We start from the raw sequence: 54,857 nt of genomic DNA on the forward strand, positions 1-54,857 counted from the left end.
GCGCGAATGAGGCCGATCACTTTGTCGGCTTTGATTTTTGAGAGGATGGCGTCTTTTTTCATGGTTCGGATGATTGGTGGTGGATTACGAAAAGTGCGAAGGCCGCGAAATATTAAATCGCGGAGTGCGGATTACGTAATCAAGGGGAGCCCAAGCGCAAAACGAAAAAGCAGATGACAGTTTGATGGATTGTTATTCCGCATTCCGTTTACGAAGTAGCCTTAGAATCCGCACTCCCTATTCGTCAGATCTGATATTCCTGCAACGGCACGGGGTCGGTGATTTTGGCCTTGGGAAGCGCCTCCGTGAGTTGCTCCATGAACCAGGCGCGCGAAGCGGGTTCGCCGTGCGTGAGCACGATGGAGCGCGGGTTGCATTGCACGGCGTATTGCAGGAGTTCCTCGCGGTCGGCGTGGCCGCTGAGCTCGAACTTCTCGACGCGGGCCTTGATTTTCGCCTTCACGTTGGCCGCCTTGAAGAGGTAGGTATCGCCGCTACGCGAGGCGAGGATTTCGCCGCCGGGCGTGGAGGGATCGCAGTAGCCGACGAAGCAGATGGTATTGTTGGCGTTGCCGATGAGGCCCGAGGCGAGGACGTAGGAGGGCGTGCGCTCGACGAGCATGCCGGAGCTGATTATGTAGAGCGCGTTTTGCTTCGGGTCCTCGCCGGGGTTGAGTTTGCGGGGCGCGGGTTTGATTTTGAGCTCCTTGATGATGCCGCGGTTGAAATTGGCGTGTTTTGTTTTGCGCGAGATTTCGTCGAGGTAATCGGCAAGGTCCATGCCGAGGCCGGATGCGTAGATGGGGCAATCGACGAGGCGGCGGAATTTGCGCGCGTCGTGGATGATCGAGAGGACTTCCTGCTGGCGGCCAAGCGCAAACACCGGGATCAGGCAGGAGCCGCCGCGCTGGATGGTTTCGTTGATCGTGTCGACGAGGCGCACGACTTCGTTGGCGCGGGATTTTTCGGGCGGGCGCTCGGTGTTGCCGCGCGTGGTTTCCATGATGAGCGTGTCGAAACGGTCCACGGGAAATTTCGCACCGTTGAGCGTGCGCTGATTGTCGAAAAGGACGTCGCCGGTGATGAAGATCTTGCGGCGCTTGTGCTGGATTTCGACGCCCGCGGCACCGGCGACGTGACCCGCGGGATGGAGGATGAAGGTAATCGCGTCCTTGTTGCCGCCGGATTGCACGCGCTTGGCCTGGCCGAAGGGAATGCCGGTGAAGCGTTTTTTGAGGCGGTCAATTTCCTCGTGGGTAAAGAGCGGATACTCGGGAATGTTGGCCTCCTCCTTCTGGCGGGTCATGACGTTGGCGGAGTTGTGCAGCATGCGCTCGATGAGCATGGCGCTGGAGGTGGTCATGACGACGGGGGCCTCGGGATGCTCGCGCATGAGCACGGGCAGGCTGCCGATGTGGTCGAGATGGCAGTGTGTGATGATGATGAGGTCGAGATGAACGCCGCGGATTTTGCTGAAATCGGGCGTGGCTTCGCGCCCGGCTTTTTTCGGATGGAGGCCGGAGTCGATTATGACTTTGAGTTCGCCGATTTGCAGATACGTGCAGTTGGCGCCGATTGCGCCGTCGCGGTTAAGGTCGATTAGCTTCATGTTGTGAGCACAAGAAAACGTGCGCGCGGGCGGCGGCGCAAGTGTGAATCCCGGGCCGGCGCAAACACTCTTGCGCTCGGGCGGCGGCGCAATAACGCTTTCGCCCCATGAAAACCGATGCCATCGAAGTCTCCGTCAAAGCCGTCATGCCGACCGCGAACGGCTGCGCCGTGTTCCTCGGCGCCGAGGGCAGGCACTTTGTGATCTACGTCGATCATTTTGTCGGCAGCGTCATGCAGATGGCACTCGACGGCGCGAAAAAAGAGCGCCCGCTCACGCACGACTTGATCGGGCACATCCTGCTCGGCCTCGGCGCGGAACTGGAGCGCGTGCTCATCAACGATGCCAAGGAAGGCACGTTTTTCGCCCGCATTTTCCTGCGCATGGAAAACGAAATCGGGAAAAAATTGCTCGAAATCGACGCACGCCCGAGCGACTCCATCGTGCTCGCAATCCAGCATTCGCGCCCGATTTTTGTCGCGCGCAAAGTGTTCGACTCCGCCGAGGACATGACCGAATTGCTCGAACACCTCATGGCGCAGAAGGCAGTCGAAGAAGATGACGATGAAAGTGATGACGACGGCATCGACGACATCCTTTCCGAACTCGCGGAAGACGACGAAACAGAGGACGAGGATTCCGACGACGAGGACGACGAAAAATAAGATTCCATCCCGATTCAATCCGTCGCGGCTGCGTCCCCAGAAATAGTTTTGCCTCAAAGCACACCCGCGCAATGCCCCCCGCCGCAACCACACAAAATACCGCGAAGCCCGCTTCGGCATGGAACCGCGTGAAAGCGCGCCCTTGCGCGGCGCTCCGCCCCGCCGTTCTTTATTCGGCCGGGGAGTGGCTCGTCGCCATTCTGCTTTCGGTCAATCTTGCATGGACTTCGCTCTGCCTCGGCGGCGTGCGCGCAGAGACGATGGTTTGGTCAAGCGCGCTCACATTCGCCACCGCCGCAATCGCGATGATTCGCATGATTTGGAGCGGCTCAAAGTCCCATTGGACCGCGGCGTGGCTGGTTCCTTTTCTCCTCTACGCCGGCGCAAGCGTTTTATACATCACCCCCGTGCGCTGGCTCGGCGCGCGCGAACTGATGTTGTGGATTCAGGCATTCCTCGTCTTCGGCATTGCGCTCGAAAGCCTGCAAAACAAGGGGCCTCGCCGTCTCGTGCTCGGCACGGTCGCGCTGCTCGGCGCGGTTGCGCTGGTTCTTTCCGCCTACCAGCTCAACGGCCATGAAACATGGTTGATGCTTGGACGCGTGCAGGCCGGGCAATACGTCGGACGCGCAAGCGGATTTCTCGGCAATCCCAATTCGCTCGCGGCATTCTACCTGCTATTGATTCCGCCCGTGCTCTCGCTCGCCTGGCGGCGCGGCGCAAACGGCGTGCAACGCATCGCCTGCGGATATGTCGCGCTCGCGCTCATGCTCGGCCTCGTGCTCACGCTCAGCCGCGGCGGCGTGCTCGCGTTCACCGTCGCGCTCGTTTGCTGGCCGTGGTTTGTCGGCGAGTGGCGTTTTTTTCGGCGCGCACTCGCTTGTGCCGCGGTTCTGGCCGTTGCCGCGCTTGCCGCGCTTGCGATCTGGACCACCCTGCCCTCCGCGCGCGAACGAGCGCAGAAACTCGTCCTCGATCACGGCGAAAAATCGCGCGTGATTCTCTGGCAGGCGTCGCTCGAAATAACTGCCGGCGCGCCCGTTCTCGGCACCGGCGCGGGCAGCTTCAACACCGTTTTCGAAAAACACCGCCCCGAGGGTTTTCTCAACAACCCGCAGTGGACGCACAATGAATTCCTCAATCTGCTCAGCGACTACGGCATCGCCGGTTTCGTGCTTTTTTTCGGCGCGGTGTGCGTGATCGCGTGGAAAAGCCGCCGCAAGCGCCCGCGCATCACCAACACCCCGCGCACGATTCCCGACGGCGTTTTGGCCGAAACCGCGTTCACCCGCGCGCTCGGCATCGGATTGCTCGGCTTTGCATTTGCGTGCATGGTGGATTTCCACATGCGCATCCCCGCGCTGGCGATGATAGTCGCGGTTTGCGCCGCCGAAATCGTAAAGCGCCGCGAAGCTAACACGCCGCCTTCGCAAATTGCACAGGGTAAAAATACGCCGCGCGATATTCCGAAAAACACAGCCCAAATCGCCACAGTCCGTGTTTTCGGACGGCGTGTAATTGGCACCGCAATCACCCTCGCGGTGCTTGCGCTGGGTGGGATTGTCTTCGTGCAAACCTACCGGGCCGAGGCCGCGCGCGTTTCCGGACGCGAACAAATCGACGCGCTCGCGGGTCGCGATCTGAAAACCGCATCCGACCGCGCCGCACGCCTGCAAACATTGACCCGCTCCGCCGCGTTTTTCGACAAGGCGATCCGGCTCGATTCCGACAACGCGCAAGCTTGGTCCGACCGCGCCTATGCGCTCGCCCTGCGCGCGCGCATTGAAAAACAAAATGCCGCGCAACTCGGCGGCGAAGCCGAAACCGCGGCCCGCGCCGCGCTTGATCGCGCTCCGGAAGTATCCGAGTTCTGGCTGCGTCTCGGAGTTGCGCTCGACCTGCAAGCGCGCACCACCGAGGCGGGCGATGCCTTTGCCCGCGCCCTGCAACTCGCGCCCGCAAGCCCGCTCGCGTGGTATCACCAAGCCTACCACCTCAGTCTTTCGCCCGTGAAACGCAGCCTTGCGCTCGCCGCGGCCGACATGTGCTTGCGTCTTGACCCCGGCCACACAGACGCAGATAGTTTGCGAGTGAAATTGCAATCAAACCGCTGATGGCAAACACCATTTCACCGCCAACAACCTTTCACGCATGACGAGATTTCTTCCCAAATTTTTCCTATTTGCCACCTTGTGCGCCGCCCTCGTCAGCGCCATGCGCGCGCAGCAAGAACCGGCGAAGGAGCCGCAGGGCGAGCTGCCCAAAAATGTCGCCAATATCATCGTCGTGCAGGTGACGGGCGAGGTGTATGTTTTCACCTCGGGGGAAACCTATCGTTTCGCGTTGCGCGCCGGCTCCATGGTGACCGAAGGCCAGATGATCGCCACCGGCCCGAAGGCCAGCGTGATGCTCGCATTCTCCAACGGCGCCACCGTGACTATCGGCGAAAACTCCCTCGTCGCGCTCGACGAGTTCACCCAAACCCCCTTCGGCGCGGTCTTCAAAATGTCAGAGGCGCTGAGCGAACCCAGTTCCTCGCAAACCAACCTCGACCTGGTGCGCGGCGAGTTGATCGCCAACGTGAAAAAACTCAACAAGGAGGAAGGCTCCAACTTCAAGGTCAACACGCCGCTCGGCGTGGCGGGCATTCGCGGCACGACCTTCCAGATTTCCTACATTCCCGACAGCCTGCAATCCAAGCCCAACGCACGGGCCGATTCGCTGACCGCCGACTTCGCCATCGTAATGCTCGAAGGTCTTGTCGAAATGAACGTCCCGAATCGCTCGCGCCCCATCCTGATTCCACAGGGCAAACAACTCGTCCTCGAAAATGTTGACATGGCCGACACCAGCGGCGCGGCGCTCGGCGACGACAGCGAGGCATCGGAACCATCAACCTCATCCGCCGCCGCGCAAGCCATGCTGATGCAGCGCGTGCAAACAATGCTCAACGCAACCGCGGACATTTCGATTCCCGGAACACCCGGCGCAAAAATCTACACGCCAAACACTGCCGGCGCCGCCCGCGAAAACACCGATGATCAAGGCGGCCAGCAACAAAGCACGGACACTTCCGCTGAAACCGACTCATCCGGCGAAAATCTTTCTCCCTCGCCTCCCCCGCAACCCGACGCCCCCCGCCTTTCCCCGACCGACGGCACCGGCGCGTGAGTGTAGTTTTCGTGACAGGGCGGTTTCGCCGGCCCGAACGTCAGCGACATTCCGCCAACCGCCGCGTTTGACTCCCGTAATTCTCGACGCGCCCTACCCCTGATTATTTTTTATTCGCGGCTTTCTTTTTCGCTGAGGCCTTTTTCATTGGCAGCGTCTTGGGAGCCTTCTTTTTGAAGACGCGCTTTAGAAGGGCGCTCCAAATTTCCTTTTCAATCGCAGCCGCGCTCTTGGTGCCGTTCACGACCACAAAACGCCCCGGCATTCCCTTCGCGAGCACGAGATAACCCGCGCGCACTTTTTCATAAAAATCGATATTCTCGCGCTCGATGCGATCGGGTTTGGTGCCCTTGCGCTTGCTAATGCGCTCGATGCTCACCTTCGTCGGCACGTCGATCACAACAGTGACGTCGGGCATGACCGTGCCGATGGCGAAGCGGTTGATTTCGTTGACGGGGTCGCTGCCAAGATTGCGCGCGATGCCCTGATAGACGGTCGAGGAATCGAGATAACGGTCGCTCAGCACAACGGCTCCGCGAAGAAGCGCGGGCGCGATGACCTCGCGCACGATTTGCGCGCGCGCCGCGGCGAAAAGCAGGAGTTCGGTCTCGGCGAACATTTTGTCGCTGCTGTTTGTGGTGTGCAGGAGGATGTCGCGCACCTGCTCGCCGATCTTGGTGCCGCCGGGTTCGCGCGTGGTCACGATTTCGTGGCCGAGTTTTTCGAGGCGTTTGACGAGGCGCGCGATTTGCGTCGTCTTGCCGCTGCCCTCGGAGCCTTCGAAGGAAATGAGAATGCCGGTGCGTTGTGTGTTGGAAAGAGGCATGGGTGGAATCGGTTTATGCGCTGACTATGGAGAATTTATTTCCAACGTGCGAGGAATGTTTCGAGGTCCGCGAGCGACGGGCTGTGCGCGCTGCGCACGTAGTGGCCCGAGGTCGAGACGCCGAGCGCGAGGCACGCCTGCGGGCTGAGCCCGAGCAACTGCCCCGTTGTGAAACCGGCGTTGAAGTGATCGCCCGCCCCCGTGGTGATGAGCGGTTTTTCGCAATACGGCCCGGGCACCCACCAGTCGCCCTCGGGCGTAGCGCACGCGGCGGATTTGCGCGGATGCACGACCACGCACGCGATGGCGAGTTTCTTGCGAATGGCGCTCGCGGCGGCGCGCAGGTCGGCTTCCGCCTCGCCCTCCAAAAGGCCGAGGCCGAGCGCGGCGTGCACTTGCTGCGCCTCCTTGAGATTCAGGCCGAGCGTGACGCCGCCGTGGACTTCGTATTCCGCGATGACGTTGAGCGCGTCGACAAGGTCGTGCGCGGCGCGTTTTTCCGGATCGCAAAGGTCGAAGAAATAAATGCGGCGCGGCAGCGAGGCGGCGCGCGGCGGAAGCGCGGGAAGGACGTTTTTGAGCACGCCCTTGTAAACGTCCGTCATGTTCGGGATCATCGTCCAGTTGACGAGCGCGACAAGATCGGCGGCGGCGAATTGTTTTATGAGTCCGTCAACACTGAGCGTCTCGACGAGTTTTTCGTAAGTGATTTCGTCGAACGAGCGCATCTGGCCGAGCATGAGTTTGCCGTCCTCGAATTCGACCGCGGTAGTGCTGGCGGCCGCGCAAAGCGAAATCGCCTCCTTCGCTCGCGCTGCCATGTCGGCGAAGACAGGATGCGCACCGCCCTTGCCGATCGCGCCGACGTAGGTGAGCGTCGTGCCGGAGGCGAGGAGCGCGTTGCCCATGATCGGGCCGTTGCCGCCGAGTTTTTCCATGCGCGGGTAGAACTCGATGTTGGTCGATTTGCCGGCGGCGCCCAGGACGCGCTGGCCGAAATCGGTGATCGTGGCGATGGGAGTGAACGCGTCGCCCTGCGCGGTGCGAAGCGCGACGGGCGTGACAATCGTGTCGACAAAACCGTCGAGCCCCACGAGGGCGTGCTTGGGCTGCTTTTCGTAAGCGGCGCGTTTCTGGGAAAGTTCGATGAGGGTGTTTTGCTGGAAGGACATGGTGGATATTGCAGGGGCGTTGTAGGGGCGCGCCTTGCGCGCGCCCTGATATGCGAAAGACTGCTTGCGCGTGTATCCACAAGGTGGATTCACACGAGGGCGCACGCAAGGTGCGCCCCTACATTACGCTTTTTTCTTAGCCAGCGCGCGCGTGGCGACCTCGGTTTTTGCGCGTTCGAGATATTGCGCGAAGGGTTGCACGCCTTCGTCGCCAGCGGCGCGGGTGCGCACGCTGACGGCCTTGGCCTCGGCTTCCTTTGCGCCGAGCACGAGCACGTGGGGGACTTTTTCGAGTTCGGCGCGGCGGATTTTTGCGCCGAGTTTGTCGCTGTGTTCGTCCATCGTCGCGCGGAGGCCGGCGGCGCGCAGTTGCGCGAGCAGGTCGCGTCCGTAGTCGAATACCTTGTCGCTGATCGGCACGAGGCGGATTTGCTCGGGCGCAAGCCAGAGCGGGAAGTCGCCCGCGAAGTGCTCAATGAGCACGCCGCAGAAGCGTTCCATCGAGCCGAAGGGCGCGCGGTGAATCATTACGGGGCGGTGCGGCTGGTTGTCCGGGCCGATGTAGGAGAGGTCGAAACGAATGGGCAGGTTGTAGTCCACTTGCACGGTGCCGAGCTGCCACTCGCGGCCGATCACGTCCTTGATGACGAAGTCGATTTTCGGCCCGTAGAACGCGGCCTCGCCGGGCTCCTCGGTGAAGGGCACGCCGAGCGTCTTGGCGGCGTTGCGGCAGGCGGCCTCGGCCTTGTCCCAGTTGGCGGCGTCGCCGGTGTATTTGTTTGAGTCGGGATCGCGGAGGCCGACGCGCACGCGGTAGTCGGACATGCCGAGCGTGGAGAGCACGATTTTCACGAGCGAGAGGCAGCCGAGCACTTCGTCGGCGACTTGCTCCTCGGTGCAGAAAAGGTGCGCGTCGTCCTGCGTGAATCCGCGCACGCGCGTCATGCCGTTGAGCTCGCCGGACTGCTCCCAGCGGTAAACGGTGCCGAACTCGGCAAGGCGCACGGGAAGGTCGCGGTAGGAGTGCGGCTGCGAGGCGAAGATTTTTATGTGATGCGGGCAGTTCATCGGCTTGAGCATGAAGCCGTCGAGGAGCTTGTCGGCGTCCATGATGCGGTCGGGCGTGATCATGTTGGAGCCGGTGCGCTCGTTCATTTGCGCGGCGAATTGCGAGGTGACGGCTTCGAGGCGCGCGGTCATTTCGGCGCAGGAGCAGCCTTCGCCGGCGATGCGCGCGAGCTGGTCGGGCTCGGCAAACGCGGGGAACTGCGATTCCTTGTAGTAGGGGAAATGGCCGGAGGTTTTGTAGAGCGCGAGCTTGCCGATGTGCGGCGTGAAGACTTGGAAGTAGCCTTGTTTGCGAAGCTCCTCGCTGATGAAGGTCTGCAATTCCTGGCGGATGATCGAGCCGTGCGGAGTCCAGAGGATGAGGCCCTGGCCAACGTCCTCGTCGATGTGGAAGAGCTTGAGGTCGCGGCCGAGTTTGCGGTGATCGCGGAGCTTGGCCTGCTCAAGGCGCTCGAGGTATTGCGCGAGCTCGTCCTTTGTGGGGAACGCGGTGCCGTAGATGCGCTGGAGCTGCTTGTTCTTTTCATCGCCGCGGTGATACGCGCCGGCGATGGAGAGGAGCTTGAATGCCTTGACTTGTTTTGTGTAGCGCACGTGCGTGCCGGCGCACAGGTCGATGAACTCGCCGTTTTGGTAGAACGAGATTTTTTCGTCGTCGGGGATGTCGTCGAGGCGGCCGAGTTTGTAGCGTTCCTGGCCGATTTTCTTGATGATCTCCCTGGCCTCGTCGCGCGAAACCTCCTTGCGGGTGAACGCTTGGTTTTCGTCGATGACCTTTTTCATTTCGGCCTCGATTTTGGCGAGGTCGTCCATGGTGAATTTGTGGTCGAGGTCGAAGTCGTAGTAGAAGCCGGTGTCCGTCGGCGGCCCGATGTCGAGTTTGGCCTCGGGAAAAACGCGGAGGACCGCGGTCGCGAGGATGTGCGAGCAGGAGTGACGGATTTCTTCGAGCGGAGTCATGGACATGGTGTTTGGAAAAAGATTGAAAGACTGAAGGACTGAAAGGCTGAAGGAAAGAAAGTTTGCGGGCCGTTGGCTATGAAAAATCCTCGATGGATGTATTACGGAACGCATCTCGAAATTTCATGAGACATAAGGATGCGCATACGAACGAAGCGGCGCATGCGCATTTCTGGCAAATTTTTGCGACACTCTCTGTGTTTCTGGCAACCACGCCCCACAGTCGTCACTGCGCCTGCTTCGCCGTCTTGAACTTCGCCGGCTTTTCGCCGGGCGGGAGCGCGAGCAGGTCGTAGTCGTGGTAGCCGGTGATTTTTACCTCGGCGAATTCACCGACGGGCAGGGTCTTCGGCACATACACGCGGCCGTCAATGTCGGGCGCGTCGGCTTCGCCGCGGGCGACGCCGGGCTCCTCGACCAGAACGCGCAGGGTTCGTCCGACAAACGAGCGGCTCACCTCCGACGCGATTTCCTTTTGCAGCGCCATCGTGCGATGCCAGCGGGACTCCTTTTGCTTCGCGGTGATTTGCCCCTTCATTTTTGCGGAGCGCGTGCCCTCCTCCTGCGAATAACGGAAAACGCCCAGCCGCTCGAATTTCGTTTCGCTGATAAACTCGCACAGTTCATCGACGTCGGCTGCTGTTTCGCCGGGGAAGCCCACGATGAACGCCGTGCGCAACGCGATGCCGGGCACGCCCGCGCGGATGCGTTGCACCAAATCGCGAATGTAGGCGGAGTTGGTCTCGCGCTGCATCGCGCCGAGCATGTGGTCGCTGATGTGCTGCAGCGGCATGTCGATGTAACGCGCCACTTTTGTGCATTCGCCGATGGTGCGAATCAACTCGTCGCTCCAATGCGCCGGATGCGTGTAGAGGAGGCGTATCCAGAAATCGCCGGGGATCGCCTGCAGCTCGCGGATGAGCGTGGTCAGCGCGGAGCCGCGCGCCGAATCGACGGGCGTGCGCGGATTGGGGCGCTGCGCCCAGGTGTCCATGCCAAAAAACGTCGTGTCCTGCGAAATCAGGTTAATCTCGCGCACGCCCTCGGCGACGAGCCGGCGCGCCTCGGCGACCACGCTTTCGACGGTGCGCGAGCGGTGGCGTCCGCGAATCCGCGGGATGACGCAAAACGTGCACGGATGATTGCAGCCCTCGGCGATTTTCACGTAGGCGTAGTGGCGCGGCGTGAGCCGGAAGCGCGGCGTGTCGTAGTCGGGAATGTAACTCGAGCGCGGCGTAACGAAAGTTTCGGAGGCCGCGTTTTTCGCACGCTCCTTTTCATAAATCTCCTCGATGATCGACGCGACCTTGGTGATCTGGTCGAGGCCGAGGTAGGCGTCCACTTCGGGGAGCGCGTCGGGCAGCTCCTTCGCGTAGCGTTGCGCCATGCAACCGGCGACGATCAGCTTTTGCTCCTTGCGGCGCTTGCGCATGCCGCGGTTTTGATGCGCCTCAAGAATCGTATTGATCGACTCCTCCTTGGAGGACTGGAGAAACGAGCAGGTGTTGACGATGACAACATCGGCCTTCGCGGCCTCGGGGATCACGTTCATGCCGGCCTTGCGCAAATGCCCGACCATGATCTCGCTATCGACGAGATTCTTGGCGCAACCGAGGGAAATGAGACTGACGCTGATCATGAGAAGAAATCAGCACGAAGGGCGCGGAGCCGGAAACCATTGATTTGTTTTTCTCCGGGCTCTCCGTGTTCTCCGTGGTTGGATAAAAATCATTCTACAAAACCAAAAACCGCAGCGCGGGGCTGCGGTTGAAATGCGTTCGGAAACGAAAACTTCCGTTGGCAAAACCTTATTTCTTCGCGGCCTTGGCGGGTTTTTTGGCAGCGGCTTTCTTGCGTTTAAGATAGGCGATGCGGCGCTTCTTCTTGATGGTTTTGTTGTATTGTTTGCCCATAAATGTTTGTGGTTTTGGTTGGTGAAAGGCGAGAGAGTGACGAAACAGCCCGCCGCGAGTCAAGTCCGCGTTCCCAACAACAATCCCGCGCTAAAAAGCACCGCGTAAAGCGCGAGCAATTTGCCCGTGTCGCCCAAAAGCGCGATCTGTTCCGGCGGCGTTTTTCCGGTTCGCAGCCGGCGCGCGTGCATCCACGCCATCGGCGCGAGCGCGAGCGGCAGCAGCGTCCACAACGAGTAACCGCGCGCGCACAACACAACCGGCGCCGCAAACGCGACCAGCAAACCGCACGCGAATTGCGCGCGCGAAAATCCGCGCCCGAAACGCACCACGAGCGTGCGCTTGCCCGCGCGCGCGTCGGTCTCGGCGTCGCGATAATTGTTCACCACGAGGATGTTCACCGCCAGCGCGCCCACGCCCGCGCCGACTACCCACGCTGCCGCCGTGACCGTGGCCGCCTGCACAAAATAAGTCGCGCCCACGGCGACAAAACCGAAGAACACAAAAACAAAAACATCGCCGAGCCCGTTGTAGCCGAGCGGATACGGGCCGCCCGTGTAGGCGATGCCGCAGATCACGCTCGCCACGCCGATTGCCAGCAACGGCCACCCGCCGAAGCGCAGCAGCGTCAGCCCGCACCCGAACGCCACGCCGAACACAATCCACATCGCCGCGCGCATCGTGCGCGGACTCACCCACCCCATCGCGACGGCGCGCCTCGGCCCCACGCGCTCGGCAGTGTCGGCGCCCTTCACGTAATCGTAATAGTCGTTCGCAAAGTTGGTGCCGATCTGGATGAACAAAGCGAACAGCAGGCACGCGAGCGCCGCGGGCCAGTGAAACACGCCGTCGTGCCATGCGAGCGCCGACGCGACCATCACCGGCGCAACCGCCGCCGGCAGCGTGCGCGGACGCGAGGCGAGTATCCAGATTTTCAATACGGAGGGTTTGTCGGCGGCGTTGGACATTTTTGTTTTCGGCTCAATAGCCGCAAAAAGGCGCAAGAGGCGCAAAAAGAAAAACAAACCGGCGGGCTGTTTTATTGCGCTTTTTTTGTGCGTCTTTACGGTCGTCTATTTTCTACTTCAACGCATCCAGCACGATGCCGGGCGTGAGCAATTCCGGCAGCACAACAGGCTCCGGCTCGCCGGGTTTGTAGACCAGGTTGAAGGGCACGGCGGAGCGGCCGAACTTCGCGAGCTCGGCGGTGATTTGCGCGTCCTTGTTTGTCCAGTCGGCCTTGAGCGCGACGATGTTTTTGTCGCGAAACACGCGGTTCACCTCGTCCGAGCTGAACACGAGTTTTTTGTTCGCCTGGCAGGTCGCGCACCAGCGCGCGGTGAAATCGACATACACCGTTTTTCCCGACGCTTGCGCGGAGGCGACCGCCGACGGGCTCCATTTTTTCCAAACAATATCCGTCGGCGCCGCCGCGCGCGGCCAGCCAAGCAAGCCGCCGAGCAGCAGACAGACAAGCGCGCCCGCGATGCCGATGGTTTTGCGCCTGGACGAATTGCCCGGAGCCGCGTAGCGCCCGTAAAACCACACGCCCAGCGCAACCAAAACAAACGCGAAGAGCGCCATCAAAAGTCCGTTTTCGGAAAGCTGCCCCGCGAGCACCCAAACCAGATAGCCGACGGTCGCGTAGAGCGGAAACGCCATCGCCTGCTTGAAGGTTTCCATCCACGCGCCGGGACGCGGCAGCACTTTCACCGCACCGGGAAAAATCGAGAGCAGCAGATACGGCGTTGAAAGTCCGAGCGCGATTGCCGTGAAAACGAAAAACGACTCGCCCGTTGACATGGCCAGCGCCGCGCCGAGCGCGGGCGCGAGAAACGGCGCGCTGCACGGCGTCGCCACGACAGTCGCCAGCACACCCGTGAAAAACGATCCGGCGTAGCCTCCCTTGGTTTGCAGGCCGCCGCCGACCGATGTCGCCGAAAGCCCGAACTCAAACACGCCGCTCATGCTCATCGCAAAAATCAGCAGCAGCGCCGCCAGCGCAAAAACGAAAACCGGCGATTGCAGTTGGAAGCCCCAGCCAAGTTGTTCGCCGCCCGCGCGCAGCACCGCCAGCAATCCCGCCAGCGCCCAAAACGAGACCAGCACGCCGACCGTAAACGCGATGCCGTGCAGCGTGACCTTGCGGCGCGACGCCCCGGCCTGGTTTACGAAGCCGAGGATTTTTATGCCGAGCACCGGAAACACGCACGGCATGAGGTTGAGGATGAGCCCGCCGACAAACGCGAGCAGAAGCGTGCCCGCAATTCCCCCGGTGCTTCCGGCGGACGCCCCCGCGGTTGTCGCGGACGATTTTCCCGCTCCCGCGCCAGCAGCGTCATCCGAGTCGCCGATCACCACGTCGATATCATAACCGCGCCAAACGCCCTTCGCATCGGTGAACGCAAGCACGCCGGCGAGACGGCGGCCATCGCCATCGTAAGAGTCGGACATGGGCAGCGTCAGCGAAAGCGCGCCGTTTTCGATTTTGGCGGATTGCGCCTGATCGTATTGAATCAACGCGTCGAGGCCGAAAAAATGCGGCGCGGCATCATTCGCCGAAACCGGCGACGGCGAAAAAACGAGTGTCACGCTTTTCGTCCCGGGCGCGCGCGAGGCCGTCACGCGGGCGTCGCCTGTTTTTTCCGGCATGGGCGGTGTTGCAAAAACCTTCGCGCGCAACGCGGACGGTTTGGGCGCCGCGGCGAGCACGGGCAGCGTGACGGAAACATCCGCGCCGCCGGGTTCGCACACATCGGCGCACATGAGCCAGTCGGCCCTGCCCTTCAGTGTGACTGTTGTTCCGATCGCCAGGTTTGCCGGGGCCGTGAGCGTGACGGGCTGATAAACGACATCGTTGTATCCGTTGCCGGTGATGTTGCCCTGACGATCCTTGATGGGCGACGGCACCGGCCACTGGATTTCACCCGCCCGCCAGCCCTCGGGAAGCTTCCACGCAATCGTGGTCGGCAAACCGGTGCCGGCGTTGATCCAGTAAGTGTGCCAGCCCGGCGCGTGCTCGAGCTTGAGCGCCACGGTCACCGTCCCGCCCGGCTGGACGGACTCGTCGAGCGCGACCAGCGACGCCCGCACCTGTTGCGAACCGCCGAACGAAAACAAGGAGGCAAACGCGGGCGCGCTTGCAACCGGAAGAAATCCGGAAACGACGACCAGCGCGAAAACTAAACGAAAACGTGAAAACATGACAAATTTGGCAAATAGCGGAACTATGCAGATTTTACCCATTTTTGCCAGCCGCGCATGAAATCGGAAAGACTGTTTTGATTTTTACGTTCGTTTTTATTGCAGGAAACAGAAATATCCCTCTTTCTTTGCAAACTTTCGGGGGCCTTTAGCTCAACGGTTAGAGCAGGGGACTCATAATCCCTTGGTTGCGGGTTCGAATCCCACAGGGCCCACCAATTTTTTGTCCGGTGTTGTTTCCCGCGCGTTCGGGATGCCGGGCGGGTGCAATGCGGCGAGAAAGTTTATGACGTTTGGGCTCAGGGGACAAACGCCGGAACCTTCCCGCCTTCCTCGGAAAGATACGCGGCCAGCGGATTATCATCCTTGAAACTGTTCAGGCCCGAGACAACGGCACGGGCGTTGAAAGCCGCGCCTTCTCGAGTGGTGTGCGTGCCTTTGTCGGCGAAAAACGGCTCGATGGCGACGCGCCCGAGTTTCTCGTAACCGCGCGCGATGATCTCGTTGAGGTCGACAAACAGCGCGCCGGACTGCTCCGCCGCCTGGCGCGCCCACAAGCCATAACTGCCCGAGGCGCGGTTTATTTTGGCGCTCGCGGATTCCGAGTCCCAGCTTTTGCGCGGCACCGGGGAGCAGACCACGGGAATCGCGCCCTTGGACTTGGCGGTGGTCACGTAGTTGCGGATATACCAGCCGTAGCTGTGAACGGTTTCGGGCTTTCCCGTGATAATGTTTTTTTCAACAAAAACGGTTTCGTCGCCATTGCCGCGAATAGTGCCGCGCGCACGCGTCTTGGAGTCGCGCGGGGGCTTTTCGTTTATGGGGCCGGCATCGTTGTGCCCGAACTGCATGATGACAACATCACCGGGGCGCAGCTCTTTCAAAATGGCGTCCCAGCGTCCGTCGGTCAGAAATGTTCGCGAGCTGCGTCCGCCGATGGCGCGGTTGACGATGTTGATTTTGGCCGTGTCGAAAAACGGCCCGAGTTCGTCGCCCCAGCCGCGCTGGCCATTGGTGCCGACGCGCACGGTGGAGTCGCCGATAACCCAGAGCGTCGGCAACTCGGCGCGCTCTTTTTTGACGAGACCCGCCTTGGCAGCGTCCTCAACCGGACGATCATCCGAGGCCGCGCCTGTCGCCGCCCTGGCAAGGCAAAGTGTGAGCAAACCGAGTGTGATAAGTGTGAGATGACGCATGATGAAAATATATCAAATGCAGTGCCGGTTGTTCACCACCGCGCCCACTTACGGAATGCTGTCGCCGACGAGGGCGAGGCATTGCATGGCGGCGAGGCCCCACTGGGAGGCGTCGTTGGTCGAGACCCAGGCGGCCTCGTCAACAGGATTCAGCACGGTCGGGCCTTCGATGCGTTTCGTTTCCAGCAAGTGGCGCGTGCCGGAGGAATCACCATGGTCGGCGGCGTCGTTGCGGAAGAATTCGCTCCAGGCGCGGGCGGCGAGTTTTTTGTCGCCCGTCATCTTCGCGGCGTAGGCGGTGAGGCGCGAGTGGGCTTGCGCAAGACTGCCGCCGCGGACATCGGCGCCGAGCGCGGCCTTTTTCTCGTCCTTCGGCGCATTGTAAAGCGTGCAGAAGTGCAGCCAGACTTTTTTGAAACCTTCGTATTCGGGCTGGCCCTCGGTGAGCTGGATGAGCTCGGCGAAGGTTTCGACGGCGCCGAAAACGGAATCGAGGTGCGAGACGCCGATGGTCGCCGTGCTGTTGCCGGGACGGCCGCGCACGGTGAGCGGCTCGAGGCTGCCGTCGGCGATTTTGTAGCCGTAGCGGTCGCTCGTGAAAAAGCCGAGCGGCATCTTGCCCCAGTCGCGCATGCCGCGAAGGAGTTTGTCGCGATACTTCATGTCGCCGCCGCGCTCCCATTCGGTGAGCCAGGCGACAGCGAGGTTGGCCCAGTCGGTGCCGAAGCTGACGCGCGAATCGTAGGCGCCGAGCGGCGTGGCGTTTTCAAGTTTCCGGGCGGGATCGATGTCGTTGAGTTTTTTGTCCACGTCCAAGAGCTCGCGCATGATGTCGCCCACGCGCTCGTCGGCGGTGAGGTAATAGTAGATGCGGCGGTAGGCGGCGGTGGAGATGCGAACTTGTTTCGCGGAGCATCCCCAGTGCTGGACGTTGTGGCGCGTGCCGAGCCCGGCGAATTGCCCGGCGTGGTAAGTGTCAACCTCGCCGGTGTGGCGCGTCATGGCCTCGGCGAGACGGAAGACATCGGCGCGGCCCGTGCGCATGTAGTAGGTCCAGAGCCAGAGGTCGGGCGAGAGCTCGGAGTTGTCCCACGCGTAGCCGCCGACGTCGTATTTCCAAACGTGGCGGTCGCGATCGTAGGAGTGCATCACGTCGCCGTAGTTCCAGAATCCATACCAATGGCGCTGGTCGATTTGTTTTTTGTAATAATCGATCTGCCAATCGAGGCGTTTTTCGAGCGCCGCTTTCACGGGTGTGGACGTGTCGGGCAGGCCCCAAACGTCGCCGAAAACTTTTGCGGCGTGGATGCGCGCGGGCGGGCAAACGAGGTGCGCGGGATTGCGGACGAGCGCGGCTATGTCGGCAATGGTGTCGCGCGAGGGCGTGGCGGCGACGGCCCAGAGGAACAGCTCGCTCGAGCGGGCGATGCCGTGCGCGTCGCCGTAGCCGGGCTCGTAATCCTCGTAGGTGATGATGAGGCCGCCGTCGTATTGTTTCTTGAACGTATCCATGCCCATGCCGTCGTGGTAGAAGCGCAGATCCATCGCCGGCGCCTCGGGCGAATACATCCAGACGGTAACCTCGGCGGCGTCGGTGTGGGCGTTGCGCACATCGAGTTGCACGGGGTGGCGCTGCCAGAAATCTCGGAGGCCGAAGACAACGCCGCCGCCTTTTGCGCCGCCGATGTAACCGGTGCCGGATGCGCGCGTGCCCTGGTCAACATCAACCCAGGCGTGCCCGGCCTTGGTGCGTTTGCGGATGGCAAAGCCGTTGGCGGAGAGTTGCGTGAGCGTGGAGTCGCCCCATTCGGGGATGTATTGGATGCGGTCAGAAACTTGTTTGTTGAACGTGGACAGCGGCGGGCAGGCGAGGCCGGCGAGTTGGGCGGACTTGATTGCGTTGCTGCCGCGCTGGTCGGGATCGCGGCGCAGGCCGGTGAGGCCCATGACGGCCTCGGCCCAGAGTCCGCGTCCCTCGCCGACGTAACGAACGTGACGGTCGTAGGGCGCGTCGGCCATGGGCACCTCAAAGCGCACGCCGAGTCCGCGAATGAAATCCTTCTCGACGTTTCCGTCGTAAACGAAGCTGTGCATCATGCGCACGCATTCGCCGCCGGCGTAGAAGTAGAGGCGGACGGTGAAGGGGAGCAGATAAACTGCCTTAAATAAACGATGGGCATGCCTTCCTTCGATTTTCACGACGGCGCGGACGGGGCCGCTTTGCTCGACGGTGACGGCGTCGATTTCACCTTGAAAGGCTCTGGTTTTCGAGTCGCCAGCGCGCCCATCAAGATCGGGTGCGTCACTTGTAAGCGCGACGAGGCGGCCATTAACAAGAACTGCTTTGTCACCCAGATCGGCGCGCGTGATTTTTGTAATGAGCACGTCGCTCTTTTTGGTGGCGATGGCGCAGCGGATGACGCCGGTGTCGATTTCGATGGCGTCGGCGGTGTTTTTAATGGTGAGCGGTTTCGAGGGGCGGCGGGCGTGCCGGGAGCGAGATCGAGGTCGTTGCCGATTTTGATTCCAGCGGGCACGGCGGTGGCTGTCCATTTGATCGAGCCGTCGGGCCACCAGGCGGTTGTCCAGGTTTGCGCGGGGATGGATTTTCCGGAAGTGTCGCGGAGCGCGAAATCAGTGTCCTTCGCGGCGGCGCCCATCGGCCACGGCGTGCCGAAAGTCGCGCCGACATTGATTGCGGGTGCGGAACCGTCGAGCCAGCGGATGGTTTTGACGTCCGGCGAAATGGACGCGGCTTTCGCGGGCTTGACCGCCTTGGCGTCGGCGCCGCGCACAAGCGACGCGGCGAGCGGCACGGCGGCCGCGGCGATGGCGGCGTTTTTAACAAAGGAACGGCGGGTGATGGAGGCGTTTTTCATATTATAAGATTGGGCGATTTTAATATAAAAACTTAACCACGGAGGACTCGGGGAAACTTGGAGATTATATTATTCCGATCTCCGTGCCGCTCCGAGTCCTCCGTGGTTAATATTAAACAGGGTTATTATTATTTGTTTATTATTCGAGGTGGAAAACCTCGTTCAGGTCGCGCGACACCGGGCTGTTGTCGGGATTGCTCGGCATGATGTCGCCCATGAACTTCCACCAGCGCTGGCAGGCGTCGGTTTGCGCGACTTGCGCCCAGCGTTCCTCGCTCTCGATTTCCACGTAGCCGAATAGCTGGAGCGTCTTCGGGTCGAGGAAGATCGAGTAGTTGTGGCTGCCGTGGCTCTTGAGCTCGGCGGCGAGATCGGCCCAGATGGGATTGTGGCGGCGCTGATACTCGGCTTCCTTGCCGGGATTCACGCTCATGACGAATGCTTTGCGGATCATTGTTGGAGTGGTTTTTTCTGTTCGATTTAAATCGGAATTTGGAGACGACTTTTATCCTCCCGAGGCCAGTTTGAGCAGCCCCCAGAAGAGCGCGATGATGGCACCGGAGGCGGCGCAACATGCGACAAAACCGACGGCGTCCTGCCTGTCCCACTTTCCAAATTCCCACGACGAGTTTTTGCCGAAGAGCTTGGTGTGGTCGAAGCGGCGCGGGTTGCGGCGCGTTTCCTCGATGGCCTGCGCCTCGAGTTCGGGCGTGTCGCCAACGGGCGTTTTCATTTTGCCATAGAAGAAATCGACCTGCCCGGGGTTGCGGTTCCGCGTCAGGAGGCTCATGAGAATGAGAACGATGAAGGGCAGCGCGGCGTCCACATAGTAGCGGAGGTTTTCGCGATTGCGCGCGCTCATCGTGGCCGAGTCGACGATGCCGAGCTTGGTGGCCATGAAGTTCTCCATGTCGAAACGACCGCTGCCTTTCAGCGGACTGTTGGGGTCGTCCTTGTCCACGCGGGTGACAACCTCCCAGTAAACGGGGGCCGGTTTGCCATCCTTCTCAATGGAGGAAATCGCGAGCGACTGGTTGTTGGTCATCGCCGGAATCCACGGCGCGACAATCGGGAATGCGACATTGAGCGCGATCGCCACGATGATCGCCGTCCACGCGGCGGGCAGCGTCACCCGGCGCCAGAAGAACATAACCATGATCAGCACGCCAAAGGGCACGTTGACGGTGATGACGAGCTTAACGACCGCCATCATGTCCTTCATGAATGTCGCGGCGAAAAGCCCGACGACCAGAACCACGCAAATGGTGCACCGCGCAACAAACACACTTTTCGTCTCGCTGGCGGCGGGATTAAACACGCGGTAGATGTTGCGCGTGAACAAGGCCGAAACCGCGATGGATTTTGCGGCGAGATTCGACATCACGCCGGCGATAACACCCGCGAGCATGAGGCCGATGAATCCGGGGATCGGGCCGAGCAACCGCTCGGAAAGCATGCCCCACGCCGTGTCGGAATCGGCAAGCGCGTCAGGTCCGACAAAGAGCGCCGCGGCAATCAGGCCCGCGAACGTCCACAAAATGATCATCAGGCGTTTGCCGTAGAGACCGGTCACGCCCATGCGGGCGGCGGTTTCGTTTTTCGCGGAGCCCATGATGTTCATGTTCGGACTGAGCGCGTTCATTTGTATAAGGCTTACCAGTGTGATCGCAAATATGCTCCAGCCCGTGAGCGAGCCGCCGAACAAGTCGAACATCTTTGCAGGCACCCTCTCGGCAAGCTGCCCCCAGCCGCCGATCGCGTAGAGTCCGGTCGGGATAAGCAATATGGAGAAAATAATAATCAGCGTGCCCTGCAACGCCTCCGCGACCGCCGCGGCCTGCATGCCGCCGAGCACCATATACGCGCCCACGACCGCGATAAACATTATATAAAAACCCCATTTATACACAGGCGGGCGAAGCACCGACACATTGCTGTATATATCGCCGCGCGCCTTCGCGTCGCGCAAGTCCGCCAGGCGTTGTTGCTGCGCGGGCGTGAGCGGGGTGATGTTTTCAAAACTCTTCGTGTCCGCCGCCATGTCATGGGTGATTTCGGCGATGCGGGCGCGCTGCGCGCCGGTGAGCGCATCGGGCACGATCGCATTCAAACCCGCCAGCTCGGCGGCGATGATCGACACGCGCTGTTGTGTTTCGAGGGCGCGCAACTCGCGGAAACTTTCGACGGCGGCGCGCTCCTCAACCGTCCATGAATCCTCGGCCTTGTTCACCAGCGACGCCGTGATCGTGTAAGCCGTGAAACTGCCGAAACCAATCAGCAGCACCGCCACGCAAATCTGGAACAGCGAATAAAACACGCCCATGCCCTTGCTGTTGAAACGGTCGACAAAAAGATCGGCCATCGTGAGCAGGCGCACGCGGCGAAACCACACGTTCATGAACCAGTAATACGGGTTGATGAACACCGTCTGGAACGAATACCACGCGTTCGACGCGCCGCTTCTGTAAACGAAGCTCGCGTTGGAAACCGCACCCTGCGGCTCGGTGGCGTTGCCGAAGTTGAGGAACGCCTGGTAGAGCTTGCCGAGCTTGCGGCCCGCGAGGAAGTAACTCTCCTCGCCCTTTGACGAGGCGGCTTTGGCGCGCCTCCCGATGTAAACAATCGCCGCGAAATAAGCGAGAACCACCAGGATGTCCAATATTCGGATGCCGTTCATAAAATAATGCGAGTTTGGGTTATTTGATTGATGAAATTGAACAACCCGCCGCAGTGCGTTTAGGGGCAGATATGGAGGGTTGGTTACGGGTGTTTGTCATCGGGGAAAGCGAAACGGGGCGCGTGCGCATTTTCAGCACATTCAACCCGGCTTGCGCCGGCAACATTAACATTTACATGTGAAACAAGCTTGATGTCTTTCGCGAACAGCCAACTCTCTGACAGTAAGAAGCACCCATGTCCTCAACAGCCCCCTCACTCCGCGATCTCGCAAAGACCCTTGGCCTCTCGCACACCACCGTTTCCGAGGCCCTCCGCAACAATCCCCGCGTCAAACCCGAGACGCGCCAGCGCGTGCACGCCGCCGCCAAGGCCGCCGGCTATCAATACAACCCGCTCGCCGGCGCGCTCATGTCCGAAATGCGCCGCTCGCGCGCGACCACCTTTCGCGGCGTGATCGCCATCGTCGATCTCGACGGTCCCGCGGGACGCGCGCCCAGCTCCGCGCGCTACCACCGCGAACTCACCAAGGGCGCCATTGAGCGCGCGGAGGAACTCGGCTTCAAGGCCGAGGTTTTCATCGTGGGGCACGAAGGCATGACGCCCCAGCGCCTCGACACCATACTCCAGTCGCGCGGCATCCGCGGCGTATTCCTGCTCCCCGTCAGCGACAACCCCGACCTCACAAAAATCAACTGGTCGCGCTACGCCAGCATCTACACCGATTACGTGATCGAGCAGCCTGCGCTCCACAACATCTGCCCCAATCACTACCGCGCCATGCTCATGGCGTTGCACCGCCTCCAGTCGCTGGGCTACAAGCGCCCCGGCCTCGTGATTCAACAACACCACGACGAGCGCCTCTTCCACCGATGGGAAGCCGCCTACCAAATCTACCAGCACCACTACAACAACAACGCAACCAAGGTTCCCTCGCTCCTGTCGCGCGAAATCAACCGCGCGGACTTTTCCAAGTGGTTCAAGAAATACAAACCCGACGTCGTGCTCTGCCACCGCGCCGAGGTGCTCGACTGGATGCGCGAGTGCGGCGCGAAGGTTCCGCAGTCGCACGGCTTCTGCTGCCTGAACACAATGATGAACCCCGATGTCGCCTGCGCCGGCCTCGACCTCCAGCCGCGATTGCTCGGCACCCGCGGCATCGAACTCGTCATCGGTCAACTCTACCGCAACGAATGCGGCGTCCCCGAGCTGCGCACCACAACAACCGTCCCCGCCCAATGGGTTGACGGCCCGACGGTGCGGGACCTGAAAAAGAAATAAGCATCCCTTACGATTATTTTCAGGCCTTAACAGGCACAGCGCGCGCCAATCGGGTGCGTCGTTAATGACAGGACGGTGGCGGACTGTCGCTAATGCTCGAAACGCCATTCCGAGCGAAGCGAGATTCTGCCAACCGCAGTGTGTGCCTCTCGCAATTCCCGGCGCGCTCGGCGAGCGCGCCCCACCCTGTCAAAGGTCAAACCGAGCTTACTAATGGTATTTATTTTTCGCTGCGGACTGCCGTGACGATGTCCGGTTTCGCCGGCGGCTTCATGCCTTCGCCGAGATAAAATCCGGGGTGCGGGGGCTGGTTGTAGGTGGTGTTCTGCCACGCGATCGCCAGGCGATACTGGCGGTCGTGCATGAGCGTGTGAAGGCGGTGCTCCGTCGGGATCGTCGTCGTGTAGATGCGCAGTTCGCGGTTGTCCTTCGTGCGCCAGATCACTTCCTCGCGCCAGTCGCCAAAGATGTCGCCGCTCAGGCAGGGCGTGGCCTTGGTGCCGTTGTTGGTCACGCACTCGGGGTCCGAGAAAAGCATGTCAGAGGTTTGCGTTTTCCAATTCCATTTCGAAATCCACGCGCGCTCGCGTCGCGAGTCTCCGTCGAGAAATTCACGCAGGAGATCGCCGTCCCACCAGATGAGAAAGTTTTTTTCGCGCGGGGGCGTTTTTGAGATGACGTTGCCCTTGTTGTCGTAAAGCGCGCCGTAGCTGGCCCACATCTCGTAACCTTTTGTGCGCGGATCAATGTCGGCGGCGACACCGCGGCCGATGTCGGCTTTTTTGCCCCACTCGTCGCCCTTGGGTCCGACGCCGAAGAGCAGCATGCCCGTGCGCGCGTCGCGGTATTCGATGCCCGCGTCGCCATACGAGCTTCGGCTTTCGTGCACCATGAACACTTGCTGTCCGCCGCGATCCGGGTCCATGACGCTCATGTGCAGCGCGTCGCCGTGGCCAAGCCCGGTCGAGTAGAGGCCCGTGCCGTCGTTGTTGATCGCGGCGGCGCCGTAGATGATTTCGTCGCAGCCGTCGCCATCGACATCGCCGACGGTCACGCTGTGCGCGCCCTGGCCATTGTATTTTTTGTTGCCGGGCGTGCCGTCCTCGCTGTCAAAAATCCAGCGTTGCGCGAGCTTGCCGCCGCGCCAGTCCCATGCGACGAGCACGGCGCGAGTGTAATATCCGCGGCACATGACGAGGCTCGGGCGGCTTCCGTCGAGATACGCCGTGGCGGCGAGGAAGCGGTCGATGCGGTTGCCGTGGGCGTCGCCCCAGATTTTTTTCTGCCGCGCACCGTCCGGGTTGTCGTCTCGGTTTTCGGGGTCGCGTTGCGGGAGGTATTGCACGGTGGACATGGCCGCGCCGGTTCGGCCGTTGAAAATGGTGAGGTATTCGGGGCCGGAGAGTATGCGCCCGGTGTGGCGGCCTTCCGTGCCGCGATGGTCCGCGTTCGCGTCGCCGATGACTTTGCCAACGCCGTCGATGGTGCCGTCGGCGGTTTTGCAGGCGACCTCGGCAAACCCGTCGCCGTCGAAATCATAAACTTGAAATTGCGTGTAGTGCGCGCCGGCGCGGATGTTTTTTCCGAGGTCGATGCGCCAGAGAAAAGTGCCGTCGAGTTTGTAGGCGTCGATATACACATTGCCCGTGTAGCCGTCGTGGGCGTTGTCGTGCGCGTTGGTCGGATCCCACTTTAATATGATCTCGTATTCACCGTCGCCGTCGAGGTCGCCAACCGAGCAATCGTTGGCATTGTAGGTATAGGATTCTCCAGCGGGCGTGACGCCGCCCTCGGGGATGCGCAACGGGATGGAGATGTATTGGCGCACGGGCGCGTTTGGGCGGAGCGTGTTGAGCGAGGTTGTTTTCGCGGCGGGGAGGCTTTGTTCGCCGGTGATCGCGCGCACCGAGTAGGTGTTGGTTTTCGAAAAATCGGCGGATTTGTCGGTGAAGTGCGTGGCCTTGGCGAGGGGCGCCGTGTTGAGTTTCACGGGCGCGCCGCCGTCGGTGGTGCGGTAAATATCAAACGCCATGTCGGACGCCTCCGTGCCGAGCAACCGCCAGCTCACGAACGCGGACGACTTGGTCGCGCGCACCGCGACAACCCCGCGGTCAAGCGCCTCCATTTGCGACGGCGCGGCGGTGGCGACGCCGGCTCCAAGCACGACGAACAAGGCGAGGAGGCGGAGGGAAATCGGGTGGAATCTTTTCATGCGCATAAAAGGGTTTGAGGGTTGGATTGCATATCGCGCCAAACAGTTGGCGCATGATGGAAAGAATATCGGAACGCGCCCTGCCCTCGCCTCCCCAATATTGGGGATTTTTTGCCCTGCCGCGCTGTCTTGCGGGCAGGATGCCCGCGCTCCCGGGTGCCGATCAATTTTTTAATATTTCGTAGAATTCAACCTCGCCGATGCTAAGGGTTTTGCCGCCGATTTTATCGGCTCCGGTGGAGGCGTTTTCCTTTGCGGCGACTTCGCTCATGGTGAAGGCGTCGCGCGCCTCGGAGCTGCCCTGCAACTCAATGCGCACGACCTTGCCCGCGACGGCGGGTTTCACCTCGAGGGTCACATAACCGAGGCTTTTCGGTGTTGCGTCGCGGTAGATTTCAACCCCGTCGAGCGTGATGCTCACCGGATAACTGCGCTGGCGCCAACCGGTGAGCCGCAATATGATTTCTTCCAGCTTCGCGGGACGCTCAAGCGTGTATTCAATCCACGCGCCGGCGAGATCGTTCGCGCTTGTCCACGCCGTCGTCTCGTCATCGTCGTAACTCTTGGCGGCATCGGCGGCATTTGAGCCGGCGCGCACGGAAACCACCTCGACCGGTGTGCGCGAGATTTTATACGACGGGCCCGCTGGTGTCGGGCCGCGATCCGGGAGGGCGATTTCCGGCACGGGCGGCAAGGCGGCGAGGCCGTTGTGCGACGGATACTCGACCGAGTGGAGCGTGAGCGCGGCGGAGCGCAACGAACCCGAACGGGCGCGAAGCGTGATCGCGCCGGGCTGGCGCGTGGTGCGAATCAAGACGCGATTCACCCCGCATTCGACCGGCAGTGTTTTCGAAAGAATATAGTTGTCGGCGCGCCCGTGCCCGATGCCGCCGCGCCATTCGGCGGGCCCGTCGAGTTCAAACTCGACCAAGTCGAGCGCGGTCGGGCAGCGGCGGCCATCGGCATCGACTACCTCGAACTCGACCAGCGCGAGGTCGTGCCCGTCCGCGTGGTAGTTTGCCTTGCCGATATTTTTCAGGCGCAAGGCGGTCGGCTCGCCGGATGTTTGGATGACGGCCTCGGTGACTTTTTTCCCGGCGGTGTCATAACCGGCAGCACGGAGTTCACCGGGCTGCCAGGCAATGTTTTCAAATGTATAAAGAAACCGGTGCGACTGCGCGCCGCGTCCGAGCGATTTTCCATTGAGAAACAACTCAACCGCGTCGGCGCTCGATACAACGTATATGTTTTTCACGGTGCCGGGGGCGTAGTTCCAGTGGCCGATGATGTGCGCGGCGGGGCGCTCGATATCGACCCACGCGTCCCACATGACTTTGTGCGCGTGGAAGCCGTCCTTGGGAATGCGCATGGCGTCAACCTCGCCGCTGCGACGGTAATTTTCTGAGCCGCGATGATGCGTGTTGGAATCGGAAAATATAATATTGGTGCCGCCGCTGTTCACGCGACGCCCGGTGCCGGGACGCTCGCGCCAATAATCATACCAGCGCACTATGTTTTCAATGGCATGGGAGTCCTGGTTGCGATTGTAGACGGCCGCGGGCGCGTTTCTATATAACGGGCCGTCGCCGTTCTTGTGATAGGGCGGCGAGTATTCATCCCAATATTTGCGCAAACCCTCGTCGCGCGAATACTCCATCTGCCAAAAGGGGATGCGCGCGCTTTTGTTTATATAAAGCATGTGGCCGCCGTATTCGGCGATTTTGCTGTTGAGCATGTCGCGGGAACCCGAGGCGCGCCCGCCGTGCGGATCGTATTTGTCGCGCAGGGCCCTCATTTCGATCATGTGCTCCTCCGAGACGCCGTTGTTGCCGGACTCGTAGAAGAGGATGCTCGGATTGTTGCGGTTGTAGATGATGGCGTCGCGCATGACCTCGACGCGCTGCTCCCAGCGGCGGCCGGTCACGTCGCGCTCGGAATCTCCGGCGGGCATCGCCTGAATGAGGCCGACGCGGTCGCACGATTCGACGTCCTGTTTCCAAGGAGTGATGTGCATCCAGCGCACAAGATTGCCGCCGCTTTCAACCATGAGTCCGTTGCTGAAATCGCTGAGCCACGCGGGCACGCTCGCGCCGATGGCGGGCCATTCGTTTGAGGTGCGCTGCGCGTAACCGTGCATTTGGATGACGCGGTCGTTGAGCGTGATCATGCCGTTGGCGTATTCGGTTTTGCGGAAACCGGTGCGCGTGGTGACGGTGTCCACGGGTTTGCCGGCAACCGAGATCGTGGTGCGCACATCATAGAGCGCGCCGTGCCCCCAACTCCAAAAGTCGATGTTTTTGGCGCGCGCGCTTGTCTTCAAAACGGCGGTTTCACCGGGAGCGATATTGACGGGGGCCGCGGCGGAAACTTTCACGCCGAGCGCGGGGATTTCCATTGTATACAAGGCGGCCTGCGACTTGCCGGTTTCGTTGCGCACCTCGGATTCGGCGTGAATCGTGGCGACGCGGTTTTTAATATCAAAATCAACGGCGTATATATAAACGCCGGTCGTCTTGAGATTCGAATAAAGCGGGAGCGTTTGATAAAGTTTTTTGGTGATATGCAGGCGGACGTTTTTTGTGATTCCGCCGTAGTTGGCGTTGAAGTTTTTGTCGGCCCACTGGTAGCGCTGGTTGGTTTCCTTTTCGCGATAGTCCCAAGCGTTGTCAGTGCGCACGGCGATGATGTTTTCGCCGGCGCCGAGCTGCCCGGTGATATCGAAGCCAAATGCCATGATGCCATTTTCGCTGCGGCCAACGTGCTTGCCGTTCACATAAACCTCGGCCGCCTGCCGCACGCCCTCGAACTCGATGAATATTTTTGTGTTATCGAGCTGCGCGGCGGTGAGTGTGAAATGTTTTCGATACCAAGCGACGCCAGTCGAGTGATCCTTGATGTCCTTGCTGAAAGCGTCGTCCTCGTTCCACGCGCGCGGGAGCGTGACGAGTTTCCACGCGGAGTCGTCGAAGTCCCTGGCATCGGCGCGGACAGGGTCGCCGACGTGCAGGCGCCAGTCGAGGTTGAGGTTGTGGGTTTCGCGTTGCGCAAGGGCGGCGGGCGCGAGAACGAGCGATGCGAGGGCGGCGAGAAGAAGAACGTGAAGTTTGGGCTGATTCATTGAGCGTGGCTGACGGGAAATGGTTTGGTTTGGAGACAGAGAGCACGGATTAACACGGATGCGCACTTCGCCGCATTTGTGTTTATTCGTGTGATCCGTGTTGAAGTGACGGATTGTGTTTAACTTCCCTCGGGTTTTTCGAGTGTGGCTGCGGACGGACTGGAAGGGATGGCGATTTTTTTCGGGTCGTCGGGGTGCTCGGGGTTAAACCTGCCGGCGTCGGGAGCGAGGCGGACGGCGAGTTCGGGAAGCTGCACGCGAATGGCCTCGACTATGCAACGCGCGAGTTCGTAGGCGCCGTAGTTGCTGAAGTGCGAATTGTCGGCGAGGGCATTGGGCTGGTTGGGATAGGTGTTGGCCGGGGCAAACACAAAGGCATCCTTTGATTTCTCGACGCCGAGCGCGGTGAAGAGGCGTCCGCTAATCGTGTGCAAGTCGATGAAGGGGACGTTTTTTTCCTCCGCGACTTTGCGGACGGCGGCGGGATAATCGCCGTGCGTGTTTTGGAGTTTGCCAGCCTTGTCAAAACGGCGGCGATACATGGGGGAAATCAGCACGGGTTTGCCCTTTTTCGCGACGATGGCGTCGACATATTCGCGGAGGTTGCCGGCATAGGTTGTGAACGCGCCGCCGTTTTTCTCCTTCATGTCGTTATGCCCGAATTGTATGAAAACGTAATCGCCGGGCCGGAGCGTGTTGAGGATTTTTTCGAGCCGGTTCTGACGGTGGAAGGAACCGAGCGCGAGGCCGGACTGGGCGTAGTTGGCGACAACCGTGCCGGGCGCGAAGAAGCGCGGAAGCATCTGCCCCCACGAGGCCCAGGGTTCGTTTTGCTGGTCGGTGACGGTGGAATCGCCCGCGAGAAAAACATTCAGCGCGGTTTCGTTGCGCGCGATTTCGATCGCGGAGACCGCGGGACTCGGGCCGTTGAATTCGAGCGTGAGCTTGCTGTCCCAGTTTGCGGCGCCGATTTCGTTGGGCTTGAGCGACACTTTTTTATCCGAACCGGGGATGTCCGGTGTGTGGACGCTGACTGTGAAAGTGCGCGCGGTTGTTTCGCCTTTCGCCGTCTTGACCGACTCAAGCATGAGGCGGCGGTTCTCCGCCTTCACGGTGGTGTCGGACGCGGCGTCCGGGCTGCCGAGGTGGACGGTGACATCGTAAACGCCCTCGGGCAGGTCGATGGAGACGAACGGCGAGGAACTTGTTATCGAGCCGGGGGCGATGTCGATGCGTTGCGGCGCGGAATAAGCCGCCACCGCAAAAATGCAAAAAAGAACACCAAGCATTCCATGTATTTTTATATGCGTCTTCATTGGCGAGAAACTATGGATTCGCATAATACCGGGCAATTTATTAGAAACGATAACCAACCCCGGCGCGGATGGCCACCGTCTGATCGACCATGATATTGCTGTCGCCAGCGTAACTTGCAAAGAAGGACAGGCCGTTGTAATAATCGAGCGAAAGGCCACCTTCGATATGCCAGCCGCTGCGATCACCGGGCGCGCTTTTGACCGTCACCGTTTCACCCAGCACCGTTGCCGAGATGTTGCGCTCTCCCCGACTTGAGCGAAAGGCCCAGTAGGCATTGAGAAAGGGGCGTATGACGGCCTTGTCCCTTAATATTTCATAACTGCGCGCCAGTTGAAATCCGAAGGATGCGATAACCGATTCGGCGTCCTGCTTGCCCACCGCAAGCGCTGTTTCAGAGGCGCCACCAGTTTCCCTGAATGCGTCCGCCTTCCATTTTAGATACTGGAGACCGAGCGTCGGCCGCACATCAAGCCAGGAGCAGGGCGCTTTGTAGCTTATAAGGGCGCGCCCACCGTAACGCGTGCCATCGGTGCTGCCTTTGTAGAGGGATCCCACCAGACTGGCATTGCGTTTGGCATCATAGCTGTCGGTGCCATAGAAGCCGAGCAGACTGGCTTGAAAGTTGCCGGCGCGGTAACGGGTGTAGGCGCCGTAGGTGTGGCTCTTGGAGTCCCCCGTGCTGCCGGAATCATCCATTGTATAATCGGTCTTGTCATAGGAATAAACAAGGCCGACAAGCAACGAGGGCGATATGGCGTAGTCCACTCCAGTAAGGATTTTTATCGGATCGATTTCATAATATTCATTTTGGGCAGTGGTGTTTTTATGCGCAGTGGCGCGCGATGCCTGCGCATAAACATCAAATTTTTTCACAGCGCGAAGCTTCTCGTCGGGAATGGCGAGACGGTTCTCAATGCTCGTGCCCAGCGCGGTCGTCTGGACGACGGCCGCCGGGAACCACACTTGATACGATTGCGGGCCGAGTTGATTCAGCACACTGCCATAGGCGCTTATGCTGTATTGACCGTCGAGCCCCACGGCAACCTGGTGCGGAATCGAAGCCCCCACGCGATCCATGGCCGCGGCGATCGTGCGCTGGTTTTCCGTAATGCCGGGAACATCGGCGTATTTACTGCGCACAATCTGAACCCATATCTCATGGCCGCCTCCGGTTAAATCAATTTTCTCCCAAAAGCTATTCGCGGCGATCATTCCAAAATTATGAACCAATTTATCATTAAACGTCCCGGTGATGTCGCCGTTGACGGTTATGATTTTGTAACGCGCGCCGTCCTTGACCTGAAAATTCCGGACGTCGCGGGAAATACCGAGGGTGACTCCCTCCGTGTCCTCGGAAAGCGCCAAGCTTCCATTGACGACCAGCTGATCCCTTGATGTCTCCGTGAAAAAATCGAGATTGATGGATGTATTGGGTCCCATATCGAGCGTTCCGGTGATGGTCAGCGTGGCGGCTTCGGTTTTGGTTCCGGGAGCTATGACTGAAGTGGAGTTGGATGTTACAAGCCCGATGATAAAACCCGATCCGCCAATGTAAGTCGTCGCCCCGCCCTGCTGTCTGATGCTGCCATTAAAAACACCGTCAACCTGAAGCGTGCCGTAGCGCAACAGGGCGTAACTTGAACCGGGAAGAGTGACAACGCCCGTCTGCCCGATCACGGTTGTTTGCGATGAGTTGAATGTATTCAGGCGAAGCGCCTCCCCGGTCGTGCGCGCGCTCGTGAACGCCCCTGAAATCGTGGAACCATACGATATGTAAACCTGATTGGTTCCCGTGGTCAGTGTCGTGCCCATGTCCATGTTAACCGACGCCAACAAAATGCTGCTTGTCGTGGCGGCTCCGGAAAAATCGGCGGTGGAATTGCCGTGCATGACAAGGGATGCGCCCCACAGCGACGAGCGATCAGGGGCGTTTTTAATGGCGGGATACGCGGTCGAATCGCGGGCGCCGGTGTAGAGGAGTTTTGAATAATCGTTTAGTGTGATTGTAATCGGAAGATCCGTGTTGGCGTTGTTGACGCTATAAAAACCGCCCCCGCGACATTGAGAATCGCCAGTCCGTCGCCGGTGCCTTGCAGGCTTATATTATATTCGCCCGTATTGGGCGTCACAGAAAGGCCGCCGATTGCATAAACAAGGTTTCCGGTGTTTGTGTTGGTTATATAAATGGTCGTCGGCGAGTTGTGGCCAATGCCGATATAATCGGATTCGCCGGGGAGCTGGCCGAGGCTCCAATTGGCGGAGTTGCCCCAGTTGGAATCAGCCGTGCCCGTCCAGTAGATGGTGCTGGAGTCAAGCGTGGCGGCGTTGAGACCGGCTCCCTGCACGGCAATGGCCGCCGCGAACGCGAGGAGGGTTCTGGAAATTGTATTCTTTTTCATAAAGGGGATCGTGTTGCGGGTTATGTAATGTGGCGGCTTCACAGGTTGTATTTAAGCACGAAGTTTATGGTGGTGCCGGCCCTGTAATAGCGGACGAGACGGCCGAAGCGCTCGTATTCGTCGGGCTCGTTGAGGACATTGCGCCAGTCGCAGGAGAGCGACCAGTTGCGGGAGAATTGATAGGTGAAGCTCAGGTCAAGGCGTCCGCTGGCCTTTGTGTAGGTGCCGTCATTTCCCATGGTGATCGAGCCGTCGGGGTTGGTGAGCGTCGAGGGCGAGCGGCGCAGGTAGCGTCCGAACCAGTTGTAACCGGCCTGGATGCTCCACCCATTGCCGCGGTAGGTGATGCGGGTGTTCGAGACCTTGCGCTTGAGGTTCACCACATCGATGTCTCCCTTGGGTTTGATGTAGGAGAACGACTCGTAGAATTCGATGTTCTTGAGGAATGAGGGGAGGAATGAGAGGCGCTGGCGATAGCTGATTTCAAAGCCGTCCATCTTGGCGGTGCCTATGTTAAACGCGGAGCCATAGTAGATGTCGTAATTGGGATACTGCTCATAGAGCGATTGATATTGCTCAACCAAGTCCGGGGCCACGTCGGCGAGCAGGCCGCTGGTTTCGAGAATAAAGTCGGTGATGTCTTTTCTGAAGACACCGCCGGAAATGACGCCGCCGTGAGGGAGATAGTATTCGACGCTGATATCGTAATTATTGCTGTATTGCGGTTTCAGCCCGGTGTTTTTCTTGTTGATTGTAACCGTCTGGGCGCTGGAGCTCACGGTGTAGCTGTCGCTTGGAAGCAAATATTCCAGTTTCGGGCGACCGATCGAAGTGGTGTAGGCGGCGCGGAATATCAGGTTGGCGAGCGGCTCGTATTTCAACTGCACATTGGGGAACCAGTTGTCATACGATTTTTTGCCCGAAACCATGGAATAATACAGGGGATCGGTGTTGGAGAGGCGTCCATCCGTTTGGAAGCCGCTGGCCTCCGTGGAGGTGTGCTCATAGCGGACGCCGGCCATGATGTTGAGGTTGTGAATCTGCCAGGAGCCCATCATGTAGCCGGACACCACGTCCTCGGTGAGTTCGTTTGTATAACGATAGAGCGACTGCCTGTGGGTTGACTCGTCCAAGGTGAACATGTCCGGGTTTTCATTAAAATAATCCAGCACCTTCCACGGACTGATCCAGTTCGGGACGGCGGTGTCGGTGAACTCCCAAGAGTCCTTGCGCACGGGATCATAAAACTCACTGTATCCGGGCCTGGAGGCGTTGCTGTCGTTGAGCGTGTAGTTTTTCTTGTAGGTATGCCTGTTGCGCGTCCAGGAGGTGTAGCTTGAGCCGGCACGGATGGAAAGCGGGTGACCGAGCAGCATGGCCGGGATGCGGATGTTGGCCTTGGCGCCGCTCTTTTCATCGACCATGAGCGAGTCGCTGGTGTTGATTATGAGGCCGCTGTAATTGTCGAGGTCGAGGTAGTCGTTTTGCGGAGTGATGCCGAGTTGCCGGATGGTGGGGCCGTCGTTGGACTGCAGGTTGTCGAATATATAATGTCCCCTGGGGCTGTTGTAGGTGATGGAGTTGAGACCTTGCGCGCGGTGGGTGAAGGCGCGCGAGATATAGCCGTCGTAGTCGATGCGTATGCCGCCGAACTGATGCTTCACGCCGGGGTTGATCGACCAGGCCTGGCCGTAGCCCTGCTTGTCGGGCGCGCCGCCGACGGTCATGCCTACGTAGGCGCCTTCAACTTCGACCGTGTTGAAGTTGGAGGCTGATTTTATCACGGTGCCGTTGTTGGTCGTGTTGAGACGCGCGGCGACCGAACCGCCGCCAAGATCCTTCCAGTCATTGTAGGATGTCTTGAGCGAGATGGAGGTGGTGCGGCTGATCTTGAAATCAGTATTGAAGGTGAGGGAGCGATTGCGCCTTTTGGAAACGGCCTCGGTGAGGCGGGTGTCGCTCATGTAGCCGCTCATGTCGGCAGTGGGCAGATCGGAAGTGTTGGGCCTGTCGAAGATGTAACCTTGATCGCCGATGGTGTTGTTAAAGCGGTAGGTCTCATAGGCGTTGGCGTTAAGACTGATGCCGAGACGGTTTCCTAGGAAGGCCTCGGAATAATATACGTTGGCGCCCGGCGACCAAGAACGGGCGGGGGAACGGTTGCCGGTGGGCACGGGATCCCAGTCAAGCGCGGCGGTGTTGAGTCCCATGCTGGTATCGATGCGGATGCGGCGGCCTTTCTGGTCGAAGGCGTTTTTTGAAATCATGTTGATAACGCCGCCGTTGGCATTGGCCGGCGAGGAGGGCGGCGGCGATTTGTAAACCTCGATACTTTCGATGGAGGCAATGGAGAAGTTTTTCAGGGCGACGCCGCGCTCGGTGCTGGTCTCGGGATTGGTGGAGCTGTTGGCAAATTCGTTGCCATCGACACTCATGGTGCCCTGGTCGGAGCCGATGCCGCGGATGGAGAAACTGCCGACATCCTCGCCAGCGTAGTCAACGAAGATGCCGGGGAGATTTTTCAAAAGTTCGCCCGCGTTTGTGTCGATGAGGTTGCCGAAGGCGTCCGTGGCAACGACGTTTTTCATAACGTCGGACTGGCGCTGACGCTGCACGGCGGCCGACTGGCCCTCGCGCTCGGAGGAAACGACAAATTTTTCGAGAAGGTAAACGTCAGAGCTCATCACAAACTCGACATGAACAGCGACCCCGGACTCGATGGTGACGGTCTTGGTTTGGTCGTCCAGGTCAACGTAGGCTACGCGCACGGTGTGCTCGCCGGGCGCGAGATTGCCAATGCGGAAGGTGCCGTCGCTTTCCGTGAGGACGGGCGTGCCCTGCGAATCAACAAACACCTGGGCGCTGGCAAGCGCGACACCGGTCTTGGCGCTGCTCACCTTGCCGGTAACGACACCTGTGGTCTGGGCCTGGGCTTGGAGCGGTAGTGAGCCAAAAGCGTGAAACACAAAAAGCGTTGCGACGATAGCAAACGGAATTGCCGAATTCCGGCGACGCAAACGGCGGCGCAAAACATGAACTCCGCCGAGGAGCGCGAGCACAAGCAAATACCAAAGGCCGGGGGCGCCGCCGCCGTTTCCGTCGCTGATGCCGTTTCCGGAGGGCTGCTGCGAGGCGCCATTCACGGTGAGGGAAACGGGAGTGCTTTCCACCGAGCCCATCGGGTTGGTGGCTTGCACGCTGTAACGGCCGGCGTCGGTGCGCGTGACGGAGCTGATTGTGAGCGCAGATTCGGTCGCGCCAGCAATCGCCACGCCGTCCTTATACCATTGATAGGTCGGTATGGGCGCCCCGGAAGCGACTGCTGTAAAGATGGCGCCCCGGCCCTCGTCAACCGTTTGCGCCTTGGGCAGTGTCGTGAAGTAGGGGCCGGCCTGAAGAACGCGGACAATGTGGTTGCCGGTGTCGAGGACGTAGATTTCGCCCGAGACCGAATCGATTGTTATGCCGCCGGGGGCGTTGAGCGTGGAGTCCTCGCCCGAACCGTCTTGCGAGCCGCTGCTGCCCGCCATGCCGGCAAAGGTGGAAACAGTGCCGGCAACGGTGTCGATGACACGAATGGTGTTGTTGCCGGTATCGGCCACATAGATGACACCCGCGGCGTCGACGGCGAGCGACTCGGGTGTGTTAAAGGTGGCGATGCTTGTCGAGCCGTTGGCACTGCCTGTCGAGCCCGCGATGCCGGCGACCGTTTCAACAACTCCGGTGGAGAGTTCGATGCGACGGATCATGCTGTTGCCCGTATCGGCAACGTAGAGGCAGGAGCAGTCGGCATTGATCGCGATCCCCATGGGCAAGTCGAAGCCGGCGGCCGCGCCCGTGGCATTGGCCGTGCCGGGCGTGCCGCTGGCACCGGCGACGAGCGCGGTCTCGCAGGTGGCGGTGTTGATTTTGACGATGGTATGGTCGCCGGTATTTGCCACGTATAGATTACCAGAGGCGTCGATGACGAGACCGGTTGGCGCGTTGAGCGCGGGCGTGCCGGCAAGCACAAGCGTGGTCGCGACACCGGTGGCAATGTCGATTTTGACAATGCCATTTGCTCCGGTGTTGGCGACATAGAGGGCCGCGCCCGCGGCATCAATGACAACGGAAGCCGGGGCGTTGAGACCGGTGGCGAAGGTGGAGACGGTGCCGTCGGTCGCAATTTTGCGAATGGAACCGTTGCCGGTGTCGGCGACGTAGAGATTGCCGTTCTGATCGGCGACGCCGGCTCCGGGCGTGTTAAAACGCGCGTCGGAGGAAGGGCCGTCGGCCGAGCCGGGCGAGCCCGCCGAGCCGGCGAGCGTGGTGAGCGCCGAGGAACCGTTGATTGTGAAAGTGACCTGCTTGGTGCCGGGGCCGGTGGTGTTCATTGCAATGAGACTCACAAGATAGGAACCGCTGGCCTCGGGCGTGCCGCTGATAACACCGGTCGAGGTGTTGACCGAAAGTCCGGGAGGCAGGTTGATGGCGGCAAAGGTCGTGGGCGAGTGCTCCGCGACAATCGAATAGGTGAAGGGTGTGCCTACCATGCCGATCGCGGAATCCGCGCCGCCGATGACAGGCGGGTGGATGACCACGACGACATTGAGCGTGGCGGCGCCTGTGCCGGCGTCGTTGGTCGCCTGCATCAAGGCTTGATAGGTGCCGGTAGTGACAAAAGTGCCGGAGATGACACCCGTGACCGGATCAAGGACAACGGTGGACGGAAACGCCATGATGTCCCCGGTGGCAACGGTGTTGTCCAAGCCGTAACTCGCGGGACTGTTGGTCGCGACGATTTGATGACTGAACAATTGGTATTGGGTTTGTGTCACGCTCTCCTTGGTAATTTCCGGCTTTGGCAATGATACGACGAGCTCGAGCGCGGCGGTGCCGGTGCCGGCGATGTTGCTGGCAAAGAGCGTGACCTCGCTTGTTCCGAGCGTCTTGGCCTTGCCGGTGATCTGGCCGGTCACGGTGTTGATCTCCAAGCCGGCGGGCAACCCGGTGGCGTTGAATGCAGTGGGATTGTTGTCCGCCTCGATTGCATAAACATAAGTCGCGTTTATGACGGCGACGCTGCGCGCCGCGCTTGTGATGACGGGCGCGGGAGGCAGGGTCGCGTAGGAAATGACCGTAAGCGTTTCGGTGGTGATTCCGGAATCGTTGCTGGCGGTCAGCGTGATCGCATAGGTGCCCGCCGCGAGCGTGCCGCTGATGATATTGGTTGACGGATCGTAGGAAAGGCCGGCGGGCAAATCGGTGGCATTGAGTTGCGTGGGATTCGACGGGTCACTAGTCGCCGTGAGCGTGTAGGTAAAAGCATCGCCCGTCATGACGTCTGCCTTGAGCGGACTGGTTATGACTGCCTTGGCAACCTCGCCGCCGGCGATAATGACCTGAACCTTGGACCCGACGATGACTATATCGGCCGTGATTGCGGGGTCGGCCGGGTAGGACCATGTGAAGGTGGGCGAACCGGTGATGTTGCCATCGGCCTCGAGGATGGTGTGAGTGCCGTTAATGAGCCTGACACCCTCGGGCACAACCGGTGTGACAGTCATCCGTGTCGAGCCGAGCGCGACCGAGCCCCTGACGGCAAGACCGGAAATCGTGGCCTCCTCATCGGATGCGAAGACAAGAGTGGAATCATCGGCATAGGTGACATTGCCTGCGACAACACCGGTGCCGCCAAACGCCGCGGAGCCGGATACCGTGACAGCAGTCGTGCCTGAAAATTCGCCGGTCAGGTAAAGCATACCCGCGGAAACCATCGTGGGGCCGGTGTGGGTGCTCTTGCCGCTGAGTGTAAAGCGGCCGGTGCCAACCTTGATCAAACCGGCGGGATTGCTTGCCGTTTTGTTCTCAATGGCCCCGTTGAAAACCGTGTCGAGGTTTTTTCCGCCGATCTGGTAGTGCGTATACATGGGAGCGGTGGTGGCCTCGCGACTGACCAGTCTCTCAGTGGTTCCGCTGCTGGAAAGCGCGCCAATGACAACCGTGCCCGAAACGCAACTTTGCCTGTGGGGTTCGATGTAGGCGTTGTCGAGAACGATGCTGGTGTTGGCCCACTCGGTGCCCTTGAATGCCGAGTAGCCGTTGGTGCCATTGAGCGGGCGCACCCAGCGTTGCGTGGACGACGCGGTGTTGACGCGCAGTTCCCCTGAGAATTCGCTGAAGGTATCGACAAACAACTCGATATTGCTGCCGGCGGTGATCGTGAGAGTGCCCGAACCTCTTATGGGGCTGGCGAAACGCGTGGTGCGATTGGTTCTGATCCCGCCCGTGCTACCCTCCGGAACATAGATCGGCTGCTCGAAAAGGAGCGTGACGCTTGCCGTGCTGTCCAGCGCAAGCGTGCCGCCCGTCAGCACAACCGGCCCGTAGCCGGAAAGCAAATAGGACGTGGTGGGATGATAGAGTTTCAGCATGCCCTCCTGCAGCGTGCTCGTGCCGGAGAATGCCGCGTGCGTGCCGGAAAATGCCAGCGTGCCAATGCCTTTTTTTACAATGGGAATGTCGCCGGAGAGTCCGCCGCCTGAGCCGGGATCAATTGTCAAATCGCGCGCGGACACATCGACAGTGAGCGACGCGGGGGTGATGATTCCGGAAATGCTCACGGTGCCGCTGGCCGAGGTGTCGTTAAAGAGCACGCGGTCGCCATCGGCATAATTGGTGGCCGAGCTCGCGCCGGTCATGATCCAGTTGGTCGTGGTTTTGTCCCATGTGTCGTCAACGGAGCCGGTCCAAACGAGCGTGCCCGCCTCGACAGGGGCGATGATGGAGATCACGAGCGTGGCAGTGCCGTCGCCGTAGCTGTTGCTCGCGGTGAGCGTGACACGGGTGCCGCCGGCGGCGGTGAGCGTGCCGGTGATGCGACCGCTGGCGTCGATGGAAAGCCCCTCGGGCAGCGGCTCGGCCGCGAAGGAGGTGGGCGTGTTGGTCGCCGTGATTTGGTAGTCGAATGGCTGGCCCAGCGTGCCCGTCACGACGAGTTCGCTGGTGATGGCGGGCGCGAGCGAATACACGGTCAATTCAAGCGTTTTCGTGTCGGAGCCGACGAGGTTTGACGCGGTGAGGGTGATGTTGCTCGTGCCGGTGACAGTCGGCGTGCCGGAGATCTCACGAGTCTCCGAGTCGAAGCTAAGTCCCGAGGGCAAGCCGGTGGCGGCGAACGTTGTCGGTTCGCCGGTCGCAGTGAGCGTGTAGGAAAAGGGTTCGTCCACCAGGGCGGTTGCGGTGGTCGCGCTGGTGATCACAGGGACGGAGTAAGCGCTAAGTGTGAGCGTGGCAGTGCCGGTGCCGACAGCGTTGGTTGCGCCAAGTTCGATGATGCTCGTGCCCGAGGACAAAATTGTGCCGGAGATGAGGCCGCTCGCCGAGGCGATTGACAGGTCGGCAGGCAATGGGCTGGCGGAGTAACCCGTGGGATATTCCGTAGCGACGATTTGATAATTAAACACCTCGCCAACCGTGCCCGTGACCTCGAGTGAACTGGTGATGGCCGGCACATTGCCGGGAGGCGGCGGCTCGGAGATGGTGATTTCGAGTATCTTGGAATCGGAGCCGCCAAGATTGGTTGCCGAGATGGTGACATTGCTCGTGCCGGCGGCTGTCGCCGTGCCGGAGATGACGCCGCTGGCGGTGTTGATACTCAGCCCCGAGGGTAAGCCAATCGCATCATAACTCGCGGGATTGTTGCTCGCGACGATGGTGTAAGTGAAGGCTTCGCCAATCGTGCCGCTCGCGGTGAGCAGGCTGGTGATGACCGGCGCGTCAGGAAGCGATGCGGTTATTTCCACGGTTATGGTGTTGGCGTCCTGGCCGAGAACAGCCGACACGCCCGTGCCCGAGTAAACCCAGGAAAGCGTCGGCGCGCCGGTGATGCCGCCGGCGGCGCGGAGCAACGTGTAGGTGCCGGAAACGAGCAAGCCGCCCTCGGGGACGACCGGCGAGATGTCGAGTGTGGAACCAAGCGTGACGGAGCCCGCTACATCCATGCCGAGGAGCGAACCGGATGCAACCGCGGTGGACAAAAGCGTGGCGCCGTCGGCGTAAGTGACATTGCCGGCGACCGTGCCGGAACCGCCGAAGGCCGCGCTGGTGGAAACACTGACCGCGCTGGCACCGGCAAGCTGGCCGGTGACATGGAGCGCGCCGGCGCTGATGGTGGTCGCGCCGGTATAGGTATGGGCATTTGTGAGCGTGAGCATGCCCGTGCCGACTTTGGTGAGCGCGGCATTGGTCTCGATGGAACCGGCGTATGAAGTGTCGAGGTTTTTGCCGCCAATCTCATAGGTGACAAGTCCGTTGCTTCCGCCAAGAAGTTTTGCACTCGCACTCGATCCGGCGAGAGAACCGATGGCCATGGTGTTTCCATACGAAGCCGTGTTCGGCAAAAGACCCACGGAGCCATCAATGACAAGAGCGGTGTTTGTCCAGCTCGTTCCCGGAACGGCGACCGGCTGGGCGGAAGAAAGTTTGTTCAAACCTATGCGCGCGGTGCCCGAACCGGCCAAGCGCAATTCGCCGCTGAATCCAGTGAAGTCGTTTTGAAAATCCGCCCGGGAAACCGTGGTATTGATATTCAGAATCAAGGTTCCGGAACCAAGCACACCACCGTTGAGTGCAAAACGGTTTGGCGTGGTGATCTCGCCCGTCACTCCCGCCGGCACGGTGAAAGATTGATCGAGGTTTGGCTGGTTGCTGTTTGACGCCGCGGTGAGCGAATAGGTTCCGCCGGCGAAGACGATCGGTCCCGTGCACATGACGATATTTGATGCCGGGGCATAGGTTCGGAATATGCCTGCCTCAATGGTGACCGTGCCGCTGAAGCCGGTATTCGTCGCCGAAAAAATAAGCGCGCCCATGCCTGCTTTGCGCAGAGGAATATTGCCGTTGATGCCAAAGCCCGATGCGGGCGCAAAGGTCAGATCGCGTGTCACATCAACCGTGATCGCCGAGGGTGTAACCGCGCCGGGGATGTTGATGGTGTCGGTCGTCGAGGTATTGTCGAAAGTGACGGCGTCGCCAGCGGCGAAGGCTGCGGGAGCAGCACCGTTGATCCAGTTGGATGTGGAGGTGTCCCAGTTGCCATCGACATCGCCCGTCCAAACAAGATCCGCGGCCTTCAATCCCGCTTGGAAACAACCAAGCGCCACGGCAAACGAGCTCACGATCATGCGCAGGCGTTTTTGGTGTGAGGCGGTCGCAACGTGTCTGAACGTGCGTGTCGGATGGATGGGTTCGTTGTGCATGGATTTGTGAAATGGGGACATGGCGAACTAAAACGTGAAAGGGGAATGGCGAGGGTTTGGGTGCAGTATTTGCTTAGGATACCAAATGAAGTAAGAGATACCGCATCCCTATTTTTAGGGATCTTGCCGCATGATTTTTTTTATTTAGTCCGCACACAGGGCAGCACGCCTAAAATAATCCATGGAACAAACACTGCAAAATTATGCTATCATTGCGGCACTTCCAAGCGCAGATAATCATACATGATGTTTTTAGCCACGGCGTTGGCGCCTTGGTGTTCGAGGGCGATTTCGTTTTGCCCTTCGCGCAGCCAGTCCGCGGGGAATCGCACGTCGCGCGCGGTGTATTGGCCGTGGATGCCGGCGCGCATCATCGCGTTGTCTTTCGGCAAATCGCGCACGATGGCGGCCTCGCGCCCGTTGACGAGGACGCGCAGGATGCTGTTGTGCGCCCCGGCAATCGCGAGGTGCAGCACGGCGTCGCCGCCGCCGGTCGATATGGATTTGTCGCAGTCAAATAAGATTCGCCATGTGGCGCCGCGATACGTGCCGTCGGGCTGGATGCGCGCGATTTGCGCATAGTTCCAGTCGCGACGGGGATCGCTTTTGCCGATGATGTAGGTGATGTCGTTTGGAAAGTCTTTCGGATACTCGAGCCACAGTCCCCATCGACGGTGATTGTCGCCATGACGAAATTCCCGCGCCGTGCGGTCGGGCGTGCCGATTTCCCAGAGCTGACGTCCGTGGCGCACCGGCGTCCAGATGAGATCGCCGAGCGCGGTTGTCGCTCCGGGATTCACGGCGATGTCGTCGCGGCGAAACTCGCCAAGCACGCCGTCAACAAATGCGTAGAGCGTGTGGTTTCCGGCGCGGACGGAGGGGATGTGGAAATTTCCTCGCGCATCGGCGCGCGTCCAATACTGGTAGTTGCGCGCCTGCCGCTGCCAGTCGGGCGACGGCTCGGCGAGACCGACCCACGCGTTCGCGGCGTTGGCGGCGGGCGACTGCGGATCGCGAACAACAAGGCGTCCGCCGACCGCGCCGCGCTCGGCGGCTTTTGCGAAAGCGGGATGATCGAGCCAGGGCGCGGGCCATGCGGCGCGCTCCGCCGCGGCCTGGCGTTCGGCGTCGGCGCGAAGCGCGGCGGGGTCAGCGTTTTCGTTGAGATAAAGCATCCAGGGGCCGTAAACTTTTTGCCATGCGCGACCGGCGGGGGCGATTGTGTTCGGCGCGCCGTAGTGCGAGCACGCGAGGATTTTCAGGAGAATGCGCTGCCAGTGCGCGGTGTTGTGCTGGCGCGTGGGACCGCCGTTTTGGTCCTCGGTGCTGCCGTAAATAATCCAGCAGCCGAGGCGGGAGTTGCCGCCAATCCAGCCGTGCGCATAGTGCCCGCCGGCATCGGTGAAGTAGTGATATTTGTCGGTGATTTGATTCTTCCACGGGCCGCCGGTGAAACGCATGGATTCCTTCGGGCCGAGAATTTCAAAAGGCGTGTCGGCCGGGGGAAGTTCGCGAAAACGGTCGGCATCGACGGCAATGGTATCGAAAAGTTTGTCGCTGACTCGCGAAACAAAACGCGCCTGCGCCATGGTGAACGCGGCGCGGTCCGCCGGATGAGTGAAGACGGCGAACATGCGCAGCGCGCGCTCGCCGGGGAGCATCACATAGTGGAGCGCGACGTCGATTTCGCCGCGGCCGTTTTGGGCAAAAACGAGCTCGGCTTTTTGTCCGGCATTTTTTGCGGGATCGGCGGCGATGGTGAGCGCCGGACGCGCGAGGTGATTATTTTTTCCGGTGTGCCAGTCGAGATAACTGGGCGAGGCGAGGACGGCGCGCTCACCGAGGCTGAATTGCGCGAGGTTGCCCGTGGCGCGGTCAATCTCGGCGCGAACAAGACCGTTGGAGAGGATGATCGTCTTGTCGTGCCGCTCAAGCGTCACAAGCCCGGTTGCAACGGCGGCTGCGCAAAGCGACTGGCAAGCGAACAGGATTGTGACGACAAGAAGCGGCAGGTGGCGCATGGCTTTAATCGGAGTGGATCAGGCTGTCCGCAAACGGCGGAGCGCGGCAAGGATCGTGAGCGCGACGAGGTAGAGGAGACCCGGCGCGCCGCCGCCCCCGCCCCCACCCTTGTCGGTGTCGTCACCGGTCGGCGGCGGAGCGGTTGTGCCGGTGTTGGTGCCACTGGTAGAGGCGGTTATTGTCAGCGTGGCGGTGTTGCTGACGATCCCACCCATTTCATTGGAAACTAAAACGGAATAAGCACCGACATCCGCCTGCTGCACATTTGTTATGATGTGAGAATAAGCGGTCGCACTGGAGATGATCTCACCGTCCTTCTGCCATTGGTAGGCGGGGTTTGGCGCGCCTATGGCAAGGACAGTGAAGGTGGCGGTGGCACCGGTGGCGACGATTCTGTTTTCCGGGTGGCCGAGAATGCGCGGACTGTCGAGAAACACGCGAATGGTGCTGTTGCCAGTGTCGGCCACGTAGATATCGCCCGTAGTGCTGTCAGTCGTGATGGAGGCGGGGGAGTCGAGACGCGCATCGGAATCGATGCCGTCGGACGAACCGGGACTTCCTGCAAGGCCGGCGCTGGTGACAACCTCCCCGGAAACGATGTCGAAACGACGGATGGTGTGATTGCCTGTGTCAGCGATGTAAAGGTTGCCGGCTGAGTCGGCGGCGAGTCCCTTGGGTTGATTAAAACGAGCGTCTGCTGCAAGGCCGTCGGCGGTGCCGCTCACACCAAGCCGCCCGGCGACCGTGCTGATGGTGCCGCTGGCCGGATCGATTTTCCGGATGGCATTGTTGAGCGTGTCGGCAACGTAGAGTTGCCCGTCGGAGCCGAGAATGATGCCGGCGGGAGCGTTGAGGCGAGCGGTCGTGAAATCACCATCGCTCGCGCCGGATGTGTCGAGCGCACCGGCGGCGATGGTGGCTGTGCTTGCGCCGGCGGCTAGTTTAAAAACGACGTGACGCTGGGTGCTGGCGATATAAAGATTACCCGCGGTGTCGCAAGCGAGCCCGCCGGGTTGCGCGATTCCCGAGGTGAGCGTGGTGACTTGGCGAGTCGAGAGGTTGAGTGAGAGGATGGCGTTGTTGCCGGTGTCGGCAATGATGAGCGCGCCGCCACCGCCGACGGCGAGCGCGGCGGGTTGCGAGAACGTGGAACCGATTGGCGTGATTGTGGAAACATTGCCGCGCGGATCAATGGCGCGAATGGCGTTGTTGAGCGTGTCGGCGATGTAGAGATTGCCGTTGGGATGCGCGACGAGGGCTCCGGGAGAATTAAAACGCGCGACCGTAACGGCGCCGTTCGCAGCACCCGTGGTTTGGGCGAGTCCCGCGAGAACGACAAGCGCGGACTGTCCATTGATGGTTATCGTGATCTGCTTTTCGGTGGATCCTATCGCATTGGTTGCGGTGATGGTAATGGTGAAGACGCCGGTTACTGCCGGTGTTCCGCTGATGACGCCCGTGGCCGGATCGAGGGCAAGTCCGGCAGGCAAATCATCGGCGGCAAACGTCACGGGCGAGCTGCTGGTGATCGCTATCGTGTAATTGAAGGACGCCCCCGCGACGCCGTTGATATTGATTTCATCACCTCCGGTAAAAATGGGCGCGGTGGGCGCGGTAATGGTAAGGGTGAGGGTGGCGGTGGCGGTTCCCTGTTCGTTGGTTGCGGAAAGCGTCACATTGAATAATCCCGCAACCGTGGGTGTGCCACTGATGACGCCGGTCGTGGTGTCAATGACGAGGCCGGCGGGCAGGCTTGCGGCCGCGTAGCCGGTCGCGTCGTTGAGCGCGGTGATGGTGTAGGTGAATGCAACGCCTTGCGCGGCCGACGCGGTGAGCTCGCTTGTGATGACGGGCGCGGTGTTCTCATGCGCACCGATGTCGGGCGCAAGTCCGGCATAGGGAAGGCCGACATCAATGCCGGCGTCAATCAGGGCGCTGCCGAGTTTGGGTTTTAGGAAGGTGATGTCCGGCAGGTCGCCGTTGGCCTTGCGGGGAAGCGTCGTGAGTTGAGTGAAATCGACGCTTTCGAATTCGGTGTCGGCGAGTTGCGCGGGTTCGGCGGCAGTCGGGATGGCGTTGTGATCCATCGTGTTTCCGGTGTCGGCGAGGTTGCTGAGTATCCTGTTCAGCGGGTTTCCATGGCTGAGGTTGTTACGGATGACATGATCGGTGCCGGGAACATCAACGCCCGGTTGGTTCGGATCGGCATTAGGTTGATAGCCGAGGAAATTATAATCGGAGCTGTTTTGATAAGCACTGTTGTTATACCAATCGATGCCGCCGGGGTGATGATTGGCGTAGAAGCCGCGTTTGTTTTTGACGGCGATGCTGTTGCGCACGGTGTTGCGAGGGATGGGATTGGGGACGTCGGATTTTGCGATACCGTAGCCGCCTGCCTTGAAACCGGTGCCGTCGCCGCGGGAGACGCCGTCCTTGCTGTAACCGTTGTAAAGGGCCCAGCAGTTTTCAAAAACGACGGATTGGTTTTGGTTGATGCAGTCGAATCCGTCGTCGCTGTTATACCAGGCGCGGCAGCCGCGGAAGATGTTGCCCGCGCCGTTTCCGTGGCAGCCAAAGCCGTCCACGTTTCCACCCGCGCCGCCCTCGGAAACGTCGTCCCAGTTGTTGTAGGCGTCGCAGTTGAGCACGAGGTTTCGCGCGGCGCTGCCGGACATGTAAACACCGATGGCCTTGCCGTCGTGCATGGAGAGGCGCTCGAGGATGTTGTCGTTGCCGGTGACCTCAAAGCAGATGGATTGGGTGTGCGTGGTGATGTTCACTTGCACGCCGATGACTTCGAGGCCGCGAATGTGTATCCAGGAGCCTTTAAGACTGAAGACGTGGATTCGGTATCCGGCAGGATTGACCGCGCTCATGTCAAAAACGGGCTTTTCGTCCTGATACGCGGCGTAGGTGATCGGGCTGCCGCTTGATCCGCTTTTGGTGAGGTCGGTGACGTAGGCGAAAACGCCGCTGTATGCCGCGATCTGCGAGTCCTGCATGGCATAGGTGCCGCCGCGAATGTAAACGGTTTCGCCGGGCGAGACGGCTTCCTGCGCGCGCTGGATGGTGGCGAAGGGGCGCGCGAGCGTGCCGGTGGCGTTGTCATCGCCATCGGGCGCGACAAACCAGTCGAACGGACCAACGGTGCCTTCAACGCTGATGTTAAGCGTGGCCGAAGTGGCGCCGTTGCCATTGACAGCGACAATGGTCAGGGCAATGGGGCTTGTAGTTTTGATGTCGCCAGTGATTTCTCCAGTGGCGGTATTGATCGACCAGCCTTCGGGAAGATTTGCCGCGGCGAAGGAAGTGGGGGCGTTGCTGGCGGTGATTGTGTAACTGAAGGCGTCGCGATAATTGCCCGAGACAGCGAGTTCACTGGTGATGACCGGGCGCGGGCTGCCGGAGTCAACGGAAACGACGGCCTGTATTTTGTTTGCATCGACAATGGTGATGCTGGCGACAAATCCCGGCGCGGCGGATTCATCCCAAATAAACAACGGCGAGCCGGTGATGCCGCCGGCAGCCTGAAGAATTGTGTAGGTGCCGGGAACCAGCGTGACACCCTCGGGGACGACAGGCGTGACCTTGAGGATGGAGCCGAGCGCGACGGCGCCGCCGACATTGAAGGTGGCGAGCGCGCCCGCATCGGTGGCATCGGCGAGAAGCGTGGAGCCGTCCGCAAAAGTTGCCGCGCCCGTGCTCGTGCCGGAACCGCCAAACGCGCCAGAACCCGCGACCGTGACCGCGCTCGCGCCGGAGAGATGCCCGGTGAGGTGAAGCGCGCCCGCGCTGACCGTGGTCGCGCCGGTATAGGTGCTCACACCGCTGAGCGTGAACATACCGGTGCCGACCTTGGTGAGGGCGGCGATTTGCGCGGCGGTTTTATTCTCGATAGTTCCGCTGAAAACGGTGTCGAGATTTCGCGCGCCAATGGCAAAAACCGTCGTGCCGTTGGCGGGGCGGGCCACGAGCCTTTCCGTGCCAATGACATTGCCCAGCGCGCCAAAGCTAATTGTGCCAGTCGACGCGCCGCTACCATGCGGCTCGATATAGACATTGTTGAGTATAACGCTTGCGCTGGCCAACTCGGTGCCCTTTGAGGCGGCGTAGCCATTGGTGCCGTTGAGGTGGCGTATCTGCCTGACAGTGGATGAAGTTGTATTGAGGCGAAGCTCGCCAGAAAAGTTAGCGAACGATTCGCCATAAATATCGATAATGTTTCCGGCTGTAACCGTGAACGTGCCGGAGCCTGTCACGGCTCCGCCGATGCGCAAAGCGCGGCCGGTTCGCATCTCACCTGTTTTCCCCTCGGGGATAAGGATCGAGTGGTCGAGAACGATGGAGGTCGAGGCGTCCATCGTGAGTGTTCCTCCCGCCAAAACGACCGGACCGAAGGACGATGTGACGTAATTAACCGCAGGATAAAAAACCTGAAGCGCCCCCGCCTCCACCGTGGTCGTGCCGGTGAACGCCGTGTTCGTGGCGGAAAACGCCAGCGTGCCCGCGCCCTTTTTGCGCAACTGCATGTTTCCGGAAAGTCCTCCGCCGGCGGCGGGCGCGAAGGTAAGCGCGCGCGTCGTGTCCACGGTGACCGATCCGGGCGAAACCGCGCCGGGGATTGCGATCGTCGCGGTGCTCGACGTGTCATCGAACACGACCGCGTCGCCGTTGATGAACGTCGCGGGCGAGCCGTTGTAGATCCAGTTTTGCGATGTCGAGTTCCAGTTGCCGTCGGTCGCGCCGGTCCAGGTAAGCGTCGCGTTCTGGGCGAAGGCGGCGCCCTGCAACATCAGCGCGGAGGCGCCGGCGAGCAGAAGCGTTTTTGCGATGCTAAAGACCCGAGTGATTGCGGGCGTGGGCAGGGTGTTTGTTTGGGTGCGCATAAAAGGGATCAAGGGTGTGTTGGAGCGAGGGGCGTGGAGCGGGCGACGGTCAAAAATTTGTTACTTTTCGACGTAAAAATACCAAAACGCCCATGCCCCTCCGCACCCCTATTTTTAGGGATGCCTAAAAAAACGCACTCTGGCAGAGTAGTTTAAATGAAACCCCCGATCACACGCCTGATCCCCCTCTTTCTCATTCTCCTCGCCGCCGTCCCGCTGGCCCGCGCAGCGCAAACCCCCGCCACGAATTCTCAGCAGGCGCAAAGCACCGGCCCCGAGTTCATCATACACAACTGGTTCGTCGAGGACGGGCTGCCCCACAACGGCATCAACAACATCGTGCGCGACTCGCGCGGCTTTCTCTGGATAGGCACGCTGGGCGGCCTGGCACGCTTCGACGGGAGAAACTTTATCGAATATCCGATACCGGAGGATTTTGCCCACAGCCGATACAATATCCGCGCCCTCGCGATCGAGGATGAAAACACAATCCTGCTGCTCAACGCGGCGAACAAACTCCTTCGCCTGCGCAACGGAAAATACGAACTGCATCCGGCGAATGAGCACCTAGCCAACATCACGCCGCGCGACCTCGCGGTGGATCACACCGGCGCCGTCTGGATCGGCACGGACTCGCCGTCGATCATGCGCTGGTCGGAAGCCGGCGGCGCGGGCGCAATGGAAATCTTCGACACCGAGGCGGGCGTCACCCGGCGCAATTCCACCTTCTGTTTCGTGAGCGACGAGAACAACCGCACCTGGGTGGCAGGCGGCGATTTTTTCGGCTGGTATGAGGACGGCGAACTGCATCGCTACGAAAAACAAAGCCCCCGCTCGGTCATGATAACCAAGGCGCGCGCCGGCGGGCTCTGGGTCGCGAGCCGCGACAACCTCGCGCGCTTCGACACGACACGCGGCACCTGGAATGTCGTGCTCTCCGGCAAGGACTGGCCCATGGCGCGCGCCGGGCTTCAGCATTTTTATGAAGGCAAGGACGGCGTGCTCTGGCTGGCAACCCGGCGCGACGGCGTGCTGCGCCTAATCGACGGACACCTGAAGCCCCTGGCGCTTCGATACGACCGCGTGCATGCCATCAACGAGGACATCAACAATGACATCTGGCTCGGCATCTACGCCGCCGGGCTCGTCCACCTGAAACCAAACCGCCACGTGATACTGAACAGCGACGCCGGCCTGCCCATGGACGTGAGCACATCGGTGAGCATTGACGAAACCGGCGCGCTTTGGTGCGCCAACCAGGCGGGCGGGCTCGTGCGTGTCGAGAACGGCGAAATCACCGTCATAAAAGCCCCCACCCGAAACATGCCCTTTGTCATCAATGTCTGCGCGGATCAGCGCGGCACCATCTGGGTCGGCACGGCGAGCGGCCTGTATTCAACACCCGTCAAGGCGGACGACGGACAGCGCGTCCTGCGTCACGTCAATCCGGCGCTGCGCGGCATCCAAACTCTCTTCTGCGATTCCAAGGGAAACCTCTGGCTGAGCTGGGCATCCTCAAAATTCGCCGTCATAAAAACGGCGTGGTGAACGAATTCACAGCGGAGGACGGCTTCCCTGGCTCGCGGGTGGCCAGCATCGCCGAGCGCAAGACACCGAAAGGCCGCGAAATATGGATGGCCTTGGAAAACGGCCGGCTCTTCCAAGTGCGCGAGGACGCGCCCGACGGCGAAAAAAAGTTCATCGCGCAATCACTCCCCCACGGCGCCCTCGACGCGCAATTGCACACGCTCTTTGTCGACTCCGAAAACAACCTCTGGCTCGGCACCACCAGCGGCCTCGTCCTCTGGCGAGAAGACACCCCGCGCCTCTTCACCCAGGACGACGGCCTGCCCGACAACATAATCAACCAGGTCATCGCAGACGGCTACGGACGCCTCTGGGTGAGCAGTCGCCGGGGCATTTTTCATGTATCCATAAAACAACTACTGGCCGCGGCGGACGCGCCCGGCTCCCCCGTCAACGCCACGCTCTTCGGGCGCGACGACAACCTTGAGGGAATCTCCGGCATGGTCGGCATCCAGCCCATGGCGTGGAAGCACCGCGACGGCAACCTGTGGTTTGTCACCTATCGCGGCGTTGTCGGTTTCGACGCCGTGCGCCCGCCCGAAACACCCAAGCCGCTTCCCGTTTACATCGACGGCATCCATATCGACGGAGCCCGCGTTCCCGTGCCCGGCAAGGGTTCAATTCATATCGGCCCGGGCGTCGGGCAGCTTGAGCTGCATTTCGCCGCGCTTGATTTCTCGAATCCCGGACGCGTGCGCGTGCGACGCATGCTCGAGGGCTTCGACATAGACTGGAACGACGCCACCGGCGAACTCCACTGCGCCTACCCCAACCTCCAGCCAGGACGCTACGTGTTCCGCGTCGAGGCGATCAACGGCGACGGCGGCGCGAGCCGCGCCGAAACCTCCCTCGTCATCATCGTCGCGGCCGCGTGGTGGCAGACCGTGTGGTTTCGCGCGATCCTTGCCTTCGCCTGCGTCGCGCTCGTCTCGTGGATCGCGCTCAAGGTTTCCAACCGCCTCCTCAAGCAACGGCTCCGCCGCCTCGAGCATGAGCACGCCCTGGAGCGCGAACGCACGCGCATCGCGCGCGACTTGCACGACGAGCTCGGCGGCCGTGTCACCAAAATCGGATACATCGCCGACAGCCTGCTCCGCGAGGACGAACCGACCCCGGTGAAGGAGCTCGCGCAAAACCTGGTCACCCAGTCGCACTACCTTGTGGAGGATCTTCACGGCGTTGTTTGGACTGTAAACCCGCAAAATGATTCCTGGCAGCAGCTCGCCGCATACATAGTGCGCTATGCCCAGCGCCATCTCGCCGGCACGCCAATCCTGTGCACCGCCGATGGCGCGCACACCATCCCTGACCTGCCAATCACGCCCGAAGCCCGCCACAACATCCTGTCCATCGCAAAGGAAGTGCTGAACAATATCCTCAAACATTCGCAAGCCGCGCGCGCCACCATCACCATGAGTGTCGAAAACGAGCGTTTTCGCCTCGTCATTGCCGACGACGGACGGGGCTTCGATCCGAACGCGCCCGAAAACAACGAGGGCAACGGCCTCTACAATATGCGAACGCGCATGGCTGAGATTGGAGGACGTGTTGACATAACAAGCAATCCGGGGAATGGTTCGACGATCACAATAGACTCGCCTCTCAAATGCCGCCCGCCCCAATACGGAGGCGGGGCGAACCCCCAGCCAAAAAACCCGGATGCCACTCAAAGTCGCCATTGTTGAAGACCGATCCGAGATCGCGGAGGAGCTCTCCCGCATAATCACGCGCGCGCCCGACATGGAACTCGCCTGCGTGTGCCGCAACTACCGAAGCGCCCTCGCGCGCATTCCCGAGGCGCAGCCGGACGTCGTCATCATGGACATCAACCTGCCCGACGGCTCGGGCATCCAGGCCACCGCCCACATCAAGCGCGTCCTTCCAAAAACCGAGGTTCTCATCCTGACAATCTACGAGGAGACTGACGAAATCTTCAAGGCGCTCGAAGCCGGCGCGAGCGGCTACCTCCTCAAACGCTCGTCATCGGAAGAGCTTCTCGCCGCGCTCAGAAATCTTTCAAAGGGCGAAGTGCCCATGACCGGCGAAATCGCGCGCAAGGTCATCCAGTTTTTTCACAAGGACAAACCCGTGAGCGCCAGCCAAAGCCTCGACGATCCGCTTACCCTGCGCGAAATCGAAATCCTGCAAATGGCCGCGCGCGGACTCTCCGCAAAGGAAATCGCCGCGCAATGCGGCATCGGCGTGCAAACCGTGAACAGCCACCTGCGCAGCATCTACGACAAGCTCCACGTGCACTCCCGCATGGAGGCCGTAAACAAATATTTCGGCTAAAGCTGTTTCGGTTTAAATTGTCGCGAGGAAATGCCTTTTGGTAGGGCGAACTGTCCCCGGTGAGCCGCAACATCCCCGGCTCACATGTCCAGAATCGCGATGCCGTGCGCTTCGAGGTTGACCGTCTTCGCCGTCCTGCCGTTGGCGAGCGTGATGCGCGTGGCTTGCGGCGTGCCGGCGTTGTTGATAACGACGAGCTTTTTGCGCTTCGGAAAATACGTCGCCTCGGTGTTGAGGTTTTCGGAGTGCCACACGCCCCACTTTGCCTCGTGCGCGGCGGCCCAGAAAAGCGCGCGGTGCAACAGGCGCGTGTTTTCGTAGGTGAATTTGAATCCGCTCATATACACCGCGCGACCCTTGCCAAAGGCGTGCGTGGCGAGGCGCGGCGAAGCTTCGCCAGGACGCTCGGCGTGCACATGCGTGTCGCCGTCGAAAACATAAATGTTGTCGATTTCCTTCGGGCCAAAATCGAGCGTCACGTCGGCCAATTCCTCGGTGATAAAATGCTTTGGAGAGAGGTCGTATTTGTAACGTCCGTTGGCGACGCGCTCGCCGTTGTCGCGATCGAGTCCGAGCACGCGCGCGAGGCGGAAGTTTTGCCCGGCCTGCGGGAGCGCGCTTGGCTCTGCAATGCCGATGAGGCCGCCGCCGCGTTGCACGTATTCCGTGATCGCGGTTTCGACGCGCGGGTCGGCCCAATGCGCGCCGCCGCTCCACGCGGTGCCGGCGCGTCCGCAGTTGATGATCGCCTTCACGCCGCGCGGCACGCCGTTTGCGCGATGTCGTCGAGGCTGATGAATTGCACGTCGAGCGGAAGCCCGGAGAGCGCCTCGAGCACGTGGTAGAGTTCGACGTTGGCCATGAAGTGGCCGGAGCACGTCCACGCGCGCAGATCGCCCCACGCGGTGAGCACGGCGACCTTGAACGGCGCGACATGCGGTTTGTCGCCCTTGTGGAATGATTTCAGCAGGCGGAATTCGTTGGCCACTTTTTCAATGTAATCCTGGAAGTCGGCCACGGTTCGACGAGCGAGAGATAGCCGCCGAGGCCGATGCGGTCGATGGGCGCGCGCACGATGCCGCGGCGCGCGTCGATCCAGAAATTTTTCGCGTCGAGCGTGGGGTTGCCGCCGCCGTTTTTTTGGAAGGTGGGCTCGCCCTTGAGTCCGGTCGGGAAAAGATACGGGTGCAGGCGCAGCTCTTTTGTGGACACGCCGCGCGAGTGCGCGCAGAGGCGAACCTCGAAGGCGTTGAACACGCACTTGATGAGGCCGTCGAAACCGAACTCATGGAAGCGCGGGCTGCTCGGTTCGACGCCGATCCAGTTGTCGTCGTAAAAAACGTAGGCGAGCTTCTTGTGCTTGTGGACGAGATCGACGCACTTGCGGCCAAACTCGATCACGAAGTCGTGCATGAACGCCATGTAGTCGCGGTAGCGGCGCGTCGGGGCGTTGTGCGTGGAATTGTAGAGGCCGCCGTTGACGAAATCCTCGGAGGTGAGCTTGTAGCCGTATTTTTTCTCGAAGAGTTTCAGCGCGCGCGGGCTCACGGTCATTTCATAATCGGCCCAGTCGGTATACACGTCGCGCAGCGTTTGTGGTCGGCGCCCCAGAACCACGTTAAATTATAAAACATCGACGTGAAACGCACGACGCGCGTGTCGGCATGGTCGCGCAGCCAGCCGTCGAGATATGCGAGCAGCGCCTTTTGCGTTTCCGGATGCATGGGATCGACGGCGGAGAGATGCTCGCGATCACCCCAGTTGTTGGTGAGTGATTATACATCGAGATTTCCTCCCAGATACGGAACGCGAGAAAATTGACCGTGTACGGTGCCCGGGAGTTGCGCCGGTGATGATGACCGCGCCTTTTTTCGGATCAACGCTCCACTTCGCCTTCGGCACTTCACCGCCCGTGTGCGGTCGAAAACCTGCCACCACTGCTTCGGCGAGTCCTTGACGTTCACGACAAACTGCTCGGTGTAATAACCGTCGAGCAACGAAATCGTGACGGACGGTTTCGCCGCGACAACCGGCCTCGACATGAGGAAATTTTGCTGGAGCTTGTGCGGATTCTTGCGCGCCCAAGGCTGCACGAACGCACGAGGCAGATCGTCGAATAAATCGAATAACCGGATTGCGTGATTCCGGCGAAAGCTGTGTGCCGTCGGAGTCGCGAATGGTGTCGGCGCCCCATTTTTTTGCGAGCTGGAGCGTGAGCTGTTCAAAGCCGGCCTCGCCGGGAAGCGTGAAACTGCCGGAGAAAGAAGGAATGTTTGTGGACATGGCAAAGGAATATCCGCGGAATCAAGGAGTGGTGGATGCGCAAAAAGCCCTACCCTTCTGCAAAAATCGCGCAGTTTGCAGAGCTCCGATGCCGGCGAGGAGGACGATGCCGATGCCGTGCGTGTCGTTCAGTTCAGAGGAGATCGCGTTTGTAATACTCCGACTGAACGAGAATTCCGAGCCCCGGCAGACACCGTGCACATTGCCGAATTTGTCGATCGAGTTTTTGTTGATCGCCTCCCACGCCCTGTATGCGGCGCGGATGTAGGCGCGGGATCCTTATACCAGCCATTCCGCACGCCGCGCGAAAATCCATACATGAACATCGCCGTGCACGAGGTTTCGGGATAGGAATCGTGCTCATTGACAACCTGGTGGAACATGCCCGCGGCGTCCTGCTGCGCAAGGATGCCCGCGCTGAATTCGCGGAAAAGTCGAGCAGTTGCGGACGCAGCTTGTGCTTCTCGGGCAGCACGGCGAGCAGCTCGGAAAGCGAGAAAAGCACCCAGCCGTTGCCGCGCCCCCAGGGAATGCCGGTCGCCTTGCCGCGCATAAAATCATAGACGTGCGACATGAGGCGCAGGCGCGGGATGTAGAGGTGCTTTTTGAACCCGATGAACTGGCGCGCCGCGTCGTCGATGTATTTCCGCTCATTCGTGAGCTGGTAATAACGCACGAGGAACGGCACGCTCATGTAAAGGTCGTCGCCACATGGTGTCCTCATGGAAGGTGTGCATGAGGTTTTTGCGGAAGAAGGTGCCGTCGGGCAGGCGAACTTGCTTGTTGCTGATGTGATCGGCCACGACATCGGCAATTTTCCTGCTGCCGCGCAGCTCGTAGTATTTCGCAACCTCGAGCATTGCCGAGCCCGCCGAGCCGCAA

Annotated in this window: 31 protein-coding genes, 1 tRNA gene and 5 pseudogenes (1 of these 37 only partly in view); 8 read left to right on the forward strand and 29 right to left on the reverse strand. The window is 60.6% G+C overall.

The genetic code is table 11. The annotated features are described in order from the left end of the window. Together CKA38_RS15010 and CKA38_RS15015 are read right to left on the reverse strand one after the other, a co-directional pair. Positions 1 to 62: the start of a bifunctional 4-hydroxy-2-oxoglutarate aldolase/2-dehydro-3-deoxy-phosphogluconate aldolase gene (locus CKA38_RS15010; protein WP_108826295.1), read on the reverse strand. It extends 577 nt beyond the left edge of the window; only the first 62 of its 639 coding nucleotides appear in the window; the start codon lies at positions 60 to 62; the stop codon falls past the left edge of the window. Between the two features lie 182 nt (positions 63 to 244). Next, positions 245 to 1,609 (reverse strand): MBL fold metallo-hydrolase, encoded by a 1,365-nt coding sequence (locus tag CKA38_RS15015; RefSeq protein WP_108826296.1) that lies wholly within the window; start codon positions 1,607 to 1,609, stop codon positions 245 to 247. Positions 1,610 to 1,716: 107 nt separating this feature from the next. Between CKA38_RS15015 and CKA38_RS15020 the strand changes: the two genes are divergently transcribed. The 3 genes from CKA38_RS15020 to CKA38_RS15030 all read left to right on the forward strand — a co-directional run bounded on the left by CKA38_RS15020 (position 1,717) and on the right by CKA38_RS15030 (position 5,445). After that, the gene (locus tag CKA38_RS15020) at positions 1,717 to 2,274 is read left to right on the forward strand and encodes a bifunctional nuclease family protein (protein ID WP_108826297.1); all 558 of its coding nucleotides are present in this window, start codon (positions 1,717 to 1,719) and stop codon (positions 2,272 to 2,274) included. 71 nt (positions 2,275 to 2,345) lie between these two features. After that, the gene (locus CKA38_RS15025) at positions 2,346 to 4,388 is read left to right on the forward strand and encodes an O-antigen ligase family protein (RefSeq protein ID WP_108826298.1); all 2,043 of its coding nucleotides are present in this window, start codon (positions 2,346 to 2,348) and stop codon (positions 4,386 to 4,388) included. A gap of 37 nt (positions 4,389 to 4,425) precedes the next feature. Beyond that, positions 4,426 to 5,445: a FecR family protein gene (locus CKA38_RS15030; RefSeq protein WP_108826299.1), complete on the forward strand. Its 1,020-nt coding sequence runs from the start codon at positions 4,426 to 4,428 to the stop codon at positions 5,443 to 5,445. 103 nt (positions 5,446 to 5,548) lie between these two features. On the opposite strand, the gene tmk is transcribed toward CKA38_RS15030, so the two are convergent. The 6 genes from tmk to CKA38_RS15060 all read right to left on the reverse strand — a co-directional run bounded on the left by tmk (position 5,549) and on the right by CKA38_RS15060 (position 14,588). Continuing rightward, a complete protein-coding gene (gene tmk, locus CKA38_RS15035) occupies positions 5,549 to 6,271 on the reverse strand; it encodes a dTMP kinase (RefSeq protein WP_192881142.1) in 723 nt (240 codons plus the stop codon). A 35-nt stretch (positions 6,272 to 6,306) separates the two neighbouring features. Continuing rightward, the gene (locus CKA38_RS15040; RefSeq protein ID WP_108826300.1) at positions 6,307 to 7,443 is read right to left on the reverse strand and encodes a PfkB family carbohydrate kinase; all 1,137 of its coding nucleotides are present in this window, start codon (positions 7,441 to 7,443) and stop codon (positions 6,307 to 6,309) included. A 123-nt stretch (positions 7,444 to 7,566) separates the two neighbouring features. Beyond that, on the reverse strand, positions 7,567 to 9,477 hold the full coding sequence (gene thrS / locus CKA38_RS15045) for a threonine--tRNA ligase (RefSeq protein ID WP_108826301.1): 1,911 nt from the start codon (positions 9,475 to 9,477) through the stop codon (positions 7,567 to 7,569). A gap of 220 nt (positions 9,478 to 9,697) precedes the next feature. Then, complete coding sequence (gene rimO / locus CKA38_RS15050; protein ID WP_108826302.1) at positions 9,698 to 11,110, reverse strand: 30S ribosomal protein S12 methylthiotransferase RimO; 1,413 nt, start codon at positions 11,108 to 11,110, stop codon at positions 9,698 to 9,700. 333 nt (positions 11,111 to 11,443) lie between these two features. Beyond that, positions 11,444 to 12,352 carry a 1,4-dihydroxy-2-naphthoate polyprenyltransferase gene (locus tag CKA38_RS15055; RefSeq protein WP_108826630.1) on the reverse strand — a complete coding sequence of 303 codons (909 nt, stop codon included), beginning with the start codon at positions 12,350 to 12,352 and terminating at the stop codon, positions 11,444 to 11,446. Between the two features lie 112 nt (positions 12,353 to 12,464). Beyond that, entirely contained in the window at positions 12,465 to 14,588 is a 2,124-nt protein-coding gene (locus CKA38_RS15060) for a protein-disulfide reductase DsbD family protein (protein ID WP_108826631.1), read from the reverse strand. A 142-nt stretch (positions 14,589 to 14,730) separates the two neighbouring features. Between CKA38_RS15060 and CKA38_RS15065 the strand changes: the two genes are divergently transcribed. Further along, positions 14,731 to 14,806 (forward strand) — tRNA-Ile (locus CKA38_RS15065). A gap of 81 nt (positions 14,807 to 14,887) precedes the next feature. Here CKA38_RS15065 and CKA38_RS15070 read toward each other — a convergent pair. From CKA38_RS15070 to CKA38_RS15085, 5 genes and pseudogenes are all read right to left on the reverse strand, one after another. After that, a complete protein-coding gene (locus tag CKA38_RS15070; protein ID WP_108826303.1) occupies positions 14,888 to 15,784 on the reverse strand; it encodes a rhamnogalacturonan acetylesterase in 897 nt (298 codons plus the stop codon). Between the two features lie 48 nt (positions 15,785 to 15,832). Continuing rightward, on the reverse strand, positions 15,833 to 18,337 hold the full coding sequence (locus tag CKA38_RS15075; protein WP_236919067.1) for an exo-rhamnogalacturonan lyase family protein: 2,505 nt from the start codon (positions 18,335 to 18,337) through the stop codon (positions 15,833 to 15,835). A 2-nt stretch (positions 18,338 to 18,339) separates the two neighbouring features. Next, positions 18,340 to 18,663, reverse strand: a pseudogene (locus CKA38_RS16630) (RIFT barrel domain-containing protein); the annotation flags it as partial. A gap of 139 nt (positions 18,664 to 18,802) precedes the next feature. Next, positions 18,803 to 19,117 carry an L-rhamnose mutarotase gene (gene rhaM / locus CKA38_RS15080; protein WP_108826304.1) on the reverse strand — a complete coding sequence of 105 codons (315 nt, stop codon included), beginning with the start codon at positions 19,115 to 19,117 and terminating at the stop codon, positions 18,803 to 18,805. 51 nt (positions 19,118 to 19,168) lie between these two features. Beyond that, positions 19,169 to 21,340 (reverse strand): sodium:solute symporter family protein, encoded by a 2,172-nt coding sequence (locus tag CKA38_RS15085; RefSeq protein ID WP_108826305.1) that lies wholly within the window; start codon positions 21,338 to 21,340, stop codon positions 19,169 to 19,171. 236 nt (positions 21,341 to 21,576) lie between these two features. Here CKA38_RS15085 and CKA38_RS15090 point away from each other — a divergent pair, with 236 nt between their 5' ends. Next, entirely contained in the window at positions 21,577 to 22,620 is a 1,044-nt protein-coding gene (locus CKA38_RS15090; RefSeq protein ID WP_108826306.1) for a LacI family DNA-binding transcriptional regulator, read from the forward strand. Between the two features lie 220 nt (positions 22,621 to 22,840). Here CKA38_RS15090 and CKA38_RS15095 read toward each other — a convergent pair whose 3' ends face one another. The 8 genes from CKA38_RS15095 to CKA38_RS15130 all read right to left on the reverse strand — a co-directional run bounded on the left by CKA38_RS15095 (position 22,841) and on the right by CKA38_RS15130 (position 47,813). Then, positions 22,841 to 24,838: a rhamnogalacturonan lyase gene (locus CKA38_RS15095; RefSeq protein ID WP_161554951.1), complete on the reverse strand. Its 1,998-nt coding sequence runs from the start codon at positions 24,836 to 24,838 to the stop codon at positions 22,841 to 22,843. A 157-nt stretch (positions 24,839 to 24,995) separates the two neighbouring features. Continuing rightward, positions 24,996 to 27,950, reverse strand: coding sequence for a DUF4982 domain-containing protein (locus CKA38_RS15100; protein WP_108826307.1), 2,955 nt, complete (start codon positions 27,948 to 27,950; stop codon positions 24,996 to 24,998). A 119-nt stretch (positions 27,951 to 28,069) separates the two neighbouring features. Then, the gene (locus CKA38_RS15105) at positions 28,070 to 29,266 is read right to left on the reverse strand and encodes a rhamnogalacturonan acetylesterase (RefSeq protein ID WP_236919068.1); all 1,197 of its coding nucleotides are present in this window, start codon (positions 29,264 to 29,266) and stop codon (positions 28,070 to 28,072) included. Positions 29,267 to 29,306: 40 nt separating this feature from the next. Beyond that, positions 29,307 to 31,157, reverse strand: a complete 1,851-nt coding sequence (locus CKA38_RS15110) for an autotransporter outer membrane beta-barrel domain-containing protein (RefSeq protein WP_108826309.1) — start codon at positions 31,155 to 31,157, stop codon at positions 29,307 to 29,309. A 104-nt stretch (positions 31,158 to 31,261) separates the two neighbouring features. Then, positions 31,262 to 31,666, reverse strand: a complete 405-nt coding sequence (locus CKA38_RS15115; RefSeq protein WP_108826310.1) for a hypothetical protein — start codon at positions 31,664 to 31,666, stop codon at positions 31,262 to 31,264. Between the two features lie 38 nt (positions 31,667 to 31,704). Beyond that, on the reverse strand, positions 31,705 to 40,905 hold the full coding sequence (locus tag CKA38_RS15120; protein ID WP_161554953.1) for a TonB-dependent receptor: 9,201 nt from the start codon (positions 40,903 to 40,905) through the stop codon (positions 31,705 to 31,707). Positions 40,906 to 41,114: 209 nt separating this feature from the next. Next, positions 41,115 to 42,926, reverse strand: a complete 1,812-nt coding sequence (locus CKA38_RS15125; protein WP_108826312.1) for a polysaccharide lyase family protein — start codon at positions 42,924 to 42,926, stop codon at positions 41,115 to 41,117. Between the two features lie 18 nt (positions 42,927 to 42,944). Then, on the reverse strand, positions 42,945 to 47,813 hold the full coding sequence (locus tag CKA38_RS15130) for a right-handed parallel beta-helix repeat-containing protein (RefSeq protein WP_108826313.1): 4,869 nt from the start codon (positions 47,811 to 47,813) through the stop codon (positions 42,945 to 42,947). A gap of 156 nt (positions 47,814 to 47,969) precedes the next feature. Between CKA38_RS15130 and CKA38_RS15135 the strand changes: the two genes are divergently transcribed. From CKA38_RS15135 to CKA38_RS15145, 3 genes are read left to right on the forward strand one after another with little or no spacing between them, the layout of a single operon-like run. Continuing rightward, positions 47,970 to 49,361, forward strand: a complete 1,392-nt coding sequence (locus tag CKA38_RS15135; RefSeq protein WP_108826314.1) for a ligand-binding sensor domain-containing protein — start codon at positions 47,970 to 47,972, stop codon at positions 49,359 to 49,361. Further along, a complete protein-coding gene (locus CKA38_RS15140; RefSeq protein WP_152032899.1) occupies positions 49,358 to 51,085 on the forward strand; it encodes an ATP-binding protein in 1,728 nt (575 codons plus the stop codon). The genes CKA38_RS15135 and CKA38_RS15140 overlap by 4 nt, the downstream gene beginning before the upstream one ends. Further along, positions 51,060 to 51,692, forward strand: coding sequence for a response regulator transcription factor (locus CKA38_RS15145; RefSeq protein WP_108823678.1), 633 nt, complete (start codon positions 51,060 to 51,062; stop codon positions 51,690 to 51,692). The genes CKA38_RS15140 and CKA38_RS15145 overlap by 26 nt, the downstream gene beginning before the upstream one ends. Before the next feature lie 80 nt (positions 51,693 to 51,772). Here CKA38_RS15145 and CKA38_RS17020 read toward each other — a convergent pair whose 3' ends face one another. The 8 genes and pseudogenes from CKA38_RS17020 to CKA38_RS15835 all read right to left on the reverse strand — a co-directional run. Further along, entirely contained in the window at positions 51,773 to 52,033 is a 261-nt protein-coding gene (locus CKA38_RS17020; RefSeq protein WP_425482501.1) for a 1,3-beta-galactosyl-N-acetylhexosamine phosphorylase C-terminal domain-containing protein, read from the reverse strand. Continuing rightward, positions 52,019 to 52,554, reverse strand: a pseudogene (locus CKA38_RS17025) (lacto-N-biose phosphorylase central domain-containing protein); the annotation flags it as partial. The pseudogene CKA38_RS17025 and the gene CKA38_RS17020, both read right to left, overlap by 15 nt. A 101-nt stretch (positions 52,555 to 52,655) precedes the next feature. Beyond that, positions 52,656 to 53,273, reverse strand: a complete 618-nt coding sequence (locus CKA38_RS16055) for a 1,3-beta-galactosyl-N-acetylhexosamine phosphorylase N-terminal domain-containing protein (RefSeq protein WP_202863930.1) — start codon at positions 53,271 to 53,273, stop codon at positions 52,656 to 52,658. Further along, positions 53,243 to 53,463 (reverse strand): annotated as a pseudogene (locus CKA38_RS16060) (1,3-beta-galactosyl-N-acetylhexosamine phosphorylase N-terminal domain-containing protein); the annotation flags it as partial. The pseudogene CKA38_RS16060 and the gene CKA38_RS16055, both read right to left, overlap by 31 nt. 4 nt (positions 53,464 to 53,467) lie before the next feature. Next, positions 53,468 to 53,734, reverse strand: a complete 267-nt coding sequence (locus CKA38_RS16705; protein ID WP_250645173.1) for a 1,3-beta-galactosyl-N-acetylhexosamine phosphorylase N-terminal domain-containing protein — start codon at positions 53,732 to 53,734, stop codon at positions 53,468 to 53,470. Positions 53,735 to 53,882: 148 nt separating this feature from the next. Continuing rightward, positions 53,883 to 53,975, reverse strand: a pseudogene (locus CKA38_RS17030) (hypothetical protein); the annotation flags it as partial. Between the two features lie 128 nt (positions 53,976 to 54,103). Continuing rightward, positions 54,104 to 54,699, reverse strand: a pseudogene (locus CKA38_RS15155) (glycoside hydrolase family 88 protein). Beyond that, positions 54,626 to 54,857: hypothetical protein (locus tag CKA38_RS15835; protein ID WP_161554955.1), on the reverse strand; the 232-nt coding region annotated here is incomplete at its 5' end. The gene CKA38_RS15835 and the pseudogene CKA38_RS15155, both read right to left, overlap by 74 nt.

Origin of the sequence: Ereboglobus luteus, from assembly GCF_003096195.1 — a bacterium.
Classification (GTDB): Bacteria; Verrucomicrobiota; Verrucomicrobiia; order Opitutales; family Opitutaceae; genus Ereboglobus; species Ereboglobus luteus.

Bases quoted from the DNA above. Each gene is read 5' to 3' on its own strand.
- CKA38_RS15105 (WP_236919068.1), bottom strand. From the start codon at position 29,266: ATGAAGACGCATATAAAAATACATGGAATGCTTGGTGTTCTTTTTTGC.
- CKA38_RS15125 (WP_108826312.1), bottom strand. From the start codon at position 42,926: ATGCGCCACCTGCCGCTTCTTGTCGTCACAATCCTGTTCGCTTGCCAG.
- CKA38_RS15085 (WP_108826305.1), bottom strand. From the start codon at position 21,340: ATGAACGGCATCCGAATATTGGACATCCTGGTGGTTCTCGCTTATTTC.
- rimO (WP_108826302.1), bottom strand. From the start codon at position 11,110: ATGATCAGCGTCAGTCTCATTTCCCTCGGTTGCGCCAAGAATCTCGTC.
- CKA38_RS15135 (WP_108826314.1), top strand. From the start codon at position 47,970: ATGAAACCCCCGATCACACGCCTGATCCCCCTCTTTCTCATTCTCCTC.
- CKA38_RS15020 (WP_108826297.1), top strand. From the start codon at position 1,717: ATGAAAACCGATGCCATCGAAGTCTCCGTCAAAGCCGTCATGCCGACC.
- CKA38_RS15110 (WP_108826309.1), bottom strand. From the start codon at position 31,157: ATGCACGGCAATTCCACCGCCGATTTTTCCGGAGCCGCCACGACAAGC.
- CKA38_RS15060 (WP_108826631.1), bottom strand. From the start codon at position 14,588: ATGTTTTCACGTTTTCGTTTAGTTTTCGCGCTGGTCGTCGTTTCCGGA.
- CKA38_RS15120 (WP_161554953.1), bottom strand. From the start codon at position 40,905: ATGCACAACGAACCCATCCATCCGACACGCACGTTCAGACACGTTGCG.
- CKA38_RS17020 (WP_425482501.1), bottom strand. From the start codon at position 52,033: ATGAGCGGATTCAAATTCACCTACGAAAACACGCGCCTGTTGCACCGC.
- CKA38_RS15030 (WP_108826299.1), top strand. From the start codon at position 4,426: ATGACGAGATTTCTTCCCAAATTTTTCCTATTTGCCACCTTGTGCGCC.
- CKA38_RS15070 (WP_108826303.1), bottom strand. From the start codon at position 15,784: ATGCGTCATCTCACACTTATCACACTCGGTTTGCTCACACTTTGCCTT.
- CKA38_RS15145 (WP_108823678.1), top strand. From the start codon at position 51,060: ATGCCACTCAAAGTCGCCATTGTTGAAGACCGATCCGAGATCGCGGAG.
- CKA38_RS15040 (WP_108826300.1), bottom strand. From the start codon at position 7,443: ATGTCCTTCCAGCAAAACACCCTCATCGAACTTTCCCAGAAACGCGCC.
- tmk (WP_192881142.1), bottom strand. From the start codon at position 6,271: ATGCCTCTTTCCAACACACAACGCACCGGCATTCTCATTTCCTTCGAA.
- CKA38_RS15095 (WP_161554951.1), bottom strand. From the start codon at position 24,838: ATGCGCATGAAAAGATTCCACCCGATTTCCCTCCGCCTCCTCGCCTTG.
- CKA38_RS15015 (WP_108826296.1), bottom strand. From the start codon at position 1,609: ATGAAGCTAATCGACCTTAACCGCGACGGCGCAATCGGCGCCAACTGC.
- CKA38_RS15100 (WP_108826307.1), bottom strand. From the start codon at position 27,950: ATGAATCAGCCCAAACTTCACGTTCTTCTTCTCGCCGCCCTCGCATCG.
- CKA38_RS15115 (WP_108826310.1), bottom strand. From the start codon at position 31,666: ATGAAAAAGAATACAATTTCCAGAACCCTCCTCGCGTTCGCGGCGGCC.
- CKA38_RS15075 (WP_236919067.1), bottom strand. From the start codon at position 18,337: ATGGACAGCCACCGCCGTGCCCGCTGGAATCAAAATCGGCAACGACCT.
- rhaM (WP_108826304.1), bottom strand. From the start codon at position 19,117: ATGATCCGCAAAGCATTCGTCATGAGCGTGAATCCCGGCAAGGAAGCC.
- CKA38_RS15090 (WP_108826306.1), top strand. From the start codon at position 21,577: ATGTCCTCAACAGCCCCCTCACTCCGCGATCTCGCAAAGACCCTTGGC.
- CKA38_RS15025 (WP_108826298.1), top strand. From the start codon at position 2,346: ATGCCCCCCGCCGCAACCACACAAAATACCGCGAAGCCCGCTTCGGCA.
- thrS (WP_108826301.1), bottom strand. From the start codon at position 9,477: ATGTCCATGACTCCGCTCGAAGAAATCCGTCACTCCTGCTCGCACATC.
- CKA38_RS16705 (WP_250645173.1), bottom strand. From the start codon at position 53,734: ATGTCGAGGCCGGTTGTCGCGGCGAAACCGTCCGTCACGATTTCGTTG.
- CKA38_RS15055 (WP_108826630.1), bottom strand. From the start codon at position 12,352: ATGTCCAACGCCGCCGACAAACCCTCCGTATTGAAAATCTGGATACTC.
- CKA38_RS15130 (WP_108826313.1), bottom strand. From the start codon at position 47,813: ATGCGCACCCAAACAAACACCCTGCCCACGCCCGCAATCACTCGGGTC.